54 protein-coding genes and 4 tRNA genes (2 of these 58 cut by a window edge) are annotated in these 55781 nt (G+C 65.9%); 40 read left to right on the forward strand and 18 right to left on the reverse strand.

Annotated features, from left to right (window positions below):
• Both M3A49_RS30060 and M3A49_RS30065 read left to right on the forward strand, forming a co-directional pair.
• Positions 1–155 carry the final stretch of a 2-hydroxyacid dehydrogenase gene (locus tag M3A49_RS30060; protein ID WP_266232238.1) on the forward strand. Its footprint begins 835 nt before the window's first position, so 155 of the gene's 990 nt are visible here — the last part of the coding sequence; the start codon falls outside the window, past its left edge; the stop codon is at positions 153–155.
• Positions 156–169: 14 nt separating this feature from the next.
• Complete coding sequence (locus M3A49_RS30065; protein ID WP_416339043.1) at positions 170–1684, forward strand: DNA recombination protein RmuC; 1515 nt, start codon at positions 170–172, stop codon at positions 1682–1684.
• A gap of 80 nt (positions 1685–1764) precedes the next feature.
• Here M3A49_RS30065 and M3A49_RS30070 read toward each other — a convergent pair whose 3' ends face one another.
• The 6 genes from M3A49_RS30070 to M3A49_RS30095 all read right to left on the reverse strand — a co-directional run bounded on the left by M3A49_RS30070 (position 1765) and on the right by M3A49_RS30095 (position 9210).
• Positions 1765–2262: a GNAT family N-acetyltransferase gene (locus M3A49_RS30070; RefSeq protein WP_266232240.1), complete on the reverse strand. Its 498-nt coding sequence runs from the start codon at positions 2260–2262 to the stop codon at positions 1765–1767.
• Complete coding sequence (locus tag M3A49_RS30075; RefSeq protein ID WP_028206699.1) at positions 2262–2537, reverse strand: hypothetical protein; 276 nt, start codon at positions 2535–2537, stop codon at positions 2262–2264. The genes M3A49_RS30070 and M3A49_RS30075 overlap by 1 nt, the downstream gene beginning before the upstream one ends.
• A 67-nt stretch (positions 2538–2604) precedes the next feature.
• A complete protein-coding gene (gene glp / locus M3A49_RS30080) occupies positions 2605–3909 on the reverse strand; it encodes a gephyrin-like molybdotransferase Glp (RefSeq protein WP_266232241.1) in 1305 nt (434 codons plus the stop codon).
• 107 nt (positions 3910–4016) lie between these two features.
• Positions 4017–4649 (reverse strand): molybdenum cofactor guanylyltransferase MobA, encoded by a 633-nt coding sequence (mobA, locus tag M3A49_RS30085; RefSeq protein WP_416339037.1) that lies wholly within the window; start codon positions 4647–4649, stop codon positions 4017–4019.
• A 7-nt stretch (positions 4650–4656) separates the two neighbouring features.
• Positions 4657–5778 carry a GTP 3',8-cyclase MoaA gene (moaA, locus tag M3A49_RS30090; RefSeq protein ID WP_266232242.1) on the reverse strand — a complete coding sequence of 374 codons (1122 nt, stop codon included), beginning with the start codon at positions 5776–5778 and terminating at the stop codon, positions 4657–4659.
• A 162-nt stretch (positions 5779–5940) separates the two neighbouring features.
• Complete coding sequence (locus M3A49_RS30095; protein ID WP_266232243.1) at positions 5941–9210, reverse strand: Rne/Rng family ribonuclease; 3270 nt, start codon at positions 9208–9210, stop codon at positions 5941–5943.
• A gap of 869 nt (positions 9211–10079) precedes the next feature.
• Between M3A49_RS30095 and M3A49_RS30100 the strand changes: the two genes are divergently transcribed.
• From M3A49_RS30100 to M3A49_RS30115, 4 genes are read left to right on the forward strand one after another with little or no spacing between them, the layout of a single operon-like run.
• Positions 10080–11147, forward strand: a complete 1068-nt coding sequence (locus tag M3A49_RS30100) for an RluA family pseudouridine synthase (RefSeq protein ID WP_266232244.1) — start codon at positions 10080–10082, stop codon at positions 11145–11147.
• 33 nt (positions 11148–11180) lie between these two features.
• Positions 11181–11840, forward strand: a complete 660-nt coding sequence (locus tag M3A49_RS30105) for an HAD-IA family hydrolase (RefSeq protein WP_028206693.1) — start codon at positions 11181–11183, stop codon at positions 11838–11840.
• Positions 11837–12241 carry a Rieske (2Fe-2S) protein gene (locus tag M3A49_RS30110; RefSeq protein ID WP_266232245.1) on the forward strand — a complete coding sequence of 135 codons (405 nt, stop codon included), beginning with the start codon at positions 11837–11839 and terminating at the stop codon, positions 12239–12241. Before M3A49_RS30105 ends, M3A49_RS30110 begins: the two co-directional genes overlap by 4 nt.
• 47 nt (positions 12242–12288) lie before the next feature.
• The gene (locus M3A49_RS30115; RefSeq protein WP_266232246.1) at positions 12289–13293 is read left to right on the forward strand and encodes a S49 family peptidase; all 1005 of its coding nucleotides are present in this window, start codon (positions 12289–12291) and stop codon (positions 13291–13293) included.
• Positions 13294–13387: 94 nt separating this feature from the next.
• Here the strand turns inward: M3A49_RS30115 and M3A49_RS30120 are convergent, their stop codons facing one another.
• A complete protein-coding gene (locus tag M3A49_RS30120; RefSeq protein ID WP_254354943.1) occupies positions 13388–14110 on the reverse strand; it encodes an SAM-dependent methyltransferase in 723 nt (240 codons plus the stop codon).
• On the reverse strand, positions 14107–14745 hold the full coding sequence (locus M3A49_RS30125) for a Maf-like protein (protein ID WP_266232247.1): 639 nt from the start codon (positions 14743–14745) through the stop codon (positions 14107–14109). Before M3A49_RS30125 ends, M3A49_RS30120 begins: the two co-directional genes overlap by 4 nt.
• Positions 14746–15178: 433 nt before the next feature.
• Between M3A49_RS30125 and M3A49_RS30130 the strand changes: the two genes are divergently transcribed.
• From M3A49_RS30130 to nagZ, 22 genes are all read left to right on the forward strand, one after another.
• On the forward strand, positions 15179–15820 hold the full coding sequence (locus M3A49_RS30130; RefSeq protein ID WP_266232248.1) for a DUF177 domain-containing protein: 642 nt from the start codon (positions 15179–15181) through the stop codon (positions 15818–15820).
• Positions 15821–15954: 134 nt separating this feature from the next.
• Complete coding sequence (gene rpmF / locus M3A49_RS30135) at positions 15955–16134, forward strand: 50S ribosomal protein L32 (RefSeq protein WP_018441573.1); 180 nt, start codon at positions 15955–15957, stop codon at positions 16132–16134.
• Positions 16135–16269: 135 nt separating this feature from the next.
• On the forward strand, positions 16270–17409 hold the full coding sequence (gene plsX, locus M3A49_RS30140; protein ID WP_254354941.1) for a phosphate acyltransferase PlsX: 1140 nt from the start codon (positions 16270–16272) through the stop codon (positions 17407–17409).
• The gene (locus M3A49_RS30145) at positions 17409–18398 is read left to right on the forward strand and encodes a beta-ketoacyl-ACP synthase III (RefSeq protein ID WP_028206686.1); all 990 of its coding nucleotides are present in this window, start codon (positions 17409–17411) and stop codon (positions 18396–18398) included. The genes plsX and M3A49_RS30145 overlap by 1 nt, the downstream gene beginning before the upstream one ends.
• A 124-nt stretch (positions 18399–18522) precedes the next feature.
• Complete coding sequence (gene fabD, locus M3A49_RS30150) at positions 18523–19461, forward strand: ACP S-malonyltransferase (protein ID WP_254354939.1); 939 nt, start codon at positions 18523–18525, stop codon at positions 19459–19461.
• Positions 19462–19495: 34 nt separating this feature from the next.
• Positions 19496–20245, forward strand: a complete 750-nt coding sequence (fabG, locus tag M3A49_RS30155; protein ID WP_266232249.1) for a 3-oxoacyl-ACP reductase FabG — start codon at positions 19496–19498, stop codon at positions 20243–20245.
• Between the two features lie 167 nt (positions 20246–20412).
• Complete coding sequence (gene acpP, locus M3A49_RS30160; RefSeq protein WP_004197638.1) at positions 20413–20652, forward strand: acyl carrier protein; 240 nt, start codon at positions 20413–20415, stop codon at positions 20650–20652.
• A 190-nt stretch (positions 20653–20842) separates the two neighbouring features.
• Positions 20843–22084: a beta-ketoacyl-ACP synthase II gene (gene fabF, locus M3A49_RS30165; protein WP_254354937.1), complete on the forward strand. Its 1242-nt coding sequence runs from the start codon at positions 20843–20845 to the stop codon at positions 22082–22084.
• Positions 22081–22578 (forward strand): protein YgfX, encoded by a 498-nt coding sequence (locus M3A49_RS30170; RefSeq protein ID WP_266232250.1) that lies wholly within the window; start codon positions 22081–22083, stop codon positions 22576–22578. The genes fabF and M3A49_RS30170 overlap by 4 nt, the downstream gene beginning before the upstream one ends.
• Positions 22579–22691: 113 nt before the next feature.
• A complete protein-coding gene (gene rpoE, locus M3A49_RS30175) occupies positions 22692–23291 on the forward strand; it encodes an RNA polymerase sigma factor RpoE (protein WP_027795258.1) in 600 nt (199 codons plus the stop codon).
• A gap of 90 nt (positions 23292–23381) precedes the next feature.
• Positions 23382–24023 (forward strand): sigma-E factor negative regulatory protein, encoded by a 642-nt coding sequence (locus tag M3A49_RS30180; RefSeq protein ID WP_266232251.1) that lies wholly within the window; start codon positions 23382–23384, stop codon positions 24021–24023.
• Between the two features lie 5 nt (positions 24024–24028).
• Positions 24029–25090, forward strand: coding sequence for a MucB/RseB C-terminal domain-containing protein (locus tag M3A49_RS30185; protein ID WP_028206680.1), 1062 nt, complete (start codon positions 24029–24031; stop codon positions 25088–25090).
• 24 nt (positions 25091–25114) lie between these two features.
• Positions 25115–26632: a DegQ family serine endoprotease gene (locus tag M3A49_RS30190; RefSeq protein WP_266232252.1), complete on the forward strand. Its 1518-nt coding sequence runs from the start codon at positions 25115–25117 to the stop codon at positions 26630–26632.
• Between the two features lie 5 nt (positions 26633–26637).
• On the forward strand, positions 26638–26973 hold the full coding sequence (locus tag M3A49_RS30195; protein WP_416339040.1) for a glutaredoxin family protein: 336 nt from the start codon (positions 26638–26640) through the stop codon (positions 26971–26973).
• 175 nt (positions 26974–27148) lie between these two features.
• Positions 27149–28942, forward strand: coding sequence for a translation elongation factor 4 (gene lepA / locus M3A49_RS30200; RefSeq protein WP_254354932.1), 1794 nt, complete (start codon positions 27149–27151; stop codon positions 28940–28942).
• 33 nt (positions 28943–28975) lie between these two features.
• Entirely contained in the window at positions 28976–29872 is an 897-nt protein-coding gene (gene lepB / locus M3A49_RS30205; protein WP_254354931.1) for a signal peptidase I, read from the forward strand.
• Between the two features lie 219 nt (positions 29873–30091).
• Positions 30092–31261: a ribonuclease III gene (gene rnc / locus M3A49_RS30210; RefSeq protein ID WP_266232253.1), complete on the forward strand. Its 1170-nt coding sequence runs from the start codon at positions 30092–30094 to the stop codon at positions 31259–31261.
• Positions 31262–31315: 54 nt separating this feature from the next.
• Complete coding sequence (gene era / locus M3A49_RS30215; RefSeq protein WP_266232254.1) at positions 31316–32221, forward strand: GTPase Era; 906 nt, start codon at positions 31316–31318, stop codon at positions 32219–32221.
• 18 nt (positions 32222–32239) lie between these two features.
• Positions 32240–33253 carry a DNA repair protein RecO gene (gene recO, locus M3A49_RS30220; RefSeq protein ID WP_254354928.1) on the forward strand — a complete coding sequence of 338 codons (1014 nt, stop codon included), beginning with the start codon at positions 32240–32242 and terminating at the stop codon, positions 33251–33253.
• On the forward strand, positions 33250–34014 hold the full coding sequence (pdxJ, locus tag M3A49_RS30225; RefSeq protein WP_266232255.1) for a pyridoxine 5'-phosphate synthase: 765 nt from the start codon (positions 33250–33252) through the stop codon (positions 34012–34014). The genes recO and pdxJ overlap by 4 nt, the downstream gene beginning before the upstream one ends.
• A gap of 56 nt (positions 34015–34070) precedes the next feature.
• Positions 34071–34469 carry a holo-ACP synthase gene (gene acpS, locus M3A49_RS30230; RefSeq protein WP_254354973.1) on the forward strand — a complete coding sequence of 133 codons (399 nt, stop codon included), beginning with the start codon at positions 34071–34073 and terminating at the stop codon, positions 34467–34469.
• A 44-nt stretch (positions 34470–34513) separates the two neighbouring features.
• Positions 34514–35554, forward strand: coding sequence for a beta-N-acetylhexosaminidase (gene nagZ, locus M3A49_RS30235; RefSeq protein ID WP_254354926.1), 1041 nt, complete (start codon positions 34514–34516; stop codon positions 35552–35554).
• A 90-nt stretch (positions 35555–35644) separates the two neighbouring features.
• Here the strand turns inward: nagZ and M3A49_RS30240 are convergent, their stop codons facing one another.
• The 4 genes from M3A49_RS30240 to earP form a co-directional block, all read right to left on the reverse strand.
• Positions 35645–37030 (reverse strand): sigma-54-dependent transcriptional regulator, encoded by a 1386-nt coding sequence (locus M3A49_RS30240; protein ID WP_028206672.1) that lies wholly within the window; start codon positions 37028–37030, stop codon positions 35645–35647.
• A 329-nt stretch (positions 37031–37359) separates the two neighbouring features.
• The gene (locus M3A49_RS30245; protein ID WP_028206671.1) at positions 37360–37569 is read right to left on the reverse strand and encodes a CsbD family protein; all 210 of its coding nucleotides are present in this window, start codon (positions 37567–37569) and stop codon (positions 37360–37362) included.
• Between the two features lie 301 nt (positions 37570–37870).
• On the reverse strand, positions 37871–38428 hold the full coding sequence (gene efp, locus M3A49_RS30250; RefSeq protein ID WP_028206670.1) for an elongation factor P: 558 nt from the start codon (positions 38426–38428) through the stop codon (positions 37871–37873).
• A 169-nt stretch (positions 38429–38597) separates the two neighbouring features.
• Positions 38598–39782 carry an elongation factor P maturation arginine rhamnosyltransferase EarP gene (gene earP, locus M3A49_RS30255; protein WP_266232257.1) on the reverse strand — a complete coding sequence of 395 codons (1185 nt, stop codon included), beginning with the start codon at positions 39780–39782 and terminating at the stop codon, positions 38598–38600.
• A 202-nt stretch (positions 39783–39984) separates the two neighbouring features.
• On the opposite strand from earP, the gene uvrC reads away from it, so the two are divergent.
• From uvrC to M3A49_RS30290, 7 genes are all read left to right on the forward strand, one after another.
• Complete coding sequence (gene uvrC, locus M3A49_RS30260) at positions 39985–42216, forward strand: excinuclease ABC subunit UvrC (protein WP_266232258.1); 2232 nt, start codon at positions 39985–39987, stop codon at positions 42214–42216.
• Between the two features lie 123 nt (positions 42217–42339).
• On the forward strand, positions 42340–42930 hold the full coding sequence (pgsA, locus tag M3A49_RS30265) for a CDP-diacylglycerol--glycerol-3-phosphate 3-phosphatidyltransferase (protein WP_042261239.1): 591 nt from the start codon (positions 42340–42342) through the stop codon (positions 42928–42930).
• A gap of 177 nt (positions 42931–43107) precedes the next feature.
• A tRNA-Gly gene (locus M3A49_RS30270) sits at positions 43108–43183 on the forward strand.
• Positions 43184–43265: 82 nt separating this feature from the next.
• Positions 43266–43341 (forward strand) — tRNA-Gly (locus M3A49_RS30275).
• A 138-nt stretch (positions 43342–43479) separates the two neighbouring features.
• Positions 43480–43553: transfer RNA gene (locus M3A49_RS30280), tRNA-Cys, on the forward strand.
• A 124-nt stretch (positions 43554–43677) separates the two neighbouring features.
• Positions 43678–43950, forward strand: coding sequence for a DUF2164 domain-containing protein (locus tag M3A49_RS30285; protein ID WP_028206666.1), 273 nt, complete (start codon positions 43678–43680; stop codon positions 43948–43950).
• An 85-nt stretch (positions 43951–44035) separates the two neighbouring features.
• Positions 44036–44524: a GNAT family N-acetyltransferase gene (locus M3A49_RS30290; protein ID WP_254354922.1), complete on the forward strand. Its 489-nt coding sequence runs from the start codon at positions 44036–44038 to the stop codon at positions 44522–44524.
• A 39-nt stretch (positions 44525–44563) separates the two neighbouring features.
• Here the strand turns inward: M3A49_RS30290 and M3A49_RS30295 are convergent, their stop codons facing one another.
• The 3 genes from M3A49_RS30295 to M3A49_RS30305 all read right to left on the reverse strand — a co-directional run bounded on the left by M3A49_RS30295 (position 44564) and on the right by M3A49_RS30305 (position 46654).
• Positions 44564–45448, reverse strand: coding sequence for a cytochrome c oxidase assembly protein (locus M3A49_RS30295; RefSeq protein WP_266232279.1), 885 nt, complete (start codon positions 45446–45448; stop codon positions 44564–44566).
• Positions 45449–45535: 87 nt separating this feature from the next.
• Complete coding sequence (locus tag M3A49_RS30300) at positions 45536–46003, reverse strand: copper chaperone PCu(A)C (protein WP_028206663.1); 468 nt, start codon at positions 46001–46003, stop codon at positions 45536–45538.
• A 66-nt stretch (positions 46004–46069) separates the two neighbouring features.
• Complete coding sequence (locus M3A49_RS30305; protein WP_416339044.1) at positions 46070–46654, reverse strand: SCO family protein; 585 nt, start codon at positions 46652–46654, stop codon at positions 46070–46072.
• Between the two features lie 368 nt (positions 46655–47022).
• On the opposite strand from M3A49_RS30305, the gene otsB reads away from it, so the two are divergent.
• Together otsB and otsA are read left to right on the forward strand one after the other, a co-directional pair.
• On the forward strand, positions 47023–47775 hold the full coding sequence (gene otsB, locus M3A49_RS30310) for a trehalose-phosphatase (protein WP_028206661.1): 753 nt from the start codon (positions 47023–47025) through the stop codon (positions 47773–47775).
• Positions 47776–47887: 112 nt separating this feature from the next.
• Positions 47888–49318 carry an alpha,alpha-trehalose-phosphate synthase (UDP-forming) gene (gene otsA, locus M3A49_RS30315; RefSeq protein WP_266232259.1) on the forward strand — a complete coding sequence of 477 codons (1431 nt, stop codon included), beginning with the start codon at positions 47888–47890 and terminating at the stop codon, positions 49316–49318.
• Positions 49319–49445: 127 nt separating this feature from the next.
• Here the strand turns inward: otsA and M3A49_RS30320 are convergent, their stop codons facing one another.
• Entirely contained in the window at positions 49446–51281 is a 1836-nt protein-coding gene (locus M3A49_RS30320; RefSeq protein WP_266232260.1) for an ABC transporter ATP-binding protein, read from the reverse strand.
• Between the two features lie 772 nt (positions 51282–52053).
• Here M3A49_RS30320 and M3A49_RS30325 point away from each other — a divergent pair.
• The 3 genes from M3A49_RS30325 to M3A49_RS30335 all read left to right on the forward strand — a co-directional run bounded on the left by M3A49_RS30325 (position 52054) and on the right by M3A49_RS30335 (position 54980).
• Complete coding sequence (locus M3A49_RS30325; protein WP_254354917.1) at positions 52054–53118, forward strand: glycosyltransferase family 4 protein; 1065 nt, start codon at positions 52054–52056, stop codon at positions 53116–53118.
• A 334-nt stretch (positions 53119–53452) separates the two neighbouring features.
• Entirely contained in the window at positions 53453–54424 is a 972-nt protein-coding gene (locus M3A49_RS30330; RefSeq protein ID WP_266232261.1) for a hypothetical protein, read from the forward strand.
• A 91-nt stretch (positions 54425–54515) separates the two neighbouring features.
• On the forward strand, positions 54516–54980 hold the full coding sequence (locus M3A49_RS30335) for a DUF2214 family protein (protein WP_254354915.1): 465 nt from the start codon (positions 54516–54518) through the stop codon (positions 54978–54980).
• A gap of 162 nt (positions 54981–55142) precedes the next feature.
• Here M3A49_RS30335 and M3A49_RS30340 read toward each other — a convergent pair.
• Both M3A49_RS30340 and dnaQ read right to left on the reverse strand, forming a co-directional pair.
• Positions 55143–55217 (reverse strand) — tRNA-Val (locus tag M3A49_RS30340).
• Between the two features lie 49 nt (positions 55218–55266).
• Positions 55267–55781, reverse strand: partial view of a DNA polymerase III subunit epsilon gene (dnaQ, locus tag M3A49_RS30345; RefSeq protein ID WP_266232262.1) — the 3' portion only. The gene runs 232 nt beyond the window's last position; 515 of the gene's 747 nt are visible here — the last part of the coding sequence; its start codon lies off the right edge, out of view — the gene reads right to left on this strand; it ends in the stop codon at positions 55267–55269.

Consider the following 55781-nt stretch of genomic DNA (forward strand, 5'->3'; position numbering starts at 1 on the left):
TCACGCCGCACATCGCGAGTGCGAGCGGAGCCACGCGCCGCGCCATGGCGGACCTCGCCGCCGATAACCTCATCGCCGCGCTCGGCGAGGGTCCGCGCGCCGGGCAGCCGCCCAATCCGATCAACCCCGCCGTGTTGGGGCAAGCGCGCACATGAGTCCGCTCGCAGTCATGTCGCTGGCGATCGTTGCGCTGGCGATCGCATTTGTCGTGACGCTCGTGGCGTTGCTGCGCGCGCGTCAAGGCCATGGCGACGGCGACGCCGAGGCCACGCTCGACGTGCTCGATCAACTGAGCGACCGCCTCGCCGCCTCGACCGACACGCAGGCGCGCGCGGCCGAGCGCATCGAGCGCGAGCTGCGCAACGAGATTGCGCGCACGGCGCAGAGCTCGCGCAGCGAATTCGGCGGCGGCTTCGCGCAGGTGCAGCAGGCGCTTGCGGCGCAGCTCGGCAGCATCGCGACCGTGCAGAACAGTCAGATCGACGGTTTCGCGCAGCAGCTCGCCAAACTCACGGCGGCCAATACGCAGCAGCTCGACGCCGTGCGCCAGAGCCTGCAACAGCAGGCCCAGCAGGCGCGCGACGAGCAGGGCGCCGCGCTGCGCCACTTCGGCGCGTTGCTCACGCAGCAGCTCGGGCAACTCACAGAAGTCAACGACCGGCGCTTCGCCGAAGTGCGCGCGACGCTCGAACAGCGCTTGAAGGACATCGAAGCGAACAACGCGGCGAAGCTCGAGGAAATGCGCCGCACGGTCGACGAGAAGCTGCACGCCACGCTCGAACAGCGCCTTGGCGAATCGTTCAAGCTCGTTTCCGACCGGCTGGAGCAGGTGCATCGCGGGCTTGGCGAGATGCAGACGCTGGCCGCAGGCGTGGGCGATCTGAAGAAGGTGCTCACCAATGTGAAAACGCGCGGCACCTGGGGCGAAGTGCAGCTCGAAGCGCTGCTTGAGCAGATGCTCACGCCCGACCAGTACGCGAAGAACGTCGCGACGGTGCCGAGGAGCACGGAGCGCGTGGAATTCGCGATTCGCCTGCCAGGACGCGGCGTGGGGGGCGCGGAGCAAGGCGAGCCGGTCTGGCTGCCGATCGACGCCAAATTCCCGCGCGAAGACTACGAGCGTCTCATCGATGCGCAGGAGCGCGCGGACGCGCTCGCGATAGAGGAGGCCGGGCGCGCGCTCGAACTGCGCATCCGCGCCGAGGCGCGCACCATCGCCGAGAAGTACGTCGCGCCGCCGCACACGACCGATTTCGCGCTGCTGTTCCTGCCGACCGAAGGCCTTTACGCCGAAATCCTGCGCCGCCCGGGCTTGACCGATGTCCTGCAGCGCGATTACCGCGTGAGCGTGGCAGGTCCGACCACGCTCACGGCGCTCCTCAACAGCCTGCAGATGGGCTTCCGCACGCTCGCGATCGAGCGCCGCTCGAGCGAGGTATGGCAGGTGCTGGGCGCGGTGAAGACGGAGTTCGGCAAGTTCGGTGACGTGCTCGCGCGCACGAAGTCGCAGCTCGAAACGGTCACGCGTTCGATCGAAGCGGCGGAGGTGCGCACGCGTGCGATGAACCGCAAGCTGCGCGACGTCGAGGCGTTGCCGGGCGAGGCCGCCGCGAATCTCCTCGGCGACGCGGTGCGTAACGGTAACGGCGACGCAGAAAGCGAAGCGGGCTTCGGCGACGAGTGACCGCAACCTGCGCGCCAAAAGCAAACGGGCCGCCTGATCCAGGCGGCCCGTTTGTATTCGGGCATGTGGGGTGCGTTGGCTTACCCGATCATCGTTTCACCGGGCGCGGCGAGCTTTTCGAGCGCATCGCCGGTCATGCGCACGACGCGCCAGTCGGGCAGAACGGTCGCGCCGAGCTTTTCATAGAAGCCGATGGCCGGCGTGTTCCAGTCGAGCACGGTCCACTCGAAGCGGGCGCAGCCGCGTTCGACGGCGATCGCCGCGAGCGCGCGCAGCATCGTCGTGCCGAGGCCGGTGCCGCGCTGCGACGGCTGCACGTAGAGGTCTTCGAGATACAGGCCGCGGCGGCTCAGGAACGTCGAGTAGTTGTGGAAGAAGAGCGCGTAGCCGACGATGCGGCCGGCGTCTTCCGCCACCAGCGCTTCGGCGGCGGGGCGCGTGCCGAACAGGGCGTCGGCGAGGCCATCGGCCGTGCCCGTGAAAAGATGCGTGAGCTTTTCGAACTCCGCGAGCTCGTACATCAGCGCGTGCATCGCGCCGACGTCGGCGGCCGTGGCGGCGCGGATCGTCGCGGCCATCAGGCTTCCTCGGGCACGTCGGAGAGATGGATCTCGATGCCGCCGAAGCGCGAGGCCACCCAGTTGTAGGCGTGGCAGGCGATCCACAGCAGGATGAAGCCGACGATCGCGTTGAGCAGCAGCGCGCTGAAGATGGTCGAAAGTTCGACCGCGCCATAGCGCACGAACGCCACGAGCACGCCAAGCAGCACGATCGGCACGCTGAAGGTCAGGTACACGAGGATGAGCGCCTTGGCGGTCTGGCCCGCAGCGATGAACGAGATCTGTTTTTTCATAGTAGTCGGTCCGTTATGCAGGTGTGGACGTGTGGTTAGATTTGATGGCCTCTGAGGCGCCGCCGCGCTAGACGAGTCCATCGAACAGCATGATGTCGACGGCGTCGCCGGCATCGAGATCGCCGGCCTCATGGGCGAGCACGATGAAGCAGTTCGCCTCGCTCATCGTGCTGAGTGCGCCCGAGCTTTGCGAGCCGGTCGGCGCGACGCGCCACTGGCCGCTGGCGTCGCGGCGCGCGAGGCCGCGCTGGAATTCGGTGCGGCCCGCGCGCTTTTTGATCGGCTGATCGCTCAGTGCCGGCACGAGCGGTACGGGCTGCGCTTGCGCGCCCGCCATCGCCATGAGCGCGGGGCGCACGATCTGGTAGAACGAGACCATCGTCGCGACCGGGTTGCCGGGCAGCCCGAACAGGAGCGCCGCGCGGCCCGCGCCGGGGCGTCCGCCCGACCAGATGCGGCCGAACGCGAGCGGGCGGCCGGGGCGCATGGCGAGGCCCCAGAACGAGACGTCGCCGAGCGTTTGCAGCTGCGTGCGCGTGAAATCGGCTTCGCCGACCGAGACGCCGCCGGAGGTTAGCACGACATCGGCGGTTTCAGCAGCGAGTTTCAGTGTGGCGGCGAGCGCCGCGGGGTCGTCCCGCACGACGCCGAGGTCGATCGCTTCGACGTTCAGGCGCTGCAGCATCGCGCCGAGCGCGTAGCGGTTGCTGTCATAGATGCAGCCCGGCTCGAGCGGCTCGCCCGGCGAGCGCAGTTCGTCGCCGGTCGAGAAGTAGGCTACGCGCAGGCGCTGCTTCACGTGCGCCTCGACGAGGCCGAGCGAGGCCAGCAAGCCAATGTCGGACGCGCGCAGCACGCGGCCGGCCGCGAGCGCCACGCCGCCGCGCGCGAGATCCTCGCCCTTGCGGCGGGCGTTCGCGCCGCGCTTGACGGCGTTCGCTTCGAAAGCGATGACTTCGCCCTGCGCCGACACATGCTCTTGCGGCACGACGGTGTCGCAGCCCGTGGGCATCGGCGCGCCGGTCATGATGCGCACGCACGCAGCGGCGGCAACTTCGCCCGGGTAGGCGTGACCGGCGAAGGCCTTGCCGCACACGGCGAGCGAGAGGGTGCCGGAGGCATCGGCCAGCGCCGCGCCGTCGAACGCGTAGCCGTCCATTGCGGCGTTGTTGTGCGCGGGGACATCGATGGGCGAAATCACGTCTTCGGCCAGCACACGCGCAAGCGCCTCACGCAGCGGCACGTGTTCGCTCGCCGCAAGAGGCGTCGCCCACTGCAGCACGATGGCCTGCGCGGCGCTGACGGGCAAAGCTTGCGGATCGTACTGGCTGATGCACCCGGCGTTGCCGGAGGGATGGTTAAGCGTGGTCATCGAGTGAGGAAGCGTCGCATCCGCACGGCGTGTGCGGCGATCGTCCAGGCGGGCGTGCCGGCCGTGTGCCGGGGACGGCGGCTGGCCGCGCGCCGCCCGATTGCAATTCAGGCGCGTTCGAGTTCGGCCAGTTCCTGTAAGGAATTGATATTGTAAAACGCACGTTCATCGGCAAAGGCGACTTCGGCGGCCGTGTGGCGCGCGTACCACGCACGCACCTTGCGCTCGCCGGCGGCGAGGTAGGCGGCGAGGTCGTCGGCCAGCGAGGTGCGCACGAGCGCGAATACAGGGTGCAGCGAGACCTCGCCTTCGGCATTCGTCGTGGTCGCCGTCACGATGTCGGCGCGCTCCGAGAGCGCGGCATGGCCCAGGCGCTCGGCGAGATCGGCTGGCAGCCAGGGCGAGTCGCAGGGCGCAGTGAGGAGCCATTCGGTTTGCGCCGCGCGCAATCCGGCGAGGAGCCCCGCAAGCGGGCCGGGGAAGTCGGGCAGCGTATCGGCGAGCACGCTAGCTCGCCATGGTGCGCCGAGTGCCGCATAAGCATCGCCGTTGCGGTTCGCGCTGATCGAGAGGGCGCCGACCTGCGACGCGAGGCGTGCGAGCACGTGCGCCGCGAGCGGTTTGCCGTGCAACATCTGCAAGCCCTTGTCCGCGCCGCCCATGCGCTGGCCGCGGCCGCCCGCGAGCACGAGGCCCGTGATCGATGCGGAGGAAATGGCGTTGGCGCTCATCGGCGTCATGGGCTGCTCAGCCGCCGATATAGGACATTTCGATGCGGCGCTCGTCGGAGGCCGCCGGCGCCTGCGCGCTGCCTCGCAGCTGCGAATAGCGGTCGGCGCGGCCTTCCCACACCTGCGCGATGGCGCCGGAGATCGCCGAGTCGGTGGCGCCGTTGCGCAACAGCGCGCGCAGGTCGTAACCCATCGAGGCGAAGAGGCACAGGTACAGCTTGCCTTCGGTCGAAAGGCGCGCGCGCGTGCAGTCGCCACAGAACGCGCGCGTCACGCTGGAGATCGCGCCGATCTCGCCGGCGCCGTCCGCGTAGCCCCAGCGTTGCGCCGTTTCGGCGGCATTGTGGGGCTCGAGCGACACGAGCGGCCAGTGCTCGGAAATGCGCGCGACGACCTCAGCCGACGGCAGCACTTCGGCCATGTTCCAGCCGTTCGAGGTACCGACGTCCATGTATTCGATGAAGCGCAGCGTCACCCCCGTGCCGCGGAAATGCCGCGCAAGCGGCACGATCTCGCCGTCGTTCGTGCCGCGCTTGACGACCATGTTGACCTTGATCGGCGCGAGCCCCACGGCTTGTGCCGCCGCAATGCCGTCGAGCACGTCGGCCACCGCGAAGTCGGCGTCATTCATGCGGCGAAAGAGGGCGTCGTCGAGGGCGTCGAGGCTCACCGTCACGCGTGTGAGGCCCGCGTCGCGCAGGGCTCGCGCCTTGCGGGCAAGCAGCGAGCCATTGGTGGTGAGCGTGATGTCGAGCGGCTGGCCTGCGGGCGTGCGCAGCGCGGCGAGGCGCTCGATCAGGAATTCGATGTTCTTGCGCAGCAGCGGCTCACCCCCCGTGAGGCGGATCTTGGTGACGCCATGCGCGACGAAAAGCCGCGCGAGCCGTTCGATTTCTTCGAGCGAAAGCAGCGCGGAATGGGGCAAAAACGGGTAGTCCTTGTCGAACACGGCGCGCGGCATGCAGTACACGCAGCGGAAATTGCAGCGATCCGTGACCGAGATGCGAAGGTCGCGCAGGGGTCTGGCGAGCGCGTCGAAGACCGCGCCGGACGGCGCGCGCACGGCTCCCGCGGCCGGCCTGGGCAGTTCGGGCGGCAGCGTTCGAACGTCGGCAACAGGGATGATGCGTCGTGTCATGGTCTCTTCGTTCTCGCGTTGGCTCAATTTTAGCCGAACCAGCAGCTGCCGACAGACAAGGGAGAACGCTGATATATCAAAAAAAAGCCCGCCGGGAAGGGCGGGCTTTTCGGGGCGCGCCGGACTCGAGGCCCGGCGCGCGGCCAGTTGCGCTTGCAGCGCTTACGGCTGGCGCGTGGTTTCGACCTGCTGCATCGGCGCGCTGTCGACCGGCGGCAGCGGTTTGCGCTCGCGCGGCGCGCGTGCCGGCTTCACCAGCTGGGCGGCGGCTTGCTGCGCGGCGCGCAGCTTGTCGGCGTCGGTATTGACCCAGACGAGCCCCGCCGATTCCAGCATCGGGCGCAGCGTGTCTGCAGCGGCCGCAGCCGTGGGTGCCGCGGATGCCACCGGGGCCGGATGCGGTGCGGCCGGCTCGGTGATCGCGACGACCGCCGGAGCGGCTGCTACCGCTTCTTGTGCCGGCTCCGGTTGAGCGAGGGGCGCTGCTGCGACAGGCTCTTCGGTCCGCGGTGCTTCGACGCGGTCTTCCCGCACGACAGGCTGCGTTTCGGCCTGAACCGGCTCAACCGGGGCTGCCGGCGCGACCGGTTCGTCCGCTGCGGCAGGCGCCTCAGGGGCTACAGGTGCGACGGGCGCCACAGGTTCCTCGGCCTTCGGCTCGACCACGTGCGCGGTTTCAACGCTTACCGGTGCGGTTTCAACGCTCACCGGCGCGGCTTCGGCGGGTACCGGAGCTTGCTCGGTCGGTGCCGGAGCTTGCTCTGCAGCGGGCGCGACAGTTTCGACCGGCGTAGTCGTCTCGGCGGCGGCCGGCACGTGCCCGGCTTCGGTGGCGACGATTGCGGCCGGCTGTGCGGTCACGACAGGAGCCTCGGTGTGCGCTTCTACGGCCGATGATGCTTCATGCACTTGCGCGGCAACGGCAGGTTGCTCGATCGCCGGTTGAGCGGGTGCGGCTTGCTCTTCGCCTTCCGGTGCGTCTGCACCCGGCGTCAGGCCTGCTGCATCCGTCTCGCGCTCGCGGCGACCACCACGGCGGCCGCGGCGGCGGCGGCGGCGTTCTTCGCCTTCACGCTGTGCGCCTTCTTCGTCGGCACCGGCGCTCATGCCTTCGGGCAGCTCCTCCGTGTGCGGCGCTTCGACACCTTCGGCGCCTGCCGACGCGGCGTCGAGACGCGCTTCCTGAGCTTCGGCGGCCTCGGCTTGCTGACGGCGACGCGGTTCATTGCGTTCACCACGTTCACCACGTTCACCACGTTCACCACGTTCACCACGCTCGCGGCGCTCGCCGCGTGCGGCGCCGGCTTCCGCCGTGACATCGCTACGTTCCTGACCGCGCTCGACGCGTTCGATGCGCTGTTCGCGCTCGGCGCGTGCTTCGCGGGTTTCACGCGGTTCACGTTGCTCGCGCGGTTCGCGTTGTTCACGCGGCTCGCGGGCACCACGGCCTTCGCGCGCTTCGCGCGGTTCACGTGGCTCGCGCGGCTCGCGTTCCTCACGGCGGCCAGCCGGCTGACCGGTACGTGCGCCGGCTGCGCTTTCGCCGCGGCCTGCCGCGTCGCGGCCGCCGGAACGACGATTGCGATTGCGGTCGCCGCTGCCGGTCTTTTCACCGCGCTCGGTACGCGCTTCGCGGGTCGGACGGGCGGTCTTTTCGGGTTGAGCGACCGGTGCCGGCGCGGGCGCCGCAGCCGGCGCGCCGCCAAAGAGGCGCTTGACCCAGCCAAAGAAGCCGCCGCCCGCGGGCGTGACGGCCACTTGCGCCGCGACCGGCGCGGTTTCGGCCGGCTTGACCGGCGCGCTCGGCGCCGGACGCTCCGGCGTGATGCCCTTCACCGCGGCTTCCTGCTTGGGCTTGGCTTCGGCGGTGCGCTTGCTGTAGCCGGTTTCCGACTCGAGCTCGCGAGCCGCTTCCTCGGCCATCTTCCACGAGGCGCGCGGGTCGTCGAGGCGCGCATCGTCGTGACGCAGGCGCTCGAGCTTGTAGTGCGGCGTTTCGAGGTGCTTGTTCGGGATCAGCACGACGCCGACCTTGAAGCGCGACTCGATCTTGTTGATTTCCGAACGCTTTTCGTTGAGCAGGAAGGCGGTCACTTCGACCGGCACCTGGCAATGAATTGCCGCGGTGTGCTCCTTCATCGCCTCTTCCTGGATGATGCGCAGGACCTGAAGCGCCGACGATTCCGTATCGCGGATATGACCCGTGCCGTTACAGCGCGGGCAGGTCACGTGGCTGCCTTCCGAGAGGGCGGGGCGCAGGCGCTGGCGCGACAGCTCCATGAGGCCGAAGCGCGAGATCTTGCCCATCTGCACGCGTGCGCGGTCGTGGCGCAGCGCGTCTTTCAGGCGCTGCTCGACTTCGCGCTGGCTCTTGGCCGACTCCATGTCGATGAAGTCGATCACGATCAGACCGCCCAGGTCGCGCAGACGCAGCTGGCGCGCCACTTCGTCGGCGGCTTCGAGGTTGGTGCGCGCGGCGGTTTCCTCGATGTCGGCGCCCTTGGTGGCGCGCGCCGAGTTCACGTCGATGGCGACCAGGGCTTCGGTGTGGTCGATCACGATCGCGCCGCCCGAGGGCAGCGGTACCGTGCGCGAATACGCCGTTTCGATCTGGTGCTCGATCTGGAAACGCGAAAAAAGCGGCACGTCGTCGTGATACCGCTTCACCTTATTGACATTGTCCGGCATCACGATATCCATGAAGGCGCGCGCCTGGTCATAGATCTCGGTGGTGTCGATAAGGATTTCGCCGATGTCGGGCTGGAAGTAGTCGCGGATCGCGCGAATGACGAGGCTCGATTCCAGGTAGATCAGCATGGGCTGACCGGACTGGCCGGCCTGCGACGCGGCTTCGATGGCGCGCCACAATTGCAGCAGGTAGTTCAGGTCCCACTGAAGCTCTTCGGCGGAGCGGCCGATGCCGGCCGTGCGCGCGATGATGCTCATGCCGTCCGGCAGTTGCAGCTGCGCCATGGTTTCGCGCAGTTCCTGACGGTCGTCGCCCTCGATGCGGCGCGAGACGCCGCCGCCGCGCGGGTTGTTCGGCATGAGGACGAGGTAGCGGCCGGCGAGCGAGATGAACGTGGTGAGGGCGGCGCCCTTGTTGCCGCGCTCTTCCTTCTCGACCTGGACGATCAACTCCTGGCCTTCCTTGAGGGCGTCCTGAATGCGCGCGCCGCGCATGTCGATGCCTTCGCGGAAGTACTGGCGGGCGACTTCCTTGAACGGCAGGAAGCCGTGGCGGTCTTCGCCGTAGTTGACGAAGCACGCTTCGAGCGAAGGCTCGATACGGGTAACGATCCCCTTGTAGATGTTGCCTTTGCGCTGTTCGCGCCCGGCGGTTTCGATGTCGATGTCGATGAGCTTTTGTCCATCGACGATGGCGACACGCAGTTCTTCCTGCTGTGTCGCGTTGAACAGCATTCGTTTCATTGAACGACTCCAGTGCGTTCGCGCGCAAGCCGCACGGTGCGCGGCGGCGACGCCAGGCAGCACGGTGCGGGCAGCGGCGAGCCGCGCCTTATTGTGTTGTCACAAGCACGCTGGAGCGGGAACGATGGCGGGGAGAATTGCCTTTTCTGGGCGCCGGTCCGGCGTTGCGTTGCCGTGGACGGGGCCGCGTGGGCACATGCGAAATACGTTTTCAAGAAGCGAAGAGACATGCCGCGGGTTCGCGACGGCAACGTTTTCATGTGCTTCCAATCCACCTGCCTGCCGTGGCCATGAACGTGCCGATGGTTGAGCCCATCGCACTGGCCGTGACAGACGCTTGCCGCAGCGGCGAACCGCGCGCGCTTGCGACTGGATCAGGTTCGCGGCCTCAAAATTCAATCAGGGCCGCGCACGGGAAGCTTTTCAGGAACGCCCGTCTTCCCCCTCGGGGTGTCTCGCCACTTTTGACGTCGCCGTGTCCCGCACATTGCCGGGACGCTTCGGGCGCTCGCCGTATTTTCGCCACCAGCGCCTCCTGCGGCGGTCACTTCGACCGCGCGGCGGGACGCGCCGGATAAATTCTTTATACCAATGTTCCGTTACCGTCGGAGCCGCTCCTGACCGAACGTGCCTGTGGGCGCCGTCCCTGCCGGAGTGGTGATCCGTGCGTGCAACTCGTTGCTTCTCATCAAACGGGGTGAGCAACCAGCCCCGGGCGCAAGTAAAATAACCGTTTATCGCTTGCAGCCTGCGCTCGCCGCGTGGTCCAAGTCCAGGATAACCCCCTTGGGGTGTCCATTGGGTGGTTCGCAGAACATTTGGCCGTTTTGGCCTACCGTTGCGTCGGCGCTGGGCAAATTATATTCAGAATGAAAGGGTTAGGCAAAACATCCCAGAATCAGGTCGCAAGCGACCAGGTTTCGTTCGTCGAAATCGACGAGGGCGCGGCCGGTCAGCGCATCGACAATTTTCTCCTGCGCGTCTGTAAGGGCGTGCCGAAAAGCCACATCTATCGCATTTTGCGCAGCGGGGAAGTGCGTGTAAATAAGGGGCGAATCGATGCGCAGTATCGGCTCGCAGAAGGCGACATCGTGCGCGTGCCGCCCATCCGCACGTCGCAGTCGAGCGCGCCGGCCGGCGCCGCGCCCGTGCCGGCGGCCCAGTTTCCCGTCATCTACGAGGACGACGCGCTGCTCGTCATCGACAAGCCCGCCGGCGTGGCCGTGCACGGCGGCAGCGGCGTGGCGTTCGGCGTGATCGAGCAGTTGCGCGAGGCGCGCCCGCAGGGCAAGTTTCTCGAGCTGGTCCACCGGCTCGACCGCGAAACGTCGGGCGTGCTGATGCTCGCCAAAAAGCGCGCCGCGCTCGTGGGCCTGCATGCGCAGATGCGCGATAACCAGACCGACAAGCGCTATTTCGCCTGCGTCCATGGCGAATGGGCGAGCGATTGGGGCCGTCGGCGCGCCGTGAAGGAGCCGCTTCATAAGTATCTGACCGCGGAAGGCGAGCGTCGCGTGCGCGTGCAGGCGGACGGCATGCCGTCGCACACGGTGTTCAATCTCGTCGATCGCTGGCCGGGCTACGTGCTTCTCGAAGCCGAGCTGAAGACGGGCCGCACGCACCAGATCCGCGTGCACCTCGCTCACCTCGGCCTGCCGATCGTCGGCGACGCCAAGTACGGCGACTTCGCGCTCAACAAGGAACTCGCGCGCACTGGCGCGCGGCCGGGCATCAAGCGCATGTTTCTGCACGCGCACCGGTTGAAGCTCGCTCACCCGATTACGGGCGCCCCGTTGCAGTTCGAGGCACCGTTGCCGGCCGATTGCCGCAGCTTCGTCGACGCGCTGCGTGCGCAACGCGAGGGTGGCGCTGGCGCAGATGCCACGGCGGCAACTCGACCTGACGCGGCGCGACCTGACGCGGCCCGTCCCGAATGACACCGAATCTGACAGCGTTTGGAGAAGTCCTGCATGGCTCGAGAGTTATTTGACCTGATTGTGTTCGACTGGGACGGCACCCTGATGGACTCGACCGCCCATATCACGCGCAGCATCCAGGCGGCGTGCCGCGACCTCGGCCTGCCCGTGCCCGGCGACGAGGCGGCGAGCTATGTGATCGGCCTGGGCTTGCGCGAGGCGCTGCAGATAGCCGCGCCGACGCTCGATCCGGCCGACTACCCGCGGCTCGTCGAGCGCTACCGCATCCATTATTTGCTGAAGGACCAGCAGACCGAGCTGTTCGCAGGCGTGCGCGAGATGCTCACGGAACTGCGCGACACCGGCTACCTGCTCGCCGTGGCGACGGGCAAGAGCCGCGTGGGGCTGAACCGCGCGCTGGCGGATTCGCGGCTCACGAGCCTCTTCGACGGCACCCGTTGCGCCGACGAAACCTTCTCGAAACCGCATCCGGCCATGCTTCAGGAGCTCACGCGCGAACTGGGACAGGATCTGGGCCGCACGGTGATGATCGGCGACACGACGCACGATCTGCAGATGGCGATCAACGCGGGCGCGGCGGGCATCGGCGTGGCGTACGGCGCGCATGCGTCCGGCGCGCTCGAAAAGCTCGAGCCGCGCTTCGTCGCGCCGGACGTGGCCGCGCTCGCGGGCTGGCTGCGGGAGAACGCATGAGCGCGGCGCCCGAGGCAGCAACGCTCGCGCCGGTGCGCATCTGCGCGGCCGAAGAGCTCGCCGAGGGTGGCGAGGGGCGGCGCATGAACGCGACCTACGCGGGCGGCGATGCCGTGGTGTTCTTCGTGCGCTACGGCGGGGCGGTGTACGGCTATCTGAACCGCTGCGCGCACGTGCCGATGGAGCTCGACTGGGTCGAGGGCCAGTTCTTCGAGTCGTCGGGGCTCTATCTGATGTGCGCCACGCACGGCGCGATCTACCAGCCCGACACGGGCAAGTGCGTGGGCGGCCCATGCCGCGGCGGGCGTTTGCGCCCCGTGCAAGTCGAGGAACGCGACACGCCCGAAGGGCGTGCGGTATTCTGGCTGCCGGACGACGCTTTGCGTCCGACCCCAACCTGATTCCTGACTTTCGACCCTTTCGACCCTTTCGAACGTAACCCGCTCGCATGTCCGACAATCCGACCCCTGATTCGAACGAAGCGCCTCGCGCGGCTTCGTCAGACCGCGGCGCGCCCGCGCCAGGCTGGGAGCGCGAGGCGCTCGAACGCATCGCCCTCGCGGCGATCACCGAGCAGCGCGCGGCGCGGCGCTGGCGCATCTTCTTTCGCTTCGCGTTTCTCGCCGTGTTCGTAGTGATCGCGTGGGCGATCCTCGATCTTTCGGGTGCGCGCGTGGAGAGTGAGGGGCGCCACACGGCGCTCATTTCGCTCGACGGCGAAATCGGCTCCGACACCCCGGCGAACGCCGACGACATCATCAGCGCGCTGGACAGCGCCTTCGACGACGACGGCACCGCGGGCGTGGTCCTGCATATCGACAGCCCCGGCGGCAGCCCGGTGCAGGCCGGCATCATCAACGACGAGATCCACCGTCTGCGCACCAAGTACCCGGCCATCCCGCTGTACGTGGTGGTGGGCGACATGTGCGCTTCGGGCGGGTATTACGTCGCGGCCGCCGCCGACAAGATCTACGTCAACAAGGCGAGCATCGTGGGTTCGATCGGCGTGCTGATGGACGGATTCGGCTTCACCGGTCTCATGGACAAGCTCGGCGTCCAGCGGCGCCTGCGCACCTCCGGCGAAAACAAGGGTTTCTTCGATCCCTTCTCGCCCGATACGCCGAAGATGGACGCGCACGCCCAGGAGATGCTCGACCAGATCCACCAGCAGTTCATCGACGCCGTGAAGGCCGGCCGCGGCAAGCGCCTGAAGGACTCGCCGGATATCTTCACGGGCCTGTTCTGGACCGGGCAGAAGAGCGTGGAGCTCGGTCTCGCGGACGGCTACGGTGACACCGATTACGTGGCGCGCGAGGTCATCAAGGCGCCGGACGTCGTCGATTACACGGTCAAGCAGAGCCTCACCGATCGTGTGGCGAAGCGCGTGGGCGCGAACATCGGCTCGGCGGCTGTGCATTCGCTGCTGATGGGCGGCAAGGTATCGGTGCACTGAGCGGCGGCGCTTTCGCTTCCGGTCGTCCTCGAGAAAAATCGGCCGCTGCGCGATGGTTGCGCAGCGGCCGATTCGTTTTTGCGCGCCGATGCGTTCAGTGCGCGAGCAGCAGGAAAATCGCCGGCCGCTTGTGCAATTCGGGCGCGGGCTTCTTCTTCCAGTCGGATACGGCGCGGCTCACGATCGTCTCGGTGGGCAGCGTGAGATCGGCGGCGACGCACACGAGCGTGGACGGGGCGCAGGTCGCGAGCAGCGCGTCGAGCAGTGTGCGGTTGCGATAGGGCGTCTCGATGAAAATCTGCGTCTGCTTGCTCTTGCGTGAGATCTGCTCCAGATCGCGCAGCTTTTTCACGCGCTCGTTCGCATCGACGGGGAGGTAGCCGTGAAACGCGAAGCTCTGGCCGTTCAGGCCCGACGCCATCAACGCGAGCAGGATCGAGCTCGGGCCCACGAGCGGCACGACCTTGATGCCGCGCTCGTGCGCGCGCCGCACGAGCAGCGCGCCCGGATCGGCGACGGCGGGCACGCCCGCCTCGGAGACGAGCCCCGTGTCGATGCCCGCAAGCAGCGGTGCGAGCAGCTTCTCGACCTCACCGGCGGGCGTGTTGACATTGAGTTCGCGGATCTCGATTTCCTGGATCGGACGCGTCGTGCCCACGCGCTTGAGGAAGGCGCGCGTGGTCTTCGCATTTTCGCCGATATAGCTGGCGAGCGCGCCCGCGCGTTCGCGCACGGGCGCGGGCAGGACGGCGTTGAGCGCGGCATCGTCGCCTTCGCCCAGCGTGTTGGGGATCAGATAGAGAGTGCCAAGGCTCATGCTTGCGTCTCCAGCAACGGATAGCCCGCGGCAAGCAGCATGCGCGTGAGCGCGATGAGCGGCAGGCCGATCAGGGCGGTGGGGTCGTCCGACTCGATCGCTTCGAGCAACGCGATGCCAAGTCCCTCCGATTTCGCGCTGCCTGCGCAGTCGTATGGCGTTTCGGCGCGCAGATAGGCGTCGAGCGCGGTGTCGGGCAGGTCGCGAAAGCGCACCTTCGTGACGACATCGACGGTATCCGTTTGGCCAGTGGCGGTGTCGAGCACGCTCAGGGCGCTATGGAACAACACTTCGCGGCCGCGCATGGCCTGCAGCTGCTCGAGCGCCCGTTCGTGCGTGCCGGGCTTGCCGATCTGGCGTCCATCGAAGGTGGCGACCTGGTCGGAGCCGATCACGAGCGTGCGCGCGCGGCCGGCGGGCAGGGCGGCGGCCACTGCGCGGGCCTTCGCGGCAGCGAGGCGCAGCGCCGTCGCTTCGGGCGTTTCGCCGGGGTGCGGCGTTTCGTCGACGGCGGGCACGGCTGTCTCGAACGGAATGCGCAGACGTTCGAGCAACTCGCGCCGGTAGCGCGAGCTGGAGGCAAGGATGAGGGCGGGGCGGCCCGTGCGCGGGGCCTGCGAGGGAGAATCCTGCATGTTCGATCGGAGTATGAGGGCGGCTGCGAATGTGGCTGGAGAAAAGGCGGCTGTGCTTTGGCGATTTCCGGGTGGATTTCGCCTCGAAAACGGGGGCGGATTTCCCGTAAAACGTCGTCAGAGGCTCCCGAAAACCGCGCTCGCACAGACACTTGCGTACGCGAGCTTAAGTGTTTGACTCACAAAGATAAAGGCGATATGATTTTGGGCTTTTCATCGGTATGCTCTCGTCGTACGTCTTGTGCGGGCGCCTGAATATTGCGGCGTCACGGCTCGAAAGACCTTGCCGGCAGCAGCGTGTCGATGGCAAATATAGGCAAACGCAGGTCGATGCAGACCAGTGCGGGCCGGTCCAGGCTGGATTGCTGCGAGCCGCTGGCGGCTTTTCGCGCATCGCTTGCCCCGCCCTAAGCCTTGAAGCAGGAGAGCGCACATGACCGAACATTCTGGTAAGCCTGCTGGCGCTGAACTGAATCCGCGCGACTTCGATATCTTCGAATTCGCGCGCAGCGAGCGCGAGGCGGCAGGTGTCGTGCGCCTCTCGCAACTGCCGCGCATGTTAAACGAAGTCCCGGTCGAGGCGCCAGATCGCGACACCGCGTTCACCTGGCAGGCTGCGGGCTTTACCCAGCAGGAATTGCAGGACAACGGCGCCGAAGGGCCGCAGCCATACCTGCGGCTTGCTGTTCACGGTGGCGCGTGGCTCACGTGCCAGCGGTGCCTTGCTCCGTACGAGCAGGCATTCAATGCGGATGCGACCTTCCGTATCGTCCAGACGGAAGAAGAGGCGGACGAGTTTCCGCTCGACGACGATGAAGTCGAAGTGATCGTGGGCTCGCGCCATTTCGATCTCGTCGACTTGATCGAAGAGGAGCTGTTGCTCGCGCTGCCGCTGGTGCCGAAGCACGAAGTCTGTCCGGAAATTCACGAAAGCCTCGCCTCGGGTCCCGACGGCGCGGAGGGCGTGGATTCCGTGGACGACGTGCCGGAGCAGGAAATCGAGCCGGAAGAGCGCGTCAACCCGTTTGCGGCGCTCGAATCGCTCAAGAAGGACGGTCCTGGCAGCAAGCACTAAGGTAAGCCTTGGGCGGCTGCGCGGGGCAGGCAGTACCAGACGCGTGGGCCTGAGCCCGGAGTCCGGCCATCCCCCAAGGGTGGCGGCGGCCGGATCGGGCTGTGTTAGAATTCGGAAAATTTTCAGGAGTTATCATGGCAGTTCAACAAAACAAGAAGTCGCCGTCGAAGCGCGGTATGCACCGCTCGCACGATTTCCTCACGGGCGCGCCGCTGGCCGTCGAGCCGAGCACGGGTGAAGTGCATCTGCGTCACCACATCAGCCCGAACGGCTACTACCGCGGCAAGAAAGTCGTCAAGACCAAGAACGACTAATCGTTTCAGCGTGCGGCGCAGTGTCGAAGACTGGGCGCCGCATCTGACGATTCCGTTCGCTTGACCATATTTCGGCTCGGCAAAAAAGGCGGCATTCAACTGCCGCTTTTTTGTGCCTGAAATCCGTCGCATTCCATGACTGTTACGCTCACGATAGATTGCATGGGAGGCGACCACGGCCCGTCTGTGACGGTGCCTGCCGCAGTCCATTTCGTCCGCTCGCACCCCGACGCGCATCTCATGCTCGTGGGCGTCGAGTCGGCGGTTCGCGCCCAGTTGAAGAAGCTGAAGGCGTCGGACCATCCCGCGCTTACCGTCGTGCCCGCCACCGAGGTCGTCGAAATGGACGATCCGGTCGAAGTCGCCCTGCGCAAGAAAAAAGACTCGTCGATGCGCGTCGCGCTCAATCGCGTGAAAGAGGGCGAGGCGCAAGCCTGCATCTCGGCCGGCAACACCGGCGCGCTGATGGCCGTTTCGCGCTACGTGCTCAAGACGTTGCCCGGCATCGAACGCCCGGCTATCGCCTTCGCGCTGCCGAACCCGCGCGGTTACACGACGATGCTCGACCTCGGCGCGAACGTCGACTGCGAACCGCAGCACCTGCTGCAGTTCGCGGAGATGGGCCACGCGCTCGTCGCGGCGCTCGAGGGCAAGGATCGCCCAACCATCGGGCTCCTGAATATCGGCGAAGAAGTCATCAAGGGCAACGACACCATCAAGCGCGCAGGCGAGCTTCTGCGCGCGAGCACGCTGAACTTCCGCGGCAACGTCGAAGGCAACGACATTTACAAGGGCACCGTCGACGTCATCGTCTGTGACGGTTTCGTTGGGAATGTCGCGCTCAAGACGTCGGAGGGCCTCGCGCAGATGCTCAACGACATGATCAAGGAAGAGTTCGGCCGCTCGTGGCTCACCAAACTCATGGCGATTGCCGCGCTGCCCGTGCTCATGCGCTTCAAGAAGCGTGTCGACCATCGCCAGTACAACGGCGCGGCGCTGCTCGGCTTGAAGAGCCTCGTCATCAAGAGCCACGGCTCGGCCGATGCCTACGCGTTTGAGTGTGCGATCAATCGCGGGTATGATGCCGTCAAAAATGGCGTGCTGGAGCGCCTCGCGCACGCCATGGAAGAAAACGCCGGTTCGCTCGAACAGGCGGCGGACGAGCCCGGCGGCGCCCAGAACGTGCAAGCCGCGCAGGCGGGGCAGGCTTCCAGTGCGCCCAGCCAGGCAGCGGGCGAGGTACCGCCCGGCGCCGCATCATCCTCGAAGGCATAATGGCTCAATCGACTCTCTATTCCCGCGTGATCGGCACGGGCAGCTACCTTCCGCCTGATCGCGTCACCAACCAGGAACTGGCCGAACGGCTCGCCGCGAAAGGCGTCGAGACAAGCGACGAGTGGATCGTGGCCCGCACGGGCATTCACGCGCGCCACTTCGCCGCCCCCGACGTCACGACGAGCGATCTCGCGCTTGCGGCGTCGCAGCGTGCGATCGCGGCCGCCGACGTCGATCCGCAGTCGATCGACCTCATCATCGTCGCCACTTCCACGCCCGATTTCGTCTTTCCGAGCACGGCCTGCCTCTTGCAGAACAAGCTCGGCATCCGCAATCACGGCGCGGCGTTCGACGTGCAGGCCGTGTGCTCGGGCTTCGCGTACGCCGTTTCGGTGGCCGACAGCCTGATCCGTAGCGGCCAGCATCGCACGGCGCTCGTGGTTGGCGCGGAAACCTTCTCGCGTATTCTCGATTTCAGCGATCGCACCACCTGCGTGCTGTTCGGCGACGGCGCAGGCGCGATCGTGATGCAGGCGTCGAGCGAACCGGGCGTGCTTTCGAGCGCGCTGCACGCCGACGGCAGCTACGCGCACATCCTGTGCACGCCGGGCAACGTGCACGGCGGCGTGATCGCGGGCAACGCGTTCCTGCACATGGACGGCCAGGCCGTGTTCAAGCTGGCCGTGAACGTGCTCGAAAAGGTCGCGATCGAGGCACTCGACAAGGCGCAGCTGACCGCCGACCAGGTCGACTGGCTGATTCCGCACCAGGCCAATATCCGCATCATGCAGGGCACCTGCCGCAAGCTCGGCCTGCCCGCCGAGCGCATGGTGGTGACCGTCGGCGAGCATGGCAACACCTCGGCGGCCTCGATTCCGCTCGCTTTCGACGTCGCGGTGCGCGACGGCCGCATCAAGCGCGGCCATAACGTGCTGATCGAAGGCGTCGGCGGCGGGTTCACCTGGGGCGCCTCCGTCATCCGCTTCTAAGCATCCTGAGCGGGCTCTCGCGCTCCCGCAGCCGGTCCTGGCGTACGACGTGCACGTCGTGCGCAGTCCGCGGCGGTTCATCCGAGCGCATTGCCCACCCGTATTGATCGAATTTGGGGACGTTATGAATTTCGCGTTCGTTTTTCCCGGACAAGGCTCGCAGGCCGTCGGCATGCTCGACGCCTTCGCCGATAACGCCGTCGTGCGCGAGACGCTGCAAGAAGCGTCCGACGCGCTGGGCCAGGACCTCGGCAAGCTGATCGCCGAAGGCCCCGCCGAAGAACTCAATCTCACCACCAACACGCAGCCGGTCATGCTCACAGCCGCCTACGCCGTTTATCGCGCGTGGCAGCAGGCGGGCGGTCCTCTGCCTGCCATCGTCGCGGGCCACAGCCTCGGCGAATACACGGCGCTCGTCGCCGCCGGCGTGCTCGCATTCCGCGACGCCGTGCCGCTCGTGCGCTTTCGCGCGCAGGCGATGCAGAGCGCGGTGCCGGTGGGCGAGGGCGGCATGGCCGCCGTGCTCGGTCTCGACGACGACACCGTGCGAGCAGTCTGCACGGAAGCCGCCGCCGCGAGCGGCGGTGTGGTCGAAGCGGTGAACTTCAACGCGCCGGCGCAAGTCGTGATCGCGGGCCACAAGGGTGCGGTCGAGAAGGCCTGCGAAATCGCCAAGGCGAAGGGCGCCAAGCGCGCGCTGCCGCTGCCGGTTTCGGCCCCGTTCCACTCGTCGCTGCTCAAGCCCGCCTCGGATCAGCTGCGCGACTATCTCGCGAACGTCACGCTGAACGCGCCGCAGATTCCCGTGGTGAACAACGTCGACGTGGCATTCGAAACCGACCCCGCGAAGATCCGCGACGCGCTCGTGCGCCAGGCCGCAGGTGCCGTGCGCTGGGTCGAATGCGTGCAGGCCATCGCGGCGCACGGCGCGACGCATGTGGTCGAATGCGGTCCGGGCAAGGTGCTTGCGGGCCTCACCAGGCGTATCGACGGCAACCTGGTCGGGGCCTCGGTGCTCGATCCGAAGTCGCTCGACGAAGCGCTCGCGCTTCTGAAGGCCTGAGCGCCTACGCCACCACCGCTAACGGATTCAAACGATGGAAAAGACTCTCGACAATCAAGCTGCGATCGTGACCGGCGCCACCCGCGGCATCGGCCGCGCGATCGCGCTGGAACTGGCGCGCCAGGGCGCGACGGTGATCGGTACGGCAACGAGCGAAGCCGGCGCGCAGGCCATCTCGGCCGCTTTCGAAGCGGCAGGCCTGAAGGGCCGCGGCGCGGTGCTCAACGTCAATGACGCCGCAGCGGCGGAAGCGCTCATCGACGCAACGGTCAAGGAATTCGGCGGTCTTGCGATCCTCGTCAACAATGCGGGCATCACGCAGGACAACCTGGCGATGCGCATGAAGGACGACGAGTGGGACTCGGTCATCGACACCAACCTGAAGTCGGTGTTCCGCCTCTCGCGCGCCGTGCTGCGCCCGATGATGAAGGCGCGCACGGGCCGCATCATCAACATCACCTCGGTGGTGGGCTCGTCGGGCAACCCGGGCCAGGCCAACTACGCCGCCGCCAAGGCCGGCGTCGCGGGCATGACGCGCGCGCTCGCACGCGAGATCGGCAGCCGCGGCATCACCGTGAACTGTGTCGCGCCCGGTTTCATCGACACCGACATGACGAAGGACCTGCCGGCGGAGCAGCAAGCCGCGCTCAAGCAGCAGATTCCGCTGGGCCGCCTCGGCAGCCCGGACGACATCGCGCATGCGGTCGCATTCCTCGCGTCGCCGCAGGCAGCCTACATCACGGGCACGACGTTGCACGTGAACGGCGGCATGTATATGTCTTAACCGGATTCAGGTACTATCCGCGCCTTGATGCGCTTGATGCAAAACATTGCCCAAGCGCCGTCGCGGATAGCCTTCCGGAACCTTGAGCGCCGCTTTTCAGCCAGGTCAAACCTGATAAAATGCGCGCACTCGCACTCATGAGCTAACTTTTTTCCCTTGGAGGGGTAATGGACAACATCGAACAGCGCGTCAAGAAGATCGTCGCCGAGCAACTGGGCGTCGCCGAAGCGGAAATCAAGAACGAAGCTTCGTTCGTGAACGATCTGGGCGCCGACTCGCTCGACACCGTCGAACTGGTCATGGCTCTCGAAGACGAGTTCGGCATGGAAATCCCGGACGAGGAAGCCGAGAAGATCACGACGGTTCAGCAAGCGATCGACTACGCTCGCGCGAACGTCAAGGCCTAAGCGCCAGATTCCCGCCTGGGCCGCGCCGCGCATGCGCTGGCGGCCCGCGAGGACGCTCGCCCGTGAAACCGCATACGCCTGCCGCACTCGCTGCGGGGCATCTGCCGGTCAACTAGCCACAGGGCTCACAGGAGCATTTCCTGTGGCCTCTGTGGCTTTTGTTTTTGTCATCTATGGATAAGGGGTTACCGTGAGCCGTCGTCGAGTTGTTGTTACAGGCCTGGGGCTGATTTCGCCTGTTGGCAATAATGTTGCCGACGGCTGGGCCAATCTGGTCGCCGGGAAGTCCGGCATCGCCAACATCACGAAGTTCGACGCGACGAACTTCTCGACCCGCTTTGCCGGCGAAGTGAAGGGCTTCAACGTCGAAGACTACATGCCGGCGAAAGAAGCGCGCCATATGGATACGTTCATCCATTACGGCATTGCGGCGGGCATGCAGGCGATCCAGGACAGCGGTCTCGAAGTCACCGAAGCGAACGCGGAGCGGATCGGCGTGAACGTCGGCTCGGGTATCGGCGGCCTGCCGATGATCGAAGTCACGCAAACCGAACTGCTCAACCGTGGCCCGCGCCGCATCTCGCCGTTCTTCGTGCCGGCCTCGATCATCAACATGATCTCGGGCCATCTGTCGATCAAGTACGGCCTCAAGGGCCCGAATCTGGCGATGGTCACGGCCTGCACGACCGGCCTGCACTGCATCGGCGAAGCGTCGCGTCTGATCGAATACGGCGACTGCGACGTGATGATCGCGGGCGGCGCGGAATCGACCGTCTCGCCGCTCGGCATCGGCGGCTTCGCGGCGGCGCGCGCGCTCTCGCAGCGCAACGACGATCCGGCGACGGCCAGCCGTCCGTGGGACAAGGACCGTGACGGCTTCGTGCTCGGCGAAGGCGCGGGCGTGATGGTGCTCGAAGAGTACGAACACGCGAAGGCGCGCGGCGCGAAGATCTATGCGGAAATCGGCGGCTACGGCATGAGCGGCGATGCGTATCACATGACCGCGCCGCTGGAAGACGGCGACGGTGCGCGCCGCTGCATGATCGCCGCGATGAAGAACGCGGGCGTCAACACCAGCGAAGTGAACTGGCTGAGCGCGCACGGCACGTCCACGCCGCTCGGCGACCTCGCGGAAACCACGGCGATCAAGCGCGCTTTTGGCGACCACGCGAAGGACATCGTCGTGAACTCGACCAAGTCGATGACGGGCCACCTGCTGGGTGGCGCGGGCGGCCTCGAGTCGGTGTTCACGGTGCTGGCCGTGCACAACCAGGTGTCGCCGCCGACGATCAACATCTTCAACCAGGATCCGGCATGCGATCTGGACTACTGCGCGAACACCGCGCGGGACATGAAGATCGACGTCGCGCTGAAGAACTCGTTCGGGTTCGGCGGCACCAACGGCACACTCGTCTTCAAGCGTCACGCTTGATCCCGCACGACGAGAAAGCGGCCGCGCCGAATGCTTCGGCGGGCCGCGTTCCTCCTGCTTTCCCCTCGCGGCGCGCGGGCGCGCCGCTTCTTTCCCTGCGTCCATCGCGTGCGCTGCAACTGCTCGTTGCCGCGGGTTTGGGTATGGCCGCGGCCGCCGTCTACACGACGCTCGCACCCTGGTTCGGCGCCTGGCAAGCCTTCCCGGTCACGCTGGCGTTCCTCGCGACCGGCGGCCTCGCGGCTGCGGCGTGGCGACGCAAGCAACCGGCCTTCCTCGAAATCGGGTCTGATTTTCTGGCGGCGTGGTCGCGCGACGGCGCCTGCCTCGCGGCCGGGCGCCTTGCCGGCGCGTCGCAATGGGGCGCATGGCTGCTCGCGCTCGTCGTGGAGCAGGGCGCACGCCGCACGACGATTCTCGTCGCCGCCGACGCCATTTCGGCAGAATCCTTCCGCACACTCGCCGTGCGCGCGCGCAGCGCGGCCGGTCGCTGAGCTTCCTTTCGCTGTAAAGCTTGTAACCGCTGTTACTCGCGTAACGTGAGACCGTGGCGAGGACGCTACAATGGTGCCCCCACGTCTACTTCATGTGCTAACGGATTTTTCAGGTGAGCGAAAAAGAAATTGATCAGGTTCTGGTCGAGCGCGTGCAAAAAGGCGACAAGGCCGCGTTCGAGCTCCTGGTCTCGAAATACCACCGCAAGATCATCCGGCTGATCTCGCGCCTCGTGCGGGACCCCGCCGAGGTCGAGGACGTGGCCCAGGACGCCTTTATCAAGGCTTACCGCGCACTACCGCAGTTTCGTGGCGAATCGGCTTTCTATACGTGGTTGTACCGGATTGCTGTCAATACGGCGAAGAACTACCTTGCGACCCAGGGAAGACGCGCGCCGACTTCTACCGAGGCAGATGCTGAAGAAGCGGAAACTTTCTCGGACGCCGATCAACTAAGGGATATCAATACGCCCGAGTCGATGTTGATGAGCAAGCAGATCGCACAGACGGTCAATGCTGCGATGGCGGTTTTACCGGAAGAGCTGCGCACCGCCATTACGCTTCGGGAAATAGAAGGCCTAAGCTACGAGGAAATCGCCGAGATGATGGGGTGCCCGATCGGCACCGTCAGATCGAGAATTTTCCGCGCTCGGGAAGCCATTGCGGCAAAATTGCGTCCGCTGCTGGACACTCCGGAAGGCAAGCGCTGGTAAGAAGAAGCACCAGCTTCGCCCCGGGCGGCGACGCGATTCACCAGAATGAGTTGGTGTCACAGGGACGTCTGTTAGGGAATGGGGAGCATCATGGGTTCGGTCTCGATGCAATCGGTATCAAGCTCGCGCGGCGAGCGTCTGTCCGCCTTCGTCGATGGTGAAGCGTCGGCGCAGGAGCATCTGAACGGAAATTATCTGGAACTCGACGGCGAAGGGCGCGCAGCCTGGTCGGAGTACCACCTGATCGGCGACGTGCTGCGTTCTGACGATCTGGCCCTCAGCCAGGCGGCAAGCCGCGCCTTCATGACGGGTTTCGCGGCGCGCTTCGAAGCGGAGCCGCATCTGCTCGCACCCGCCGCGCTGCCGCAGGCGCGGGCTGGCCGCAACGAGCGCGTGGGCCGCATTCTGGCACTGCGCCGTCGCGTGATGCCGTCGCTGGCCGTGGCGGCCGCCGCCGCCACGCTCACGTGGATCGTTATGCCGCAAATGCGCGGCGTGGGCATGGCCGGCGCGCCGCAAATCGCCGCCGTGCAGTCGCAGGGCGACGGCGTGCAGCGCGTGGCGATGAACACCACGCCAGCGCCTGTCGCGGGCGGCCAGGACGGTAACATCATCCGCGACGCGCGGCTCGACGAATATCTGCAGGCGCACCAGCAGTTCGCGCAGCAACCGGTCATGTCGGATTCCATGCCGTACGTCCGCTCAGCCGCTCTTACCACGCAAGGCCAATAAGTTTGATGCAGACATTGCGGTTGAATAAAAAGACAATCTGGGGGCGGTTGCCGGCATTCCTTTGCTGCGCAGCCGTGATGTTCACCGCACTGTCTGTCGCCCCGCGTGCCCACGCGCAAGGCGCGTCCGCGGCCGATGCCGCCGCGCGCCAGGGCGCGGCACAGCTGCTCGACCGCATCCAGCAGGCCGCCCAGCAGCAAAATTACGAAGGCACCTTCGTCTACCAGCGCGGCGAGTTCGTGCAGTCCTCGCGCATCACGCACTACGCCTCGAAGCAGGACGGCGAGTTCGAAAAGCTCGAAAGCCTCGACGGCAAGCCGCGCACGATGCTGCGCCACAACGACGATCTCTATACCTTCGTGCCCGAGCGCAAGCTGCTCGTCGTCGAAAAGCGCCAGAACAAGGACGCTTTCCCGGCGCTGCTTTCCACGAGCGGCGACCAGGTGCTGGGCGTCTACGAGCCGAAGATGCTCGGCAACGACCGGGTGGCGGGCCTCGACAGCCAGGTTATCCAGCTTGACCCGAAGGACAATTTCCGCTTCGCCTACAAGCTATGGGCGGACGCGAAAACCGGTCTGCTGCTGCGTTCGCAGATGCTCGACCCGTCGAATGGCCAGGTGCTCCAGCAGCTCGCGTTCACGCAGGTGCGCATCGGCGGTCCTGTTGACAAGACGCCTATCGTGAACGGCATGCGCAATATCGAGGGCTGGAACGTGGTGCGCCCGCCGCTCCAGCCGGTCGACATCGAAGCGCAGGGCTGGTCGTTTGGCCAGGCCGCACCGGGGTTCCAGAAGATTCGCGAAGTGCGTCGGCCGATGGCGGCGCGCGACGCGAGCGATCCGCCCATCCCGGTCGATCAGGCCGTATTTTCCGACGGACTGTCCACACTCTCCGTGTTTATCGAGCCGGTCAAGAACAACAGTCGCAAGGAAGGCTCGGGCAGCAGTGGCGCGACCCACGTGCTCGTGAAGCGCAGCGGCGATTACTTCATCACGTTGCTTGGCGAAGTGCCCCAGACCACGTTGCAGCAGTTCGCGTCTGCCATAGAATACAAGGCTCCCAGGTAACTCCTTCCTTCGGCTGACTTCGATATGACGATTCTCCCGCTGCGCAAATTCTTCGCGGCCGCGGTCGTGGCGGCGTGCCTGCCGTTCACGCCGCACGTGGCATCGGCGGCGCCGGCTGCCAACCTGCCCGACTTCGCCGACCTCGTGGACAAAGTGGGGCCGTCGGTCGTCAATATCCGCACCACCACGCGTATCTCCACGGCTCAGCGCGGCCTCCCGCCGGGCATGGATCAAGGCGACATGTCGGAATTCTTCCGCCGGTTCTTTGGCATCCCGCTCCCGCAAGGGCCGCAGGGTGGGCAGGGCGGCGGGCAGGGTGGCAGCCAGGGCGGAAGCCAGGGCGGCGGTTCGGATTCGGGCCCGGACAGCGGCAACGACACCGAACAGAACAGCGGCGTAGGCTCGGGTTTCATCCTCTCGAGCGACGGCTACGTGATGACCAACGCGCACGTGGTCGACGACGCGGACAGCATCTACGTGACGCTCACTGACAAGCGTGAATTCAAGGCCAAGCTGATCGGCGTGGACGACCGCACCGACGTTGCCGTCGTGAAGATCCAGGCCGCGAATCTGCCGGCCGTGACGATGGGCGACTCGAACAAGGTGCGCGTGGGCGAGTGGGTCGTGGCGATCGGTTCGCCGTTCGGCCTCGAGAACACCGTGACGGCGGGCATCGTGAGTGCGAAGGGGCGCGACACGGGCGACTATTTGCCGTTCATCCAGACCGATGTGGCCGTGAATCCCGGCAACTCGGGCGGTCCGCTCATCAACATGCAGGGCGAGGTGATCGGCATCAACTCGCAGATCTATAGCCGCACCGGTGGTTTCATGGGCATCTCGTTCGCGATTCCGATCGACGAGGCAATGCGCGTGGCGGATCAGCTCAAGTCCACGGGCAAGGTCACGCGCGGCCGCATTGCCGTGGCCATCGGCGAGGTGACGAAGGACGTGGCCGACTCGCTCGGTTTGCCCAAGGCGCAAGGCGCGCTCGTCTCCAGCGTCGAGCCGGGCGGCCCGGCCGACAAGGCGGGCATCCAACCGGGTGACATCATCCTGAAGTTCAACGGCGTGAGCGTCGACGCCGCGACCGACCTGCCGCGCATGGTCGGCGACACGAAGCCGGGCACCAAGGCGACCGTGACGGTCTGGCGCAAGGGCGCAACGCGCGATCTGCCGATCACGATCGCCGAGATGCAGACCGACAAGAGTGCGAAGGCCGACCAGAAAAAGGCGCCCGAGCCCAAGCCGCGCGCGTTGAACGCGCTCGGTATCGCGGTGGTCGATATCCCCGCCGACCAGCTCGCCCAGCTCAAGATCAAGGGCGGCGCGATGGTGGACTCGGTGGATGGCCCGGCACAGCGCGCCGGCCTCCAGAAGGGCGACATCATCCTGCGCGTGGGCGACACGGATATCACCAGTGCGAAGCAGTTCCAGGAGGTGACGGCGCATCTCGACCCGCAGAAGATGGTGGCGGTGCTCGTGCGTCGCGGCGACAACACGCAGTTCGTGCCGTTGCGCCCGCGCGCGCCGGGGCAGAAGTAACGCCGATGCGCACACCCATGCGGTCTGCGTCGGCGGCGCCGGGCGCGCTCGAACGGGCGAGCGCGCACCTCGTGCTCTACGGGCGCGCGTGGTGTCATCTGTGCGAGGACATGCGCGTGGCGCTCGAGCCGCTAGTCGCAGCGGCGGGCGCGCGGCTCGACGTCGTCGATGTTGATTCCGACCCCGCGCTCCAGGCCCGTTACGACGAACTCGTGCCGGTACTCCTTTGCGACGGCATCGAGCTGTGTCACTACCGCCTCGACGTGGCGCGCGTGCGCGCGACGCTGGGCCTGGGTCCGGGCGCACCGAGCGCACCGCCGACTCCGACGGGCGGAGCGTGAAACTAACGGCCGGCACGCCGCGGGACATCTGCGTCGCGCCATGACACATCCGTTACATCACCGGATGGTTCGCCCGTGGGACCCCTTTTCGGCTAAAATAGTCCGGTTTTTCATCTGTTTACGAGGCGTGCCACGCAATCGTTGGGGCGCGCCTTTTTCGCTTGATCGGTACTGAATGGATCATATTCGTAACTTCTCGATCATTGCGCACATCGACCATGGCAAGTCGACGCTCGCCGATCGCATCATCCAGCTGTGCGGCGGCTTGTCCGACCGCGAAATGGAATCGCAGGTGCTCGACTCGATGGATCTCGAGCGCGAGCGCGGCATCACCATCAAGGCGCAGACCGCTGCGCTCACGTACAAGGCGCGTGACGGCAAGGTCTACAACCTGAACCTGATCGACACGCCGGGGCACGTCGACTTCTCCTACGAGGTGAGCCGCTCGCTCTCTGCGTGCGAGGGCGCGCTGCTCGTGGTGGACGCGAGCCAGGGCGTCGAGGCACAGACGGTGGCGAACTGCTACACCGCGATCGAACTCGGCGTGGAAGTCGTGCCGGTGCTCAACAAGATCGATCTGCCCGCCGCCAACCCCGAAAACGCCATCGAAGAAATCGAGGACGTGATCGGCATCGACGCCACCGACGCCACGCGCTGCAGCGCGAAGACCGGCCTCGGCGTGGAAGACGTGCTCGAAGCGCTCATCGCCAAGGTGCCGCCGCCCAAAGGCGCTCCGGAAGCGCCGCTGCAGGCGCTCATCATCGACTCGTGGTTCGACAACTACGTGGGCGTGGTGATGCTCGTGCGTATCGTCAACGGTACGCTGCGGCCAAAGGACAAGATCAAGCTGATGGCCACCGGCGCGCAGTATCCGGTCGAGCACGTCGGCGTGTTTTCGCCCAAGTCGCGCAACCTCGACGAGCTTTCGGCGGGGCAGGTGGGCTTCATCATCGCAGGCATCAAGGAACTCGCCGCGACCAAGGTGGGCGACACCGTCACGCACGCGACCAGGCCGGCCGCCGAGCCGCTGCCGGGCTTCAAGGAAGTGAAGCCGCAGGTGTTCGCCGGCCTCTATCCGGTCGAGGCGAACCAGTACGATGCGCTGCGCGAATCGCTCGAAAAGCTCAAGCTCAACGACGCCTCGCTGCAATACGAGCCGGAAGTTTCGCAGGCGCTGGGCTTTGGTTTCCGCTGCGGCTTCCTCGGCCTCCTGCACATGGAAATCGTGCAGGAGCGTCTCGAACGCGAGTTCGACATGGACCTCATCACCACGGCGCCGACCGTGGTGTACGAGGTCGTGCAGGCGGACGGCAGCACGATCAAGGTCGAGAACCCGGCGAAGATGCCAGAGCCCTCGAAGATCGGCGAGGTCCGCGAGCCGATCGTGACCGTGAACCTGTACATGCCGCAAGAGTACGTGGGTTCGGTCATCACGCTCTGTACGAACAAGCGCGGCAACCAGATCAACATGCAGTACCACGGGCGCCAGGTGCAGCTCACGTACGAAATTCCGATGGCGGAAATCGTGCTCGACTTCTTCGACCGTCTGAAGTCGGTGTCGCGCGGTTATGCGTCGATGGACTACGAGTTCAAGGAATACCGCAGCTCGGACGTCGTGAAGGTCGACATGCTGATCAACGGCGACAAGGTCGATGCGCTGTCCATCATCGTCCACCGTTCGCAGTCGCAGTACCGCGGCCGCGAAGTCGCGGCGAAGATGCGCGAGATCATTCCGCGCCAGATGTACGACGTGGCCATTCAGGCCGCGATCGGCGCGCACATCATCGCGCGCGAGAACATCAAGGCGCTGCGCAAGAACGTGCTGGCCAAGTGCTACGGCGGCGACATCACGCGTAAGAAGAAGCTGCTCGAAAAGCAGAAGGAAGGCAAGAAGCGAATGAAGCAGGTCGGCTCGGTCGAGATTCCGCAAGAGGCCTTCCTCGCCATCCTTCGTGTCGAAGATAAATAAGTAACGCAAATAAGCCGGACAACGGATCTCTACATGAATTTTGCGCTGATACTCTTTGTGCTCGTCATCTTGACGGGCGTTGCGTGGGTTGCAGACAAACTGGTGTTCATGCCGCGCCGGCGCCTCGCCGCCGATGCGGCGGTCGCAGAGTTCGACCGTCAGCAGGAGCGTGTGGGCGAGCGCTTCGCCGATGAGAACGCGCCTGTCACGCGTCAGAACCTGCGCAACGACAAGCTGCGCCAGCCGTGGTGGCTCGAGTACACGGCGAGCTTCTTTCCCGTCATCCTGATCGTGTTCCTCGTACGCTCGTTCGTCGTCGAGCCGTTCAAGATTCCGTCGGGTTCGATGGTGCCCACGCTGCTCGTGGGCGATTTCATCCTCGTGAACAAGTTCGACTACGGCATCCGCCTGCCGATCACGAACACGAAGCTCACCCAGGGCCGGCCGCTCCAGCGCGGCGACGTGGTCGTGTTCCGCTATCCGAAGGATGAGTCGGTCGACTACATCAAGCGCGTGATCGGCCTGCCGGGCGACGTGGTCGCCTATCAGGACAAGCAGCTCACGATCAACGGCAAGCCGGTGCCGGAAGTACCGCAGAGCGACTTCTTCGACGAAGAGCGCATTGGCTATGCGAAGCAGTTCACCGAAGACCTCGGCAACGGCCGCAAGAACAATATCCTCAACAACCCAGCGGTGCCGCCGTTCATCGTGGGCGCAGAGGATTATCCGTATCGCGACAACTGCCAGTACAACGCGCGCGGCGTGATCTGCAAGGTGCCGGCGGGCCATTACTTCATGATGGGCGACAACCGCGACAACAGCGCGGACAGCCGCTACTGGGGCTTCGTGCCCGACGCGAACATCGTGGGCCGCGCGTTCTTCATCTGGATGAACTTCAGCAACCTGCGTCGCATCGGTTCGTTCGAGTAATTCGTGTTTGCTGGACGTGCAATGCACGTCCAGCACGCGCGCGAAGCAGTCATCGAAGCAGCAACAAAAAGCGTAGGCGCGAACACGAGTCTCGCTCGTATCACGCGCATTGCATCTTCGCGCGCTACTTGAAGAATCCCCGGTAACGTCGCTTCGTCACGGTTTTTCGCCCGCCGCCCCTGTTTTCGCCGGGGGCGGCGGGCGCGTTATACTCTCCCCATGCCCCAATCTCCGTTGGAAAGCCGTTTGCGCTACGAATTTCGCAATGCGGAATTGCTGCGTCAGGCTTTAACCCACCGCAGTCACAGTGCCACGCATAACGAACGCCTTGAATTCCTCGGGGATTCGGTTCTGAATTGCGCGGTGGCTGCCCTATTGTTCCAACGTTTTGGCAAGCTGGACGAAGGCGACCTCTCGCGCGTGCGCGCGAACCTCGTCAAGCAGCAGTCGCTTTACGAAATCGCTCAGGCCCTCAATATTGCCGACGGCCTGCGCCTCGGCGAAGGCGAGTTGCGCAGCGGCGGCTTCCGCCGCCCGTCGATCCTCGCCGACGCGCTGGAGGCGATCTTCGGGGCGATCTTCCTCGACGGCGGCTTCGACGCCGCCCAGACGGTCATCAAACGCCTCTACGTGCCGATCCTCGATCACATCGATCCGCGCACGCTCGGCAAGGATTCCAAGACGCTGCTGCAGGAGTACCTGCAGGGTCACAAGATCGCGCTGCCCACTTACACGGTCGTCGCGACGCATGGTGCGGCGCACAATCAGCAGTTCGAAGTCGAATGCACGGTGCCGAAGCTCGACGTGAAGGTGTCGGGCTCGGGCGCAAGCCGTCGCGCGGCGGAGCAGGCCGCGGCGAAGAAGGCACTCGACGAGGTCATGGCCGCGGCGCCCGCGCTGGTTGCGAAGCCGCGCCGCTCGAAGGGCGCGCGTGCTCCCAAACCGGAACCCGAGGTCGTCCCCGGCGTGACCGGCGTGCAGGGCGCGCTCGATCTACGCTCGCCGGAGCGCCGCGAGCGTGTCTCGGCGCGTACCGAGCGTCCGGCGCACACCGCGGCGGCCGAAGGCGCGCCGCTCGCGGTCATTCGCGCGGCGCACGTCCAGGAGCGCCCTGCGGAGAAGGACAAACCGGCTGAAAAGCCCGCGGAGAAGGCCGAACGCGGTGCAGAGAAGGCCAGCGACAAGCCCGCCGACAAGGCCACGGGTTTCGACGTCGTACCGAGCGCCGGCGCCATCGGCCACCGTTCGGCCGCGGTGAAAGCCGAATCGGCGTTGCGCACCGTCGAGCGCGCGCAAACCGCAACGGCCGGCGGCACCAGCGCCGATGCCGAGGCGCATGCCGAAGCCACGACGGCCATTCCCGTGCGCGCGGCCGATGCCGGCCACTGATTCCACTGAGGCGCGCAGCTAGCGCGCCTCCCGTTTTTCTATTCCGGTCCGATCATGAACGCTCCTACCCCCACTCCTGCCGGTTTCCGTTGCGGCATGGTCGCGATCGTCGGCCGTCCGAACGTTGGCAAATCGACGCTGATGAACGCGCTGGTCGGCCAGAAGATCAGCATCACGTCGCGCAAGGCGCAGACCACGCGCCATCGCATCACCGGCATCAACACGATCGACGACGCGCAGTACATCTTCGTCGACACGCCCGGTTTCCAGACGCGCCACAGCACGGCGCTCAACCGCTCGCTGAACCGCGCGGTGACCTCCACGCTCAGCTCGGTCGATGCCGTGCTATTCGTGATCGAGGCCGGCAAGTTCGGTCCCGACGACCAGAAAGTGCTCGACCTGATTCCCCCGATTGCGCCCACGATCCTGATCGCCAACAAGATCGACCGCGTGAACGACAAGGCCACGCTGTATCCGTTCATCCAGCAGGTGCAGGGTCTGCGCGAGTTCCGCGAGATCGTGCCGCTTTCGGCAAATAACCCGGACGACATCAAGCGCCTGCTTGCGACGCTCAAGCCGTATCTGCCCGAAGGCGAGCCGATCTACGGCGAGGACGACCTCACCGATCGCAGCGAGCGATTTCTCGCTGCCGAAATCCTGCGCGAGAAAGTGTTCCGCTGGACCGGCGACGAACTCCCGTACACGAGCACGGTGCTGATCGACAAGTTCGAGCAGGAAGGGCGGCTGCGCCGCGTCTTCGCGACGATTCTCGTCGAGCGCGACACGCAGAAGGCGATGGTGATCGGCCAGAAGGGCGCGAAGCTCAAGCAGATCAGCACCGACGCGCGACTCGACATGGAGAAGCTGTTCGACGGCCCCGTGTACCTCGAAACCTTTGTGAAGGTGAAGAGCGGCTGGGCCGACAACGAAGCCGGGCTGCGCGCCTACGGTTACGAGTAAGCACGACGGGCACCGCGTATGAGTGACGGCGCAGCCGGAACCCTGCACGACGACTGGCCCGCGCACGAAGACGCGCAGGCCGACGAGGCATTCGCACCGGGCGAAGCGCCCGATTCCCGCGGCGCGCGGCGCTCGCCTGCGAAAGGCACCCAAAGCACGACGAGCACGCGAAGCACGAAGGTGACGAAAGGCGCCGCCACGCGCAACGCGATGACCGAAGGCGCGGACGCCACGCTCGAAGGGCGCACCGAATCACGCAACGGCCGCAAGACCACCGCGCGCTCGCAATTGCCGCGCGCTTCGCGCAGCACGACCCCCGATTACCGCATCGCCGAGCAGCCGGCTTTCGTGCTGCACAGCTATCCGTACCGCGAGACGAGCCTCATCATCGATGTGCTCTCGCGCGATCACGGCCGCGTGGCGCTCGTCGCGAAGGGTGCGAAGCGTCCGCATTCGGCGTTGCGCGGCGTGCTGCAAACCTTCCAGCCGCTCGCGCTTTCGTGGACCGGCAAAGGCGAGGTGCGCACGCTCACCGGCGCCGAGTGGGTCGGCGGCATGTTGCCGCTGACCGGCGACGCGCTTCTGTGCGGCTTCTACGTGAACGAGCTGCTGGTGAAGTTCATCGCGCGCGAAGATCCGCACCCCGAACTCTTTCGGCACTACGTCGTGACGCTCACGCGCCTCGCGCACGACGAGCCGCCCGTACAGGTGCTGCGCTCGTTCGAGCGCGTGCTGCTGCGCGAGGCGGGCTACGCGCTCGCGCTCAACCGCACCGTCAACCGCAAGGCCGTCGTGGCCGAAGCTCGCTACGTGTTCGATCCGGAACGCGGCGTGCGCGAAGCATCGGACGAATGGCCTTCTCAATGGCCCCGGCTTTCGGGTCAGACGTTGCTCGACATGGAAGAGGACGACTACCATCGACCCCAGACGGTTGCGCAGAGCAAGGCGCTCATGCGCTTCCTGCTGAACACGTACCTTGGCGGCACGCCGCTCGCGACGCGCCAGATTCTGATCGACTTGCAGAACCTATGAGCTTCTTTCTCACTTCGCCCAACGTGATCGACCTCGGTGTGAACATCGACCACGTCGCCACGCTGCGCAACGCGCGCGGCACCGCTTATCCCGATCCGATCCGCGCGGCGCTCCTCGCCGAAGAGGCGGGCGCCGACGCGATTACGCTGCATCTGCGCGAGGATCGCCGCCATATCGTCGACGCCGACGTGCGCGCGCTGCGTCCGCAACTGCGAACGCGCATGAACCTCGAATGCGCGGTGACGGCCGAGATGCTCGACATCGCGTGCGAGATCAAACCGCACGACGTTTGTCTCGTGCCTGAAAAGCGCGCGGAGCTGACGACCGAAGGCGGCCTCGACGTCGCGGGCCACTTCGACGCCGTTGCCGCCGCCTGCCGCCAGCTTGCCGATGCGGGCTGCCGCGTCTCGCTTTTCATCGACCCGGACGAAACGCAGATCCGCGCGGCGCACGAAACGGGCGCGCCCGTGATCGAGTTGCATACGGGCCGCTACGCCGAGGCGCACGATGCCGGCGAGCAGGAGCGCGAATACGAGCGCGTGGCCACTGGCGTGAGCTGCGGCAACAGCCTCGGACTGAAGGTGAACGCCGGTCACGGTTTGCATTACACGAACGTGCAGCAGATCGCGGCCATCGACGGCATCGTCGAGCTGAACATCGGCCACGCGATCGTTGCGCACGCAATCTTCGCGGGCTGGGAGAACGCGGTGCGCGAAATGAAGGCGATCATGGTTGCGGCGCGCCTCGGCACACGCGGCTGATGGCAACCCCCGCGCCTTCGCGCCGCGCGCATTCGACAGACATCGACGGGAGTCTCATGGCGATCTACGGGATCGGCACCGACATCATCCAGGTGAGCCGCGTGGCGGCCGTCATGGAGCGCACCAACGGGCGCTTCGCGCCGCGCGTGCTCGGCCCGGACGAACTCGCGGTCTACGAGGCGCGCAAGGCGCGCTCGGCGGCGCGGGGCCTGGCGTATCTGTGCACGAGGTTCTCCGCGAAAGAGGCGTTCTCGAAAGCGATCGGCCTCGGCATGCGCATGCCGATGACCTGGCGCGCCATGCAGACCCTCAACGAGCCGGGCGGCCGTCCGGTGATCGTCGCTTCGGGCGAACTCGCTCAGTGGCTCGACGAACGCGGTATCACGGCGCGCGTGAGCATCACTGACGAACATGACTACGCGGTGTCGTTCGTGGTTGCGGAAGTCAACGGCTGATATCTATCGCCGTGCGTTGCGCGGCATCTACGCAAAACTCATCGATGAAGAACAATCCCGGGCCAGTAATGCTCGACGTGGTCGGCACCACGCTGAACGACGACGACGTGCGCCGCCTCGCGCACCCGATGACCGGCGGCGTGATCCTGTTCGCGCGCCATTACGAGAACCGTGCGCAGCTCGTCGCGCTGACCGACGCCATTCGCTCGGTGCGCGAGGACCTGCTGATCGCCGTCGACCATGAAGGCGGCCGCGTGCAGCGCTTTCGCACCGACGGCTTCACCGTACTGCCGGCCATGGGGCGCCTCGGCGCGTTGTGGGACAAGGACGTGCTGCTCGCCACCAAGCTCGCGACGGCAGTCGGCTACATCCTCGCGAGCGAACTGCGCGCGTGCGGCATCGATCTTTCCTTCACGCCGGTCCTCGATCTCGGCTATGGCCAGTCGAAGGTGGTCGGCGATCGCGCGTTCCATCGCGATCCGCGCGTCGTCACGCTGCTCGCCAAGAGTCTCAATCACGGGCTTTCGCTTGCGGGCATGGCCAATTGCGGCAAGCATTTCCCGGGTCACGGCTTCGCGACGGCGGACTCGCACGTCGCGGTGCCTGTCGACGAGCGTCCGCTCGAAGCGATCCTCGGCGAAGACGCGCAGCCTTACGACTGGCTCGGCCTCTCTCTCACGGCGGTGATGCCGGGGCACGTGATTTATCCGAAGGTCGATTCGAAGCCCGCGGGCTTCTCGCGCATCTGGGTCGAGGAGATTCTGCGCAAGCGGCTGCGCTTCACGGGCGCGATCTTCAGCGACGACCTCTCGATGGAGGCCGCGCGCCAGGGCGGTACGCTCACCGAGGGCGCGCGCGCCGCGCTCGAAGCGGGCTGCGACATGGTGCTGATCTGCAACCAGCCGCACGAGGCCGAAAAGGTGCTCGACGCGTTGCGCACCATCGAGCCGCGCCGCGCCGCCAAGGCTTCGGGCCTGCGCATCAAGCGCATGCGCGCGCGCGGCAAGGCGCAGCGCTGGGACAGGATGGTGGCGGACCCGGGGTACGTCGAGGCGCAGGCATTGCTGCGCAGCGTGCTGCCTTGATGCCCTGATTACCGCGTCGGCGCAATGAAAAAAGGCTGTCCTTCGGAAACGAAGGGCAGCCTTTTTACAGCGTGCGGGCGTTCTGCCGATTCAGTTCAGCCGCATGCGCTGGAGCTTGTTGTAGAGCGTCTTGGGGCTGATGCCGAGCAGTGACGCGGCGCGGTGCCGCGTGCCGCCCACGGCGTCGAGCGTCGCGCGGATCAGCATTTCCTCCACGTCGGCGAGCGGCGTGCCCACGGTGACCTGCACGCGGCCGCCGTTCATCTCGCGCGGGCCCGCGCCGCTGCTTTCCTCGGCCTGCAACGTTTCCAGCACCTCGCCCGAGGCGTGCCACGCGCGCCTCACGCGTTCGTGCAGTTCGCGTACATTGCCGGGCCAGTCATACGCAAGGCACTCGCGGACGAACGAGGGCGCGACGAGCCGCGTCGCGCCGGCCAATCCGTGCGCCTGGGCTTCCTGATTGAGCTCGTCGATGCACGCGAGCGCGAGCAGGGCGGCGTCGTCGTCACGCTCTCGCAGCGGCGGCAGCGGGATCGCCGCAGCATCGAGCCGCAGCCACAGATCGTCGTGCAGCGCGCCCTGCTGGACGGCTTCGCGCGGGTTCGCACGGGTTGCCGCGATCAGGCGGAAATCGGTGCCCACCTCGCTGTTGCCGCCCACACGCATGAAAGTCTGCGAATCGAGCGCGCGCAGCAGCGTTTCCTGCTGCTCGCGCGGCAGGTCGGTCAGCTCGTCGATGAAGAGCGTGCCGCCGCTCGCCTGATCGACGAGACCCGGCTCGCGCTGCTCCGCGCCCGTGAACGCGCCGCGCTCGTGGCCGAACAGCACGCTAGCAAGCGGCCGGCCTGCGGCCGTCTCGGCTACGAGCGAGCGCGCATCACACACGATGAAGGGCCCCTTGCGGCGGCGGCTCAGCTGATGCAGCGTGCGCGCGGCGACTTCCTTGCCCGTGCCGGCTTCGCCGTGCACGAGCAGCGCCGCTTCGGTGGGCGCGAGCTGTTCGAGCGTGTCGTAGACATGCTGGATCGCGCTGCTGCGCCCGAGCATCGGCCCGAAGTGGCCCATCTGGCGCAGTGTGGCGCGCAGCGCGCGGACTTCCTCGGTCAGTTCGTAGGGACGCGGAATGCGCGCGAGCAGGCTGCGCAGGCGCGGAATGTTGACGGGCTTGAGCAGATAGTCCCAGATGCCGTGGCGCAGGCCTTCGATTGCGCTTTCGACCGTGGCGTTGCCGGTCATCACGATCACGGGCAGCGCGCCGCCTGGCGGCTGCGCGGGCAAATGCGGCAGCAACTCGAGGCCGCCGCCATCGGGCAGGTTCAGATCGACGAGTACGACGTCGGGGATAAAGCGCGCAAGTGCGGCGCGCGCCTCGGCGAGGGTGGCAGCGGTGTCGACGGAGAACCCGTCGGCCGACAGGATCGCAGAGAGTCCTGACAGGCTATTGGGATCGTCTTCGACAATCAGGGCGTGTGGCATGGCGGTAGCGGCTTACGGATGAGCGCAGTCGCGCCGGCGCTGCGCGCGCGGGGACGCGCACGCGCCCCACCAGGCAGCCGCGCGGCGCGCAGAAGCGCGGCACGATGCGAAAGATTTCACCGAGATCACGGAGATGTCTCGTAGCAGGGTGTTCAGTTCCGGTCCTCCCAGTTGTGCTGCGCCAGAGCGGGGGCGCGACGGCGTTGCCCGGCAGCGAGGCGGCCGGGCAGCAGTGCATGCCCGAAGCGCCAGGCGCTTTGGCATGCGTGCAACCCCCTGCTTACCTGCGAGTGGGCGACGACCGTACCGGCCATGCCGTGGACGGTGCGTCAGTCGCGCGGGCGGTGCGCGTCGAACCAGCGGCGCACTTCCAGTTCTGCCTCGTCACGCGTCTTGCCGTAACGTTCCTGGATAAGCCCGGCGAGCCGATCCGCACGGCCTTCGGCTTTTGCGAGTTCGTCGTCCGTCAACTCGCCCCATGCCGCTTTGGCCTTGCCGATCAACTGCTTCCACTTGCCTTCGGCAATGTCGTTATTCATTGTGTTTCTCCTGATAAGGGGAAAGAGTATGGAACGCATGCCCTATCACCTCACAGCAGAAACCGTGCCGCGAGTGTCACTTTGACCGGTGCGCGCCGCGCTTGCTCGCCGCTTGCCCGCTGAAGACGGCAAGCATGCAATTCGTTGCGCATAACCGGTAAGGTTTTCCGTAGCACTCTCAAACATACACGTTCGGCAAAAAAAGAAAAAGCGCCCCGAGTGGGCGCTTTCATAGCGGTGTCCGCCTTTTGCCGCCAGAGCAGCGGGCGGACGCCGTATTGGCCTGAGGTGCCTTTAGGCTTTAGGCGCGGCTGCGGTACTCGTTCGTACGCGTGTCGATTTCGATCTTGTCGCCGATGTTGCAGAAGAGCGGCACTTGCAGCTCGAAGCCGGTGTTCAGCTTGGCGGTCTTCAGGACCTTGCCCGACGACGTGTCGCCCTTGACGGCCGGTTCCGTGTAGATGATCTCGCGCACCAGCACGGTCGGCAGTTCGACCGAGATGGCCTTCTCGTTGTAGAACACGACTTCGCAGCCCATGCCGTCTTCGAGGTAGTTCAGGGCGTCGCCCATCATCTCGCCTTCGACTTCGAACTGGTTGTAGTCGGCGTCCATGAACACGTACATCGGGTCGGCGAAGTACGAGTACGTCACTTCCTTGCGATCCAGCACGACGACGTCGAACTTGTCGTCCGCCTTGTACACGGTTTCCATGCCCGCGCCGGTCAGCAGGTTCTTGAACTTCATCTTCACGACGGCGGAATTGCGGCCCGATTTGTTGTATTCGGCCTTCTGCACGACCATTGCGTCGTTACCGATCATCACGACGTTGCCGACGCGGAGTTCCTGTGCGGTCTTCATAGTAAAAAACTGTCCTGTCCAGATTGAGTAGCTTGGAGTGTGCTCGACGGCAAACGTCGCAAGCGGATTCGGTTGATGCTGCTGGGTAGTTGCTGCGACCCCCTTTCATGCATGCACGATGAGGGCGCGAAACTCGAAGCGCTTGAGACGGCTGCCGTCGGATAACCGCTTATTTTAACTGACTTTTTGCGAATTCGGCGAGATTTCCGGCGAGATCGCCAACCTGCCCGAGTTCGACGGCCCAGGCGTTCGCGCGCGCCGCGTAGAGGGGCAAATGCTGTGCAAAATCGGCCCAGTCCAGCGTGCCGCGGCCATTCCACGCATGCCAGAAGCGTTCGAGTGCGGCACGCGGCGCCTTCGGCAGCGTGCGGCCGTAGTGCGCGAGCGCGGCGTCGAGCTTCGGCAGATGGGCATCGTCGGCTTGCGGATAGATGTGCCACACGAACGGTCGCGCGGCCCATTGCGCGCGCACGAACGAGTCCTCGCCGCGCACGAAGTTGAGGTCGCTCGCCCAGAGCAGAGGGTCGTAACTGCGCTGCTCGGTGAAAGCCAATGCGTGCGCGCGCAGCGCGCCGCGCGTGGCCTGCGAGCCTGCGCCGAACGCCGGCTCGCCGAAAAAGCGCGCGAGCGCGCCAGAGATGCGGCCCTCCGGCACGAGCAGGACCACCGGTTTCGCGCCGTCGCGCCATTGCTCGAGCAGCGGGTCGACGGCGGGGTTCTCATAGGCGAAAAGCGAGATCACGGTCGCTTCCGGGCCGGGCGGCGGGCCGCCCGTGGCGCGCTGCCACCATGCGGCGCGCTTGTCGGGCGAGCGCTCGAAGTCCGCGCGCCCGGCATCGAGCGTGCGCTCCTTGAGTACGCCCCCCGTGCCGGGGCCGAGGCCGGGAAAGAAAAAGTGCTTGGCAAGCGCGTAGCGCGGGTGCGGCGAGGGCCGCAGATGAAAGTCGGCCACCCAGTCTTCGGCGCTCAAGTATTCGAGATTGAGCCAGACGGGCTTGCGCGCGCGCTCGGCCATCGCCGCGACGTAGACGCCCGGCAGCTCGCACGCGAACGCCTCGATCACGACATCGGCGATCTGCAGCGTGTCACCCGCGTGCTCGGGCTCGTGCCAGTGCTCGACGAGTACGCCTTCGACCGCTTGCGTGGCGCGGTCCGGGTCGAGCGCGGGGCAGAGCTTCTGGAACGCGTGCAGGTCGTCGACGAACAGGCGCACCTGCCAGCCGTGCTCGTGCGCGAGCTGGCGCGCGAGCCGCCAGCACACGCCGATGTCGCCGAAATTGTCGACGACGGCGCAAAAGAGGTCGCAGGCGATGGTGCTGGCGCTGGCGGCGGTGGGTGTGGGGGCTTCTGTCATGGGTAGCGTGCGACGCTGAGAATCAAGACCGCCATGCCGCAAGCGGGCGCAGAACGCCCGGCCGGCAAGTTCGGCGCAGGTTCCGCGCAGCATGGAATGATCTAAACTTGCGATTCTAGGACACAGCCATGAACGCGTCGCGACGGCGGCGCTGGGCCAGGTCTCACCTCTCTCTCGACGCACCGCCCGTCCCCGAAACTGGATGACCGACACCGACGTTTTCGACCCGAAAAAGGCGCTCGCGCAGTTGCCGCATCTGCCGGGCGTGTATCGCTACTACGACGCGCAAGGCGCGGTCCTCTACGTCGGCAAGGCGCGCGACCTGAAAAAGCGCGTGTCGAGCTACTTCACCAAGACGCAGCTTTCGCCGCGCATCGCGATGATGATCACGCGTATCGCGCGCATCGAAACCACGGTCACGCGTTCCGAGGCCGAGGCGCTGCTGCTCGAGAACAACCTCATCAAGGCGCTCACGCCGCGCTACAACATCCTTTTTCGCGACGACAAGTCGTATCCGTTTCTCAAGATCACCGGGCACAAGTTCCCGCGCATGGCGTACTACCGCGGCGCGGTGGATCGCAGCAACCAGTACTTCGGGCCGTTTCCGAGCGCCTCGGCGGTGCGCGAGAGCATCCAGATCCTGCAGCGCGTATTCCAGTTGCGCACCTGCGAGGACTCGGTGTTCAACAATCGCACGCGGCCTTGCCTGCTGCATCAGATCGGGCGCTGCACGGCGCCTTGCGTGGGTGCCGTCAGCGAAGAGGACTACGCGCGCGACGTGAACAACGCATCGCGCTTTTTGCTGGGCCGCCAGAACGAGGTGATGAAGGAGCTGGAGACGAAGATGCACGCGTTCGCCTCGGAGCTTAAGTTCGAGCAGGCGGCGTCCGTGCGCAACCAGATGAGTTCGCTTTCGACCGTGCTGCACCAGCAGGCCATCGAAACGGGCAGCGAGAGCGACGTCGATATTCTTGCCGTGGTGGCGCTGGGCGGCCGCGTTTGCGTGAATCTCGCGATGGTGCGCGGCGGCCGGCATCTGGGCGACAAGGCCTATTTCCCCGCGCACGTGGAGCGCGCGCTGACCGACGAGGAGGGCGGCGTCGCGGAGGAAATCGACAGCGAGACCGTGGTCGCGGCGAGCGCGCTGAAGTCGCTGCCAACGCTCGCGCGCAAGACGGTGGAGGACTACGTCGAGGAAGCACAAGCGGACGACGCACAAGACGACGCAGCGCTTGAAGCGGATCCGCTCGCCATCGCGGCCGAGCTTGCCGATGATGACGACGTGGCAAGCGATGCCGAACCTGCCACGCCCGCGCTCGAGGCGCAGGCGGATGCGCGCAGGACGCGCGAGATCGGCATCGAATCCGAAGTGCTCGACGCCTTCATCGCGCAGCATTACTTCGGCAATCGCGTGCCGCCTGTGCTGGTCGTGAGCCATCCGCCCGCGAACCGCGAACTCGTGGACGTGCTGAGCGAGCAGGCGGGGCACAAGGTCACGGTGCTGCGTCAGCCGCAAGGCCAGAAGCGTGCATGGCTTGCCATGGCCGAACAGAACGCGCGGCTCGCGCTCGCGCGACTGCTTTCCGAGCAGGGCTCGCAGCAGGCCCGCACGCGCACGCTCGCGCAACTGCTCGGGCTCGAACTGGACGATCTCGGGCATCTGCGCATCGAGTGCTTCGACATCAGTCACACGATGGGCGAGGCGACCCAGGCCTCATGCGTGGTGTATCACCACCACAAGATGCAGTCGGCCGAATACCGGCGCTACAACATCACCGGCATCACGCCCGGCGATGACTACGCCGCCATGCGCCAGGTGCTCACGCGGCGCTACGAGAAGATGGTCGCGCAAGCGGCGCGCGCCGAAGCCGACGAGGCGCCTCCACCGCCCGTGCCGGTGCCTGATCCCGCCGACCCGGATGCAGCGGCGCAAGCCGTGGAGGCCACCGAGGCCACCGAGGCAGTCGAAGCCCCGCCGCCCGGCGGCACGCTGCCCAACATCGTGCTGATCGACGGCGGCAAGGGGCAGGTCGAGATCGCGCGCCAGGTGTTCACCGAATTGGGTCTCGATCCGGCGATGCTGGTGGGCGTGGCAAAGGGCGAGGGCCGCAAGGTCGGCCTCGAAACGCTCGTATTCGCCGATGGCCGCGCGCCGCTCGAACTCGGCAAGGAGAGCGCGGCGCTCATGCTCGTCGCGCAGATCCGCGACGAGGCGCACCGCTTTGCCATCACGGGCATGCGCGCGAAGCGCGGCAAAACGCGCCAGACTTCGCGTCTCGAAGAACTGGAGGGCGTGGGGGCGAAGCGTCGCCAGCGCCTGCTCGCGCGCTTTGGCGGCCTGCGCGGCGTGATGGCGGCGAGCGTGGAGGATCTGGCGAGCGTGGAGGGCATCTCGCGCTCGCTCGCCGAGCAGATCTACCAGCAGCTTCACTGATGCGGCGGCGTCGTTGGCCAGGTCCGGCTTGGCCATTCCTTACGGTTGCTTGTGGCACGTGCGGCGACGCGGCACAATTGCATCTCCCATAATTGCATCTCCCCCGACAGATAGCGCCAGCCGATGCCGTTCAATATTCCGATTCTCCTGACCTGGCTGCGGATCCTGGCGATTCCGCTCGTGGTTGGCGTGTTTTATCTGCCGCAGACGATGCTTTCCCCGATGCAGCAGAACGTGCTGGCGATGCTGCTCTTCGTGCTGGCGGCGCTCACCGACTGGTTCGACGGTTTTCTCGCGCGCAAGTGGAATCAGACCTCCTCGTTCGGCGCCTTTCTCGACCCCGTCGCGGACAAGCTCATGGTGACCGCGGCGCTGCTCGTGCTCGTGCATCTGCAGCGGCTCGACGCCGTGATCGCGCTCGTGATCGTCGGACGCGAGATCGCCATCTCGGCGCTGCGCGAGTGGATGGCGCAGATCGGCGCGTCGAAGAGCGTGGCCGTGAATTCGCTCGGCAAGTTCAAGACCGCGTGCCAGATGGTTGCGATTCCCATGCTGCTGTTTTACGCGCCGCTCACGCTCGGCGGCGTGACGCTGTTCGACTCCCGCGTGTGGGGGGCGTGGCTCATCTACGTGGCAGCGTTCCTCACGATCTGGTCGATGCTCTACTACATGAAGCTCGCGTGGCCCCAGATCCGCGAACGGGGGAGTTTGTAACCTCTACGCTGTGAATCCCTCGTGTCTTTTTCCAAAAAGATCATGCGAAGGGGTTGACACGATTCTGCGGGTTATACATAATCTCACTTCTCCGCTGCACGACACAGTAGCAAGCAAGCAAATGCGGTGGAGATAGCCGAAGATAAGCGGTGGTTAAGCAAAGTCTGAAGCAAATATGCGGGAGTAGCTCAGTTGGTAGAGCGCAACCTTGCCAAGGTTGAGGTCGCGAGTTCGAGCCTCGTCTCCCGCTCCAGAATTTAGGGTGACGCGTTTTTTTTGCGGTAGGAAAAAACGCGGCGCCGAAGCAGCAAAAGTCGCAGTAAAGCAGGACATTTGCGGGAGTAGCTCAGTTGGTAGAGCGCAACCTTGCCAAGGTTGAGGTCGCGAGTTCGAGACTCGTCTCCCGCTCCAAATGCCAAGGGGAAGCAGCGCTTCCCTTTTTGTTTGGCAGGCTTTGATCAGCGTATCAAGCCTCAAACAAATCTGTCCGGTCGTTGTGGGCGCATGCAGTCTGCCTTCTGTTTGCCTCATTCCGGTCAGTCCGCTTCTGGCGCGATAGCAAAGCGGTTATGCAGCGGCCTGCAAAGCCGTGTAGGCCGGTTCGACTCCGGCTCGCGCCTCCAGATGCAAAACAAAAGCCACCTTCGGGTGGCTTTTGTTTTTTGCGCCCGTTTTCCTGCGCTTTTAGCGATGCGCTAACGTACGTAGCGCAAAATAGCCGGAACCCTTCCTCTCCGGTTTCCCGTCATGTCCATCGAACTCCCTGAAGACGCGCGCACCGAAGCGATCGCCTCCATTCAGCGCTATTTCGACGCCAACATGGAAGAGCCGATCGGCAACGTCGCGGCGGGCGCGCTGCTGGGCTTCTTTCTCGAAGAGATCGCGCCGGCGGTCTACAACAAGGCCGTTGCCGACGCGCAGGAGAGCATGCAGGCGCGCATCGTCGATCTCGACATCGATCTGCACGAGGAGCCATTCCAGTACTGGCGCAAATACGAGCAACCGCGCCGGCGCAAGTGAGCGCTGCGCTGTGGCGGGTTTGTGACGCGCGCGGCGCGCGGCATAATCGTGGTCATTGACGATGCTTTGATGGAAATCACCAACCATGACCGTGCAGTCCACCGCCTTGCCGCTGCCCCAATTCGACTGGCAATGGAAAGCCTTTGATGCGCTCGACGCGCGCGAAGTCTACGCCATGCTCAAACTGCGCTCCGACGCGTTCGTCGTCGAGCAGAACTGCGTGTATGGCGATATCGACGGTCTCGACTTCGGCGCGTGGCATCTGTTCGCATGGAGCGAGCAGGGCGGCGTGCGCGAGCTTGCGGGCTATCTGCGCGTGCTGCTGCCTGACGCGCAGGACGCCGACGTGCGCATCGGCCGCGTGGTGACGTCGCAAAACCACCGCGGCATCAAGCTCGGCAACGCGCTGCTCGAACGCGCCATCGCGCAGATCGAGCGTCAATGGCCGGACGTCGCGATGCGTCTGCATGCCCAGGCGCACCTGCAGAAGTTCTACGGTGCGTTCGGCTTCTCACCCGTTGGCGAGATTCACGACGAGGACGGCATTGCGCACGTGTGGATGCGCTCGGCCTGATTCGACGTCGATCGCACCTTACGCCGGCACTCAAGTGCTTTACGTGCGTAGGGTGCGCCCTTCCTCCTGACGCTCGCCGTCCGCCGGACGCATGCCGGGCCGCCGGTCCCGCTGCAAGCGTCCACGCGCGGATAGCCGCATCCAGTGGCGCAGCGCGACCAGCGCGCCGACCACGCTCATCATCGACCCCGGAATCCACAGCAGCAGCCCGCCGATCTGCTGGTCGCGCATGGGCGAGAGCCAGGTGAACGCGCGGCCGCAGATCGAGTAGACCGGGTAAAGCTCGTGCGGCGTGAAGAAGATGAACGCGCCGAGCACGATCTGCGGCGGAATCGCCGCGATCACGACGAGCACACGCTTGCCCGGCGAGAGGCGCGCGGGCGGCGCGGGGCGCGAATCGAGCACGAGCCACCAGAACAACAGCCCGTCGATCACCATGCTCCAGTTCATGACGCGGTAGAGACGCCAGTCGAGCATCGCGATGAAATGGATCGGCGAAAAGAGCCAGAAGTAGATGAGCCCGACGAAGAGCCCGACCGCGACGACGGGATGCATGACGATGTCGAGCGCCCCGCGCACGGGCCGTGCGGCGAGCGCGGGGCGCACGAAGCGCTGCCGCCATCTGAACGGAATGCCCGCGCGCAGCGCCGCGCCCGGGTAGGCGAGCGCGATGAAGAACGGCCCCAGATGGTGCAGCACCAGGTGCTGCACGCGATGCATGAAGAACTCGTGCTCGAAGTAGTAGTCGAGCCGCGTATGCAGCACGACGTAGAGCACGCCAAGCCCGAACCAGAACGAGATCTGGCGTGCGAGCGAGACCCGCGCGTGCCGCTTGCCGCGCACGAACAGCACCGCCGCGAGCAGCGTGCTGATCATCACGGTCGGTGAGGGCTCCCAGGGTTGGAGCCAGTAGAGCAGGGTCATCGCGAGCATGGCGGCGGCTTCATCGCGGATTCAACATGCTTGCGCGCGCAACCAGTCGTGTATGCGCGCGGTGGTATTGCTGCGGACTCACTGCCCCGCGGGCGGCTTGACCGCGAACGGCGTGTCGAGTGTTTCCCCGTCCGAGAACTGCAGCTTCACGTTCACCGTGTCGCCCGGCGCGACCTTGTGCTTCGCCTTCTCCAGCATCAGGTGATAGCCGCCCGGTGCGATGGCGAGCGTGCCGTGCGCTGGCACCGTCGCCTTGTGCACCATGATCATCTTCTGCGTCGAGCCATTCGAGACCGTCTGATGCAGCATGACCATGCCGTAGGCGTCGCTCGATACACCCACGAGGTCGACCGGCTGGTCGCCATCGTTCTTGAGCGTCACGTAGCCCGCAGCCGGGAGGTCGTTGGGCAGCCAGCGTACCCATGCGTCCTGTGCGCTCAGCGTGCCGGCGGCGGCGTGTGCGGCGGGCGCGAAGGCGGCGAGCGCACCGAAGGTGCTCAGCGCGCAGCCGAGCGAGACGGTGAGTGACTTGAGATTCTTCGTCATAACGTTTCCTGTTGCGATTGCTGTTGCGTCAAAACCCGATGATTGGACCGGCGAGGCGGCATGCGTTCACGCCGTGTCGTTTATGACGCGGCGCAGGTCATGCGCGATCGCGTCCGGAGAGTCGTGATCGGTGGCGAGCAGGCGCGCATGACCTTGCGCGTCGAACACATACACTGCCGAACTGTGCGTGACTTCGTAGCTGCCGTCGGGGTCGCGCTTTTCCATCTGGTAGGCCACGCGGTAGCGCCGCGCGAGCGACTCGATCTGGGCGTCGGTGCCGGTCAGGCCGCGCGCATGCTGGGCGTCGAACGCGCCGACGTAGGCGTGCAGGGCCTGCGGCGTGTCGCGCGCCGGATCGACGCTGATGAAGAGTATCCGCACTTTGCCGGCATCGGGGCCGAGCTTCGCTATAACCTGCATCAGGCGCGCCATGGTTTCCGGACAGACGTCCGGGCAATGCGTGTAGCCGAAGTAGACGAGCGTCGTGCGTCCGCGAAAACTGGCGCTCGTCACGCCCTGGCCGTTGTCGGCCGTGAGCGCGAAGTCGAGGTCGGGCAGATGGCCACTCACGTCCGTGAGCTGCCACGGCTCGCCCGGGTGCGAGCACGCCACGAGCAGCACTGCGCCAGCCGCCACCGCCGAGTGCCGCAGGTTGCGCGTGCCGCCGTGGAGGCCGCCGCACAGGAGGGCGCGGAACGTGCGCAGCGTGGACTCGAAGGTGGGGAACAAAGGCAATCTCGTCGACTCGATTGGATTACGTTGGCCGCGCTCGCTCAGACCACCGGGCTCGGCTTGTCGCTGCGACTGTAGCAAAATTGGTTCCGCGCGGTCGCGAGCGCCCCGGTTCTGCGGATCGCTCGCGTCGATATGCCGCATCTTCGAGTCCGGGATGCCTGCACAGGCGGTCAGCCCCTTACTTTCTCGATAATCGATCCAAGGCGCGGTAAGATTCGCACACTTTCCCTGGGCGCAGCCCGGGGCCATACCCGGCCAGCAGGCCGATGGGTGAAAAGAACGCAATGCAAGCACTTCCGGCAGTTCTGCCGCCTGAACAGACGGCATTTTTCTTCGATTTCGACGGCACCCTCGTCGATCTCGCGCCCACGCCCGATGGCGTGCTCGTCCGTCCGGACATGCTCGCGCTGCTGCGCGAGTTGCGCCGCGCGACGCACGGCGCGGTGGCGATCGTCTCCGGGCGCGGCATCGAGAGCATCGACGGTTTTCTCGGCATGCCCGATCTGCCCGTGGCGGGCCTGCACGGCGCCGAGCGGCGCGACGCCAACGGCGACACGCAGCGTGTCGGCTTCAACGATGAGCGCTTGCTGCACATGGAGCAGGTGCTCGCGGAGGTGGTGCGCACGCATGCGGGCATGCTGCTCGAGATCAAGGGCGCGTCGCTCGCGCTGCACTACCGCAACGCCCCGGAGCACGAGGGCACCGCGCGCGCCTCGACCGAGCGCCTCGCCGCCGATTACGCCGACGCCTACGTGCTGCAGCCCGGCAAGATGGTCTACGAAATCAAGCCGAAGGACGTCGACAAGGGCCGTGCGCTGCGCGCGTTCCTCGACGAGCCGCCGTTCGCGGGCCGCCGCCCGGTGTTCGCCGGTGACGACCTGACCGACGAGAAGGGCTTCGCCGTCGTCAACGCGCTGGGCGGGCTGTCGATCAAGGTCGGCGGCGGCGACTCCATCGCGCAGACGCGCGTCGACTCGGTCGACGCGCTGATCGGCTGGCTCGCATCGCTCGTTGCGGCCATGCCGGGCGCCCGGTGACCGCGCGCATGCCTCGCTTCATTGCCCACGTAGATCGCCTGACTTGCCCGAGCCGAGGCCTCGCCTCGCAAGCGCCACGCTTTCCTGATTTCCTGCACGGACCCCGCCCCTCATGAGCCGATTGATCATCGTGTCGAACCGCGTCGCGCCGATTTCCGAAGGCGGTCCGGCCGCGGGCGGCCTCGCGGTGGGCGTGTACGACGCGCTCAAGGAAACCGGCGGCATGTGGTTCGGCTGGAGCGGGGACGTGCTCACCTCCGGCCAGCCGCAGATCGCGCTCGAAGAGCGCGGGCCCGTGACCTTCGCCACCATTGGCCTGTTGCGGCGCGACTATGACCAGTACTACCGCGGTTTCTCGAACGCGACGCTCTGGCCCGCGTTCCACTACCGCGCCGATCTCGTCCAGTACGACCGCCACGAGTACGAGGGCTATAGTCGCGTGAACGCGTGGCTCGCGCAGCAGCTCGTGCCGCTGCTGCGCGAAGACGACGTGATCTGGGTCCACGACTATCACCTCATTCCGTTCGCCCAGGCGCTGCGCTCGGGCGGCGTGAAGAACCGGATCGGCTTCTTCCTGCACATTCCGTTTCCGGCCTCGCAGGTGCTGCTGGCGGTGCCGCCGCATCGCGAGCTGGTTCAGGCGCTGTGTGCGTTCGACCTGCTCGGCTTCCAGACCAAGCCCGATCTGCGCGCCTTCTGCGACTACATCGTGAACGAGGCGGGAGGCACGACGGCGATGCAGCCGGACGGCCTCACGCGCATCGAAGCGTTCGGGCAGACGCTCTGCGCGGGCGATTACCCGATCGGCGTCTATCCCGATGAGATCGCGGAACTCGCCAAGGCCGGCGAGCGCGGCAAGCCGGTGCGCACGCTCAAGTCCACGCTGCATGGGCGCAAGGTCATCATGAGCGTGGACCGGCTCGACTACTCGAAGGGGCTAGTAGAGCGCTTTCGCGCCTTCGAACGCCTGCTCGACCACGTGCCCGCACAGCGCAACAAGGTCTCGTTCGTGCAGATCGCGCCGCCCACGCGCGCCGACCTGCACGCGTATCAGGACATCCGGCTGCGCCTCGAGGCGGAGTCGGGGCGCATCAACGGCCGTTACGCGGAACTCGACTGGACGCCGATCTGGTACATCCACCGCCAATACGAACGGGCGGTGCTGGCCGCGCTGTTCCGGGCGTCGAACGTCGGCTACGTCACGCCGCTGCGCGACGGCATGAACCTCGTCGCCAAGGAATACGTGTCGGCGCAGGATCCCGAGGATCCGGGCGTGCTCGTGCTCTCGCGTTTCGCCGGCGCGGCGCAGGAGCTGTCGGGCGCGCTGATCGTCAATCCGCTCGATATCGACGGCATGGCCGATGCGCTGGGTACCGCGCTTGCCATGCCGCTTGCCGAGCGCCTCGCGCGCTATCAGGACATGATGGCCCAGTTGCGCGAGAACAATGTCTCGGTCTGGCGCGACCGCTTCATGCGCGATCTCGGCCGGGTCAGCGTGCGGCAAGGGGTGAGCGTTCCGCCGCTCGAGCGGGCGCAGGGCTGAGCACCCGCGCCTCGCGCACCCACGCGAGAGCAAATAAAAAACCGCTTCAGTCAATGCACTGAAGCGGTTTTTTTGCGCCTGGGCGCTGGGGCAAGGCCCAGCGGGCGAGACGCCCGCCTGCCCGGTGTCAGGCCACGTGCTTTTCGTCTGCCTTCTTGCTGCCCAGATGCAGCGTCGACTGCTTGCCGTACTGCTTGGCGAGGAGGTCGCGGTAGAGGCCCGGACGGTTGCGCAGCTCTTCCGGACTGCCGTCGTCGATCACCTTGCCTGCGCTCATCACGATGATGCGGTCGAAGTTGTTGAGCGTGGAGAGGCGGTGCGCGATCGCGATCACCGTGCGGCCCACCATCAGCCGGTCGAGCGCCTGCTGGATGGCCTCTTCGGACGCGCTGTCGAGCGCCGAGGTGGCTTCGTCGAGCAGCAGGATCGGCGAATTCTTGAGAATGGCGCGCGCGATCGCGATGCGCTGGCGCTGGCCGCCCGACAGCTTCACGCCGCGGTCGCCCACGATCGTGTCGTAGCCCTCGGGCATCGCCTCGATGAATTCGGCGCAGCGCGCTTCGCGGGCCGCGGCGAGCACTTCCTCGCGGCTCGCCTCGGGGCGCCCATAGGCGATGTTTTCGTAGATCGAGCGGTGCAGCAGCGAGATGTCCTGCGGCACGAGCGCGATGGCGTGGCGCAGGCTGTCCTGGGTGACCTGCGCGATGTTCTGGCCGTCGATCTTGATGGCGCCGCCCTGGGCGTCGTAGAAGTGCTGCAGCAGTGCGAGCACCGTGGTCTTGCCCGCGCCCGATTTGCCGATCAGGCCCACGCGCTGGCCGGCCTCGATGCGCAGGTCGAAATGGTCGAGGATCGACTTGCGGTGCGGATACGCGAAGGTCACGCCCTCGAAATCGACGCGGCCGCCCTGGGCCACGAGCTCCTTGGCGTCGTCGCGGTCGGGCATGCCGTGCGGCTCCAGCAGCGTCTGCACGGCCTCGGCGAGGCGTGCCACGTGCTGGGTCACGTCCACGAGCGCCACGGCCAGGTCGCGCGTGCCGTGCAGGATCGTGAAGCCGAGCGAGCTGACCAGCACGATGTCGCCCGACGTCGCCTTGCCCTGATCCCAGAGCCACAGCGCCCAGCCGAGCAGGCCGGCGGACAGCATGGCCGTGATCACGGCGTGCAGCAGACGCAGCTTTTCGAGGTAGAGCAGGCTCGAGCGGCGCGCGTCGAGTTCGGCCTTGACTGTCGAGCCGAAGCGCTTTTGCTCGCGGAACGTCATGCCGAAGGCGCGCACGAGCGCCATGTTGCCGATTACGTCGACGAGCTCGCCATCCACCGCGGCCGCTTTCGAGGCGAAGGTGTGGTGGCGCGACGAGCCGCGCCCGGCCAGCTTGAAGAGGATCACCGAAAGGATCGCCGAGCAGAGCAACAGGCCGGCCGCCATCAGCGGATTCACGACAATGATCATGACGATCGCGCCGGCCACGGCGATACAGGGCGGCAGCACGTTCCAGGCAGTGGTGTTCTCGGCCGTGTAGACGGCGTTCGACGTCGCGGTGATGCGGCTGGCGAGCGTGCCGGGCTGCTTTTCGGCGTAGTAAGTGGGCGAGTGTCCGCTCAGGTACTGGAAGAGGTCGCGCCGCAGGTCGCCCGTCACGGTGACGAAGGTGTGCGCCGCGAACCAGCCGCCGACCCGCCAGAGCAGGTTGTCGGCGGCGATCAGGCCGACGAGGATGGCGAACGCGGTCCACAGCGGGCCCGGATGATGCCGTCCCGTTCCGAGCACGTCGATCAGATGCTTGATGGCGTACTGCGAGGCAAGCGCGCAGCCGACGGCCGCGAACACGCTGGCGAGCACGACGGTGTGGGCGAACGGATGGCGCTTGATGTAGCGGAAAAGGAACGCGAGCGGGCGCCGCGCATAGCTCGCGAGCTTTGCGTTGTGGGCGTTACGCTGTGCGATGGTCAGATGTTCCAATTGATCGGGTGGTCGGTCTGACGGAATTTCGTCCGTGCAAGTTCAAAGGAAGGTAGCTGGCGCTGAGGCGACGAAGGGCTTCGGGCGCGCGGCAACGAAGGCGGACTTACCGCATTGTAAACACCCCATGCGCCTGGCGCACCGCCTGTGCCCGGCGGACGCGCATCATATCGCGACACGATAGCGCGGGATACAGATTGGGGACACGTTGTTGCAGCGGAGGTTCAACAGGAATCCCGGACCGTTTTAGAGATAAGGGTTTTAGAGATAGAATTACCGATTGCATCCGGAAAAGCGCTGTGCTTGCCCGCAACGCGCTGCGTGCCGCTTGCGAACCAGGAAACGAGCGGGATGCGCACCGTTGCCGCGACAATCACGCGCAGTTGTTTCCCGCAGCGCAACACCCAATCTAGAACTCTCTTGGAAAACAATGGGTTGCGGAGTGTTTCCGGTTTGTAACAACGTAAAGACTTTGAAATGATCTAGCCGGTATTTACCCTGGACCGGGATAATGCCGACTCGGACGGCGTAGGGAATTTGACAGCTTCTGTGTCAACGGCCGCGAACCCTGCGCGTTTACCGCCTGAACCGCCGCGTGTGCGCTCTCTTGCCGCTTCACAACTGCGTCGGGTCTGTGTCCGGATTTCCGGCGCGGTTAGCGGTACGGAACGCCTGTAAGGCACGTGGCGACAAGGATGCCGCAGCCTGCATAGGTCGATTGTCAAATTTGCAGTCTATTGCCCGATTTATTACGAGGAAGGAGTTCACCACTATGCGAATCGCTCAAATCGCTCCGTTGCACGAGGCGGTTCCTCCCAAGCTGTACGGCGGCACGGAACGGGTGGTCTCCTACCTGACCGAAGCACTGGTCGAGCAGGGCCACGATGTCACGCTGTTCGCCAGCGGCGATTCGATCACCTCGGCAAAGCTCGAAGCGTTCTGGCCGCAGGCACTGCGCCTCGACCCCACGATTCGCGACGTGATGGCTCCACACATGCTGCTGCTCGAAGAAGTTCGCCGCCGCGCGGACGAGTTCGACGTGCTGCACTTCCACATCGACTACTACCCGTTCTCGCTGTTCCAGCGCCAGCCGGTGCCGTTCGTCACGACCATGCACGGCCGTCTGGACCTGCCGGAACTGCAGCCGGTGTTCAGCGCGTTCAACGACGTGCCGGTAGTTTCGATCTCGGACAACCAGCGCATTCCGCTGCAGCAAGCCAACTGGCAGCAGACCGTGTACCACGGCCTGCCGGAAGACGTGCTCACGCCGATTCCGAACGTCGAGCCCGGCTACCTCGCATTCCTCGGCCGCGTCTCGCCGGAGAAGGGCCTTGACCGCGCGATTCGCATCGCCGGCCAGGCGGGCATGAAGCTCAAGGTCGCCGCCAAGATCGACAAGGCCGACCGCGCCTATTACGAAGAAGTCATCAAGCCGCTGATGGCGTTGCCGCATGTCGAGTACATCGGCGAAATCGGCGAGCACGAAAAGCGCGAGTTCCTCGGCAATGCGCGTGCCCTGGTGTTCCCGATCGACTGGCCGGAGCCCTTCGGCCTCGTCATGATCGAAGCCATGGCCTGCGGTACGCCGGTCATCGCGTTCAAGCGCGGTTCGGTGCCGGAAGTCATCGAGAACAGCGTGTCGGGCTTCGTCGTGGAAGACGAAATCAGCGCAGTCGCGGCGGTCAAGCGTCTGTCGACGCTGCCGCGCGAGAAAGTGCGCGCCGCGTTCGAGGCACGCTTCTCGTCGAAGGTAATGGCACGCAACTACGTGGCCGTGTACGAAGAACTGCTGCGCCAGAAGCAACGCACCGTGCTGCGCGAAGTCAACGCCGGCTAAGGTATGTACTGAAAACGGACGCGCTGCGGCGCGCCGGTTTTCCCGCTGTTCCCCAACGCCCCGGTGCAATGCACCGGGGCGTTGTCACATTCGCGGCGGCGGTGGGTGAGGCGCACGCTCAATGTCCCTATAATGGCCGTGCCGTAGAATCCGCGGCGCCCACGAAAGCGTGCTTTGCATGGGACCAGAGTAACGTGCCAAAGCGCGAACTCTGGTCGACAGCTTTGCATGGGACCGGAGTAAGACGCTGAAGCATCAACTCCGGTCGACAGCTATGCATGGGACCAGAGTAAGACGCTGAAGCGTCAACTCTGGTCGACAGAGGAGAATACCCTTGGCCAGAACCCGACCGACGCCCACGGCCACCGTACCCGGTGCCGGGACGCTTTTCGCGCTGCGCGCGATCGGGCTCGTGATCCTCGCGCGCTGGCTGCACTCCATGGCGCAAATGAACTTCGCCGCCGCGCTGGAAGGCATGGCGTCGTCGCCGGCGGCGAGCCTGAATCTCATCTTCCTGTTTCTGCTGATCGTGCTGCCGGGCGCCAGGGCGCGCGTCGAGCGGCCGTTTCACCCGCTGCCGCAGTGGCTGCGCCAGGCGCTGCGCTTTTTCGGCGTGCTCGGCTTTTTGTTCGCGATCGGCTCGATCGGCGTGTTCGTGTGGACCGCCGGCTGGCGGCGCACCTTCCACGCCGTGGCCGACACCAACGGCTGGCTCGTTGCCGCGCCCGCGCTCTATGCCGCCGTGGCCTGGATCTGCCGCCCGCGCGCGCTCTGGCGCAGCAACTTCGCGGCGCGGCGCTTCGCGATCGGCCGCTTCGCCGTTTCGATCGATGCTGCGACGCGCACGACGGTCGTCTGGCAGGAGAGCCGCAAGGTCGGTCAGTACGATGCCCGCGAGCTGTCGGTGCGCTGGCTCTCCGGTGCGCCGCAGGGCGAGGCGGTTGCGTCCGCACCCGCGCGCTTGCCCGCGCCGGTGCAGACCGACGATCCCGCGCCCGCGGCTGGCGTTGCCGAACTGGTTGCCGCTGCGGATTCCGCGGATTCCGGGGATTCCATTGCAGCGCTGGGGGCCGGCCAGTCTGCGGCCACGCCCGAGCCGGGCTCCCCGGCTGCGCAGCGGGCGGCATCGGCCCCCTCTGCTGCGGCGCCTGCGGGTAAGCCCGCGCGCCGCGCAAAGATCGAATTGCTCTGGGATTCGCCCGCTGCGGCGGGCCACAACCGTCAGACTGTGTTTCGCGTAGGGCTCGCCTCCGAAGGCGACCGCACGGCTGCACGCGCCCTCGACGCCGCGCTCAAGCAGGTCTGACGGCCGGCAGGCCGGACGCATTGCGCGACGTCTGCGCTCGAGCCGCTTTACCATTGCTTGCCGTTCCTGTCGTCCACCGGAAGGAGTTGCAATGCTGATACGCTGGTTGCTCGCCGCCGTTCATCTGCTCGCCTTCGGCTTCGCGCTCGCTTCGATCCTGCGGCGCACGCGCGGCCTGCGCCGCTGTACGTCCACCGAAGACCTGCCGATGATCTTCAGCGCCGACAACGGCTGGGGCGGCTCCGCGGTCGTCCTGATCGTGACTGGCGCCATGCGTGCATTCGGCGGTTTCGAGAAGGGCGCTGAGTACTACATCCATGAACCGCTCTTTCTCGTGAAGATGGCTGCGCTCGTGCTGATCCTTCTGCTCGAAATCGCACCCATGATGGCGCTGCTGCGCTGGCGCCTCGCGGCGCGGCGCGGCGACGTGCCGGATCTCACCGGCGCGCCGAAATACGCACGCATCGGCAGATGGCAGACGCTTTTGCTCGTCGTGATGGTGTTCGCGGCCACGGGCATGGCGCGCGGCATCGGTCTCGATACCGGCGGCGAGTAGGGCGCGCGCGATCGCCTTCGATTGTTTGATTCGGATTGCTTACAGTGGAACGCGCCGACCGGACATTTCGCGCAAAGTCGAATCCCAAAGCAAAAGGCCTCGTTGCTTTCGCAACGAGGCCTTTTATTCTTCGGTGTTTGTCGTTACCAACACCAGGAATTCTGGTGGGTAGTACTGGGATCGAACCAGTGACCCCTGCCGTGTGAAGGCAGTGCTCTACCGCTGAGCTAACCACCCGAAGAGATTAAGATTATGCAGGGTGTTTTCGATCTTGTAAAGCCCTTTTTTAAGCATTTTGCGCATCGGCCGCATTGGATTCGGTGGGAGCCGGCTCGGTGCGCCACACTGACGTCCCTTTGATCGCCTTGTCGAGACCATCGAGCACGGCGTTGTGTTCGGCGATTTCTTCGTCGCTCGCCATGATCACCGGCAGATCGATCGACTCGAGCTGGATGCGCGGCGCGGCGGCCGCACCGGGCGCGGCGTGCTCGCCCAGCATGTCGATGACGAGGCTTTCCTGGCCGCGCGTCATCGCGAGGTACACCTCGGCGAGCAGTTCCGAGTCGAGCAGCGCGCCGTGCAGGGTGCGGTGCGCGTTGCTGATGCCGAAACGATCGCACAGAGCGTCGAGCGAGTTGCGCTTGCCGGGGAAGATCTGCTTGGCCTGCACGAGCGTGTCGATCACTTCGCCGCAGTGCTCCTTGAACCCCGGCTTGCCGAGCAGCGCGAGTTCGGCGTCGAGAAAGCCGATGTCGAACGGCGCGTTGTGGATGATGATGTCCGCTTCGCGAATGAAGTCGA

It is taken from the genome of Paraburkholderia sp. CNPSo 3076 (assembly GCF_026343935.1).
GTDB classification, from domain to species: domain Bacteria; phylum Pseudomonadota; class Gammaproteobacteria; order Burkholderiales; family Burkholderiaceae; genus Paraburkholderia; species Paraburkholderia nodosa.

Coding starts and splice junctions, on each gene's coding strand:
- M3A49_RS30335 (WP_254354915.1), top strand. CDS start 54,516: ATGCTGATACGCTGGTTGCTCGCCGCCGTTCATCTGCTCGCCTTCGGC.
- M3A49_RS30285 (WP_028206666.1), top strand. CDS start 43,678: ATGTCCATCGAACTCCCTGAAGACGCGCGCACCGAAGCGATCGCCTCC.
- M3A49_RS30115 (WP_266232246.1), top strand. CDS start 12,289: ATGTCCGACAATCCGACCCCTGATTCGAACGAAGCGCCTCGCGCGGCT.
- M3A49_RS30130 (WP_266232248.1), top strand. CDS start 15,179: ATGACCGAACATTCTGGTAAGCCTGCTGGCGCTGAACTGAATCCGCGC.
- M3A49_RS30095 (WP_266232243.1), bottom strand. CDS start 9,210: ATGAAACGAATGCTGTTCAACGCGACACAGCAGGAAGAACTGCGTGTC.
- M3A49_RS30100 (WP_266232244.1), top strand. CDS start 10,080: ATGAAAGGGTTAGGCAAAACATCCCAGAATCAGGTCGCAAGCGACCAG.
- otsA (WP_266232259.1), top strand. CDS start 47,888: ATGAGCCGATTGATCATCGTGTCGAACCGCGTCGCGCCGATTTCCGAA.
- recO (WP_254354928.1), top strand. CDS start 32,240: ATGAGTGACGGCGCAGCCGGAACCCTGCACGACGACTGGCCCGCGCAC.
- M3A49_RS30065 (WP_416339043.1), top strand. CDS start 170: ATGTCGCTGGCGATCGTTGCGCTGGCGATCGCATTTGTCGTGACGCTC.
- M3A49_RS30180 (WP_266232251.1), top strand. CDS start 23,382: ATGGGTTCGGTCTCGATGCAATCGGTATCAAGCTCGCGCGGCGAGCGT.
- M3A49_RS30300 (WP_028206663.1), bottom strand. CDS start 46,003: ATGACGAAGAATCTCAAGTCACTCACCGTCTCGCTCGGCTGCGCGCTG.
- pdxJ (WP_266232255.1), top strand. CDS start 33,250: ATGAGCTTCTTTCTCACTTCGCCCAACGTGATCGACCTCGGTGTGAAC.
- M3A49_RS30105 (WP_028206693.1), top strand. CDS start 11,181: ATGGCTCGAGAGTTATTTGACCTGATTGTGTTCGACTGGGACGGCACC.
- era (WP_266232254.1), top strand. CDS start 31,316: ATGAACGCTCCTACCCCCACTCCTGCCGGTTTCCGTTGCGGCATGGTC.
- uvrC (WP_266232258.1), top strand. CDS start 39,985: ATGACCGACACCGACGTTTTCGACCCGAAAAAGGCGCTCGCGCAGTTG.
- M3A49_RS30240 (WP_028206672.1), bottom strand. CDS start 37,030: ATGCCACACGCCCTGATTGTCGAAGACGATCCCAATAGCCTGTCAGGA.
- efp (WP_028206670.1), bottom strand. CDS start 38,428: ATGAAGACCGCACAGGAACTCCGCGTCGGCAACGTCGTGATGATCGGT.
- rpmF (WP_018441573.1), top strand. CDS start 15,955: ATGGCAGTTCAACAAAACAAGAAGTCGCCGTCGAAGCGCGGTATGCAC.
- M3A49_RS30145 (WP_028206686.1), top strand. CDS start 17,409: ATGGCTCAATCGACTCTCTATTCCCGCGTGATCGGCACGGGCAGCTAC.
- fabD (WP_254354939.1), top strand. CDS start 18,523: ATGAATTTCGCGTTCGTTTTTCCCGGACAAGGCTCGCAGGCCGTCGGC.
- M3A49_RS30245 (WP_028206671.1), bottom strand. CDS start 37,569: ATGAATAACGACATTGCCGAAGGCAAGTGGAAGCAGTTGATCGGCAAG.
- acpP (WP_004197638.1), top strand. CDS start 20,413: ATGGACAACATCGAACAGCGCGTCAAGAAGATCGTCGCCGAGCAACTG.
- nagZ (WP_254354926.1), top strand. CDS start 34,514: ATGAAGAACAATCCCGGGCCAGTAATGCTCGACGTGGTCGGCACCACG.
- M3A49_RS30075 (WP_028206699.1), bottom strand. CDS start 2,537: ATGAAAAAACAGATCTCGTTCATCGCTGCGGGCCAGACCGCCAAGGCG.
- M3A49_RS30120 (WP_254354943.1), bottom strand. CDS start 14,110: ATGAGCCTTGGCACTCTCTATCTGATCCCCAACACGCTGGGCGAAGGC.
- M3A49_RS30190 (WP_266232252.1), top strand. CDS start 25,115: ATGACGATTCTCCCGCTGCGCAAATTCTTCGCGGCCGCGGTCGTGGCG.
- pgsA (WP_042261239.1), top strand. CDS start 42,340: ATGCCGTTCAATATTCCGATTCTCCTGACCTGGCTGCGGATCCTGGCG.
- acpS (WP_254354973.1), top strand. CDS start 34,071: ATGGCGATCTACGGGATCGGCACCGACATCATCCAGGTGAGCCGCGTG.
- moaA (WP_266232242.1), bottom strand. CDS start 5,778: ATGACACGACGCATCATCCCTGTTGCCGACGTTCGAACGCTGCCGCCC.
- plsX (WP_254354941.1), top strand. CDS start 16,270: ATGACTGTTACGCTCACGATAGATTGCATGGGAGGCGACCACGGCCCG.
- M3A49_RS30125 (WP_266232247.1), bottom strand. CDS start 14,745: ATGCAGGATTCTCCCTCGCAGGCCCCGCGCACGGGCCGCCCCGCCCTC.
- M3A49_RS30295 (WP_266232279.1), bottom strand. CDS start 45,448: ATGACCCTGCTCTACTGGCTCCAACCCTGGGAGCCCTCACCGACCGTG.
- glp (WP_266232241.1), bottom strand. CDS start 3,909: ATGACCACGCTTAACCATCCCTCCGGCAACGCCGGGTGCATCAGCCAG.
- M3A49_RS30325 (WP_254354917.1), top strand. CDS start 52,054: ATGCGAATCGCTCAAATCGCTCCGTTGCACGAGGCGGTTCCTCCCAAG.
- M3A49_RS30110 (WP_266232245.1), top strand. CDS start 11,837: ATGAGCGCGGCGCCCGAGGCAGCAACGCTCGCGCCGGTGCGCATCTGC.
- M3A49_RS30290 (WP_254354922.1), top strand. CDS start 44,036: ATGACCGTGCAGTCCACCGCCTTGCCGCTGCCCCAATTCGACTGGCAA.
- lepA (WP_254354932.1), top strand. CDS start 27,149: ATGGATCATATTCGTAACTTCTCGATCATTGCGCACATCGACCATGGC.
- M3A49_RS30185 (WP_028206680.1), top strand. CDS start 24,029: ATGCAGACATTGCGGTTGAATAAAAAGACAATCTGGGGGCGGTTGCCG.
- M3A49_RS30195 (WP_416339040.1), top strand. CDS start 26,638: ATGCGCACACCCATGCGGTCTGCGTCGGCGGCGCCGGGCGCGCTCGAA.
- fabG (WP_266232249.1), top strand. CDS start 19,496: ATGGAAAAGACTCTCGACAATCAAGCTGCGATCGTGACCGGCGCCACC.
- otsB (WP_028206661.1), top strand. CDS start 47,023: ATGCAAGCACTTCCGGCAGTTCTGCCGCCTGAACAGACGGCATTTTTC.
- earP (WP_266232257.1), bottom strand. CDS start 39,782: ATGACAGAAGCCCCCACACCCACCGCCGCCAGCGCCAGCACCATCGCC.
- mobA (WP_416339037.1), bottom strand. CDS start 4,649: ATGACGCCGATGAGCGCCAACGCCATTTCCTCCGCATCGATCACGGGC.
- lepB (WP_254354931.1), top strand. CDS start 28,976: ATGAATTTTGCGCTGATACTCTTTGTGCTCGTCATCTTGACGGGCGTT.
- M3A49_RS30070 (WP_266232240.1), bottom strand. CDS start 2,262: ATGGCCGCGACGATCCGCGCCGCCACGGCCGCCGACGTCGGCGCGATG.
- rnc (WP_266232253.1), top strand. CDS start 30,092: ATGCCCCAATCTCCGTTGGAAAGCCGTTTGCGCTACGAATTTCGCAAT.